Origin of the sequence: Psychrobacillus sp. BL-248-WT-3, from assembly GCF_012843435.1 — a bacterium.
Lineage (GTDB): Bacteria > Bacillota > Bacilli > Bacillales_A > Planococcaceae > Psychrobacillus.
In genome coordinates this window covers 56,678-103,809 of sequence record NZ_JABAFC010000009.1, presented here as the reverse complement: position 1 = coordinate 103,809, position 47,132 = coordinate 56,678, and the positions used below count along the sequence as shown (strand labels likewise).

Sequence of the window (47,132 nt, the reverse complement as noted above, 5' to 3'; positions counted from 1 at the left end):
ATAGGCGGTTGCGCTTTTCTCGATGTCTAGCTGCACCGCCTTGCCCCTCGGGGTCAAATGGAGAAAAGCTCCGGTGGCTGAGGAACTGCCTCCTCGTTTTTCTCCATTTGCCTGTCGGGGCAGAGATAGGCGGTTGCGCTTTTCTCGATGTCTAGCTGCACCGCCTTGCCCCTCGGGGTCAAATGGAGAAAAGCTCCGGTGGCTGAGGAACTGCCTCCTCGCATTTCCCCATTTGCCTGTCGGGGCAGAGATAGGCGGTTGTGCTTTTCTCGATGTCTAGCTGCACCGCCTTGCCCCTTGGGGTCAAATGGGAAAAAACTGCGGTGGCTGAGGAACTGCCTCCTCGCATTTCTCCATTTGCCTGTCGGGGCAGAGATAGGCGGTTGCGCTTTTCTCGATGTCTAGCTGCACCGCCTTGCCCCTAGGGTCAAATGGGAAAAAACTGCGGTGGCTGAAGAACTGCCTCCTCGCATTTCCCCATTTGCCTGTCGGGGCAGAGATAGGCGGTTGCGCTTTTCTTGTTAATGAATGTCTTTTTTCTTAAATCTGCCGCCTTGTACCTCGGCTATGTTGCCTACTGCTAAAAAGGCATGGGAATCTATTTCTTCCACAATAGATTTTAGCTTGGCTTCCTCTAATCGAGTAACAACTGTAAAGATTACCTTCTTACTATCTCCTGTATAGGCACCTTCCCCATGAAGATATGTTACTCCCCGACCAAGACGGTCCATGACAGTGTCTCCAATAATCTCTACTTTCTCACTAATAATAAAGACGGATTTAGATTCATCTAAACCTTGAATAACGATATCAATAGTTTTAAATGCTACAAAGTAGGCTAAAAAGGAATACATAGCTTGCTCCCAAGTGAAGACGAAACCGGCAACAGAGAATATGACTAGATTTATTATCATAATAATCTCGCCAACTGAAAAAGGTAATGCTTTATTAAAAAGAATAGCTAAAATTTCAGAGCCATCCAAGGAACCTCCATGACGAATAACTAATCCTACTCCGACGCCAAGAACGATGCCTCCAAATACAGTTGATAGGAGTAAATCCTTTGTAAAAGCATCAATATGGTGTAAATAAGATGTACAGAGTGACAGTATAGTAATACCAAAAAGAGTGGATAGTGCAAAGGTTTTTCCGATTTGCTTGTATCCTAAGAAAAAGAATGGAATGTTTAGTATGAAGATAAAAACTCCTAATCTTACTCCCGTTAGATGTGAAATAATGATAGAAACTCCTACTACTCCACCATCGAGAATTTGATTGGGAACTAAGAAAAGTTCTAGACCGACGGCCATCAGGATAGCTCCAATTGCTATCATGATCATGCGCCCAGCAACAACTTTTTTGGGGGTTTTTCTGTGAGGTATTTTAACTTTTGCCAGCTCAATCGCTATATCACTCAATTTAATCTCCTCTTTTCTAAAAAATAGCCATTCTTCTATTTTATAAAAAAATTCAAAAAATTAAAAGAGTGTTTTCTATATATTAATAAAATTATCCAAAAAATGTTATAATCATTTTTAATCTATCTATTTAAATTTATGTAGTCCTTTCTGAAAAGAATAATGAAGGCTTTAATATTGCACGTGGCTGATAGAGGAATTATGAAAATAACAGAGCCCATCTTTAAATAAGTTTATCAAATTATATAATTTGAATATTCATTTTAATCTGTTAATATTATTGTAAGATTGATATTATTAGAGGGGGGATATAAGATTCAAATTCATGGAAAGTAATTAAAATTGTAAGCGCATACATAATTATTCTTTTGCATATTATTTAAATGCGCAAAAAAATGTGGGGGAGGAATAGGGATGGTTTATGCATTTCCTAATACTGAAGGGGCAAAGGTTTCCTTTAAGGACAAGTATGATAATTATATCAACGGAGAGTGGACACCACCGGTTAATGGGCAGTACTTTGAGAATGTCACTCCTGTGACAGGAAAGGTATTTACAATGGTTGCTCGTTCCACATCGGAGGATATTGAATTGGCTTTAGATGCAGCTCATGCCGCAAAGGAAGCTTGGGGATTGACATCGGTAACTGAGCGATCAAATATTTTGAACAAAATTGCTAACCGTTTAGAAGAAAATTTAGAAATGTTAGCTATTGCAGAGACTTGGGATAACGGTAAAGCGGTACGAGAGACTTTAAATGCTGATTTACCTTTAGCTATTGATCACTTTCGTTATTTTGCTGGTGCCATAAGAGCACAAGAAGGTCGACTTAGCCAAATAGACAATGATACAGTTGCATATCATTTCCATGAACCTCTTGGTGTAGTGGGACAAATTATTCCTTGGAATTTCCCTATCCTAATGGCAGTATGGAAGCTAGCCCCGGCCTTAGCAGCTGGTAACTGTGTCGTGCTAAAACCAGCAGAGCAAACGCCAGCCTCTATATTAGTACTAATGGAGCTGATTGAGGATTTACTTCCCGCTGGCGTGGTGAATATCGTAAATGGATTTGGCTTAGAAGCTGGTAAACCTTTAGCCTCTAGTCCTAGAATCAGTAAAATTGCCTTTACCGGAGAAACTACCACTGGCCGTTTAATCATGCAGTATGCTTCTCAAAACCTTATTCCAGTAACACTAGAGCTTGGTGGGAAATCACCAAATATCTTCTTTGAGGACATAATGGATGAAGATGATGCATTTTTAGACAAAGCAATAGAGGGCTTTGTATTGTTCGCTTTAAATCAAGGAGAAGTGTGTACATGTCCTTCAAGGGTGCTTATTCAAGAGTCTATTTATGATAAGTTTATGGAACGAGTAATTGCTCGAGTGGAGTCTATTAACATAGGAAATCCTTTAGACCCTGATGTAATGATGGGAGCACAGGCTTCCACAGAGCAAATGGAGAAAATTCTATCCTACTTGGATATTGGAAAACAAGAGGGAGCAGAGTGCCTGATCGGTGGCGAACGGAATACATTAGAAGGTGAATTGGCAGAGGGCTATTACATTAAGCCGACAGTCTTTAAGGGTCATAACAAAATGCGTATATTCCAGGAAGAAATTTTTGGTCCAGTGGTGTCGGTTACCACATTTAAGACGAAAGAAGAAGCTCTGGAAATTGCTAATGACACGTTATACGGCTTAGGTTCTGGAATATGGACACGCAATATGAATACAGCATATCGTTTTGGACGTGCTATTCAAGCAGGACGTGTATGGACAAATTGTTATCATCAATACCCGGCCCATGCTGCTTTCGGAGGCTACAAAATGTCTGGAATAGGCCGAGAAAATCATTTGATGATGCTCAGTCACTATCAACAAACCAAAAATCTATTAGTGAGCTATAGTGAAAATAAATTAGGATTCTTTTAAGCAACAGAGAGGATGAATGTAGATGGTCGAAAGGGTCATCGCAACAGATGCTTCACTAGAGCTAATCGAGCAATTGAAAAGTAAGCACGGTCCCTTAATGTTTCATCAATCAGGAGGGTGCTGTGACGGGTCCTCTCCTATGTGCTATCCCAATGGGGAGCTAATTGTCGGAGATCAGGATATCCTCTTAGGACATATTGGGGATGTTCCGTTTTACATGCACAAGAATCAGTTTGAATACTGGAAGCATACCCAGCTAATCATTGATGTGGTAGAGGGAAGAGGAGGAATGTTTTCTTTAGAAGGAGTAGAGGGCAAACGATTCCTAACAAGATCTCGGGCATTTACCTCTGACGAGAACACTCAGCTTAGTAGTTATGAATAATGGAAATAAGCACAGTAATGGTATCCCCTTCCTGTGCTTATTTGTAATTGACTCAACAAACACTGCAGAGCCCATAGCTTGTTACTTGCCGTCTTTAATAGCCATTCCGTTTCCTTAGAGTGTGATTTGTTTCATTCTTAAAATAAATTAAGCTATACTTACTTTAGAAAAAACAACGAAAGAAGGAATACGAATGGTTAAAGAACTGTTACGAGCGCATGCTTCTGTGAGAAAATATAAAGACTATAAGTTGCCGAGAGAAGAAGTAGTAGAGCTTATAGAAACTGCTCAACATGCTGCCAGCTCCCACTTCGTACAAGCCTATAGCGTGATATGGGTTTCCGATGAGGAGAAAAAAGAAGAACTAGGTAGACTATCCAAAAACCCTACTCAATTTGCTACTGCAGGAGCAGCTCTTCTAATGTGTGCAGACTTCAATCGCTTACAAGCGGCTGGCAAAATTCAAGAAAAAGAAATAACGATTGATACGGTTGAAAATGTAATTGTCGGAACAGTAGACGTAGCCCTGTTCTCGCAAAATCTTGTTATTGCTGCCGAAGACAAAGGCTATGGCATCTGCTACATAGGTGGGGTAAGAAATGCATTAGATGAAATTAGTACTTTGTTTAATCTGCCAGAGAAGGGGTATTTCCACTCTTTGCAATTACACTAGGTGTGCCTGACCAACAAAATGAGGTGAAGCCACGTCTACCAGTGGAGGCCATTCTCCACGAAAATGATTATAATTCTGGTAAATACGGAGAGCTTCTCAAAGAGTATGATGAAACGATGAAGGAATATTACTTGAGTCGTGGATCTAACCAAAAAGTATCTACTTGGACAAGGCAAATGGCAGACTTCCTAGAAAGTCCTCGCAGACCCCATGTGAGAGATTTCTTAGCAAGTAAAGGATTTAACTTAAAGTAAGTGAAATTTAGAAGAGAGGATCCGACATTAGTCGTGATCCTCTCTATAGCTTTTTACTGTGTAAAAAAGTTTTCAGTGTAGTAGGGTGTAGCAGTATCATTAAAAGCAGTTCCGACTCCTAAGTTCCTGTAATTTGGACTGAGAATATTTTTACGATGACCAAGTGAGTTCATCAATCCCTCATGGGCAAATATACTGCTGCTTTGTCCGTATGCTAAATTTTCACCAGCATAGGTAAAGCTAAGACCGTCCTGCTCCATTCGGTCAAAAGGAGTTAGCCCCTGTAAGTTGTCATGACTAAAATAATTATGGACAGCCATATCCTCACTATGCTTCCGAGCGGTGTCACTTACTGATTCATCGTACGCAAGGATAGGTAAACCACGAATCGCACGAGCAGCATTTGTTAAATCGAAAAGCTGATATTCAAATCCTTTTTTCAATTCCTCAGAAGGCTCACCAAATGTTTTTTTATGATTTTTTTCCACGGATTCCTCTACAATTTGTATTGCTGTAATAGTACTGCTCTCATGTATATCATAAAAAAAAGTAACATAGTTGTTATTGACCAAAAACAAATCATATTCCCCCGAGTCTGGGAGTATATAGACGATGTTACCCTTTTTTAAACGTTTGATAGGTTCTCCTAAAGCAGCAAGCACCTGCTCTCTATTACTATCCATAGTCATCCCTAAAAACATGGAGTTAGAGGGCTGATTAGTGAACATGGCATTTACCTTATTTTGAGAATCATAAGAAACCATCATGAAATTTTGATAGTTTTCATGGTGAGTATGCCAAACTAACCCGTATTCGTTTAGACTAACTCTTTGAGCTTTTCCATATATCGTTTCAATCTCGGTTTTTTTCATACCCATCTTAATCTGATCTAGCTCAATGCCTGCATCAGAAAGAGGAATGTTCGTTTTAGTTGGGGAGGAAGTAGGATTAGATTTCATCTCTTGCCAGTAAGCCTTCGCTTCATTTAGATACTGACCAACCTCCATAGACTCTATCCATTCATCTACAGGCTGAAGAAAAGAAAGATCAACATATTCAGTTGTATATTCCTCCCACAAAGGTCTGGAGAAGAAAATGGCTACTAACAAAAGAAGAAACCAGCCTACTTTTCTCACGTGTTTCACACTCCAACTTATTTCTTAATTTCTCCGCATACAATTCTTTTGCCAGAATTACCTGCAGGATCGGTTTTATAGTCATCAGCACTTTCATGAATAACAATAGCACTACCATCAGCATCTAACAAAGAATTACTTTTCCCTTGAGTTAACACTACAGCAGGTGAAATAGTTTCTAACTCAACAGTTCCATCCTTGTCTATTTCAATATTGGGTAGATCTCCGGCATGATACCCCTTATGATTTTGAAATCCATGCTCTTTTCCAGTAGGATTAAAATGACCTCCGGCGGATTCAAACGTTGGTTTTTCACAGCTAGCCTTCTCATGAAAATGGATGGCCTTAATTCCAGGAGCTAACCCCTCTGCTTTTAATAAAATATGGGTACCCTTGGAGGTTTCTGAAAGCGTTGCAGTTCCTACTTGTTTACCTTCTGAATTCATCAATGAAACATCCACCATCTCACCTTTATCTGCATCAACTGAAGAAAAGCTACACCCTGCCAATAAAACGCTAGTAATTACTAAAGTAACTGTAATATGTTTATACACTTATGTCCCTCCTAATTTTACATTTTTAAGTCCACATAAGTCTTACCAAATATAGGGTTTATATACATCTATTTAAATAAAAAGCACAATGCAGTCGACTTCTGCATTGTGCTTTTTATAATATAAACGGATTAACTCGGAACAAAGCGTTTGTCCCTCAAAAGGCATTAAGCTTAGCGATTAAGGTTTGCTCTCAATCGCTTCATTTGCATTAAGAATACAATCAAGGTCAAGGCAACAATACCGCTAGATAGCAGGTAAAGCCCTTGATACCCAAGTTTCGATGCAACAATTCCGAGGATGAAAGAACCTATAGCAATACCAGTATCGAACAATGTAAAGAAGGTAGCTGTTGCATAGCCACTTCTCTCATGAGTAGTCGATTGTATAGCTAGTGTTTGGAAGCTAGGCACAATCGCTCCATATCCTAAACCAATAAAAGCGCCAGACAATAAGAATGTAAAGGGACTATCCATATATGCTAATAAAATAAGTCCAAACATAAAGAAGACTAATCCCGGTATTATTATGTATCTTGGTCCTTTTTCATCAAAAATTCTTCCGGTAAATGGTCTACTTACAAGCATCACAATAGCAAAAACTGCAAAGAAGCTACTAGTTAGATACAACAAATCTTTTTGTTGGGAGTATATAGAAAGATAAGATAGAATGCTTGCGTATGAAAAAGCGACTAAGCTCCCGATTAATGCGATTGGTAAAGATTTCTTTTCAAAAAGATCGTTTAAAGTCATTTTTGCTCTGACAGGTGGCACGGCTGGCTGTTTCTCAGGTGGAATGGATAATGCCGTTAAAGCACCAATTAATAAAAGTAGACTCATAGCTATAAAGAAAATATCATATGAGAAGTACTGAACAATCGTCAAAGCGATGAAGGGACCTACTACTACAGCTAAATTTGTAGACATAGTAAAGTATCCTAATCCTGCACCACGTCTAGATGGTGGAATATTGTCTGCAGCAAGGGAGCCACTGGCGGTTGTAGCGATACTAAACCAAATACCTTGGACAAAGCGCAAAATAAGCAAGATACTAAAGGGTTCTATGAAGTAATACATAACTGTGCAAATCAAGTATAAAAATAAACTGATCCATAGCATCTTTCTCTTACCGGCTAAATCTAAAAGCTTACCGGTAAACGGACGCATAATAATTGCAGAAATTAAAAAAATGGTCATTAGTAAACCGGCATCTTCATCCGAACGCTCTAATACATCGGTAGCGTAAAGAGGAAGAACAGTTACTAAGCCATAGAAGATGATAAATATGGAGAAGTTTGTACTGAACAAACTGATAAAAGGTTTAGTCCATATTGGTTCCTTGTTAGTCAAAAAACATTACTCCTTATTAATTTTTTTTAACAACTCCATTAAAAGCTGTTGGTCTTCTTTAGACAGGGCAGAAATCATTTCGTTTTCGAAAACATTCATAGAGTTTTCAATAGTAGGAAAGGTTTCTAGCGCTTTGGTTGAAAGTCTTACTATTTTTTCACGACGGTCTTTTCCAGCCTTTATGTCTAGCCAACCTAAAACAGCCAATCGATTGACTGTACGAGTGATCGTAGGGGCTTCCACATTTAAATACTTCCAAATTTGAGTCAGTGTCATTTCATTATGTCGATAGACGCAATTCAAGACAGACCATTGAGATGAATAAAGATTATAACCCTTTAGCGTTTTGTTTACCTCATACGATAAATAACGAGTCTTTTGGAAAAGCTCATGAATAAGTGGATTTGTCATCTTCTAGCTCCTTGTCTGGAAAATTATTTAACTAGCTAAGTTTTATTTTAATCCTCATTATACACTTTGTAAAGTGGGAGAAAACTGGAGAAATAAGAAAAAGCCGAGAAGACTCGGCTTTTTAAAAGCATTGAAAAGATGTTATTCTTCCTAGGTCTGTACCGTAGAAGGTCCAACGAAAACCATTCCAGCGAAAACCAGAAACTGAATTTCTACCTACATAGGTTGGGTAAATCCAAAAGCCTCTTCCGTTATTTAACCAAATATAAGTGTTCCGGAACAAGCAATTTCTAATAGCGCCAGGGTCAACCGCAAACACGCCTACATCCTGTCTTTGTTGAGGAATAAACGAGGGCGGAGGGCTAGTAGGTGGCCCTCCTTGTGTATTTTGTCCTGGAGGCCTACCTGGTGTACCTGGAGTCTGCCCGCCACCTGGCGGTCTATTTGGAAATCCAGGCATCCCTGGCGAGCCCGGAAAACCCGGAGACCCTGGAAAACCTGGCGAACCCGGTGATCCTGGAAAACCTGGTATACCCGGAAAGCCACCTGGCCCACCTGGCGGTCTTCCTGTGCTTCCAGGTCCACCAGGTGGTCTTCCCGGAAATCCGCCGGGAAATAAACCCGGAAAATTAAATTGATTCGTCAAAATAATATCCTCCTTCTACTTAGTCAAGTTAGTATATGTAGAAGGAGCTTTTATGGCACGGCTACTTAATGTAAGTTAAAGCCTTATTTAAGAGCTCTGTACTAGAGAGCGCTGCTTCGCCTCCACCTTGGGCAAGTGTATCATTTCCTCCACCCTTACCATTAATTAGAGGAAGTAGCTGTAGAAGCAATGCTTTCATACTCTCTTCTCTATTTGTACCACGGGCAGTTACGATTTGAAGCTTTTCTTCATTGTGTGAAACTAATACACATAGGGAGGAAGGGGATTCCTCTACAAGGAAGCGAGCAAGCCTTTGTAGATCCTGAATAGTTCTATTTTCAAAAGTAACACCTACTATATCGTTAATAGATTGTTTTAATAACTCCTTGGCTTCGAACTTTAAAAGCTCCTGTTTGTGCTCATTTAATAGCTTTTCTAAATTTTTGTTAGTATGCAATAGGTTATTTGCAGTATCGACTAGCTTTTCCTCCGGTGAACTCAGCTTGCTAATTAGGCTAAGTAATACATTTTGCTTACGGTCAAGTTGTGTTAACACTCTTTTACCGCAGACAAATTCCACTCGAATATGCCGTTTTTCTTTCTCTGTCTGTAGGATTTTAATGGAACCTACTTGTCCAGTCGAAGATGGATGAGTGCCGCCGCAAGCGTTGTAATCGAAATCAGGAATGATGACTAATCGGATATCTTCCTTAATACTAGTTGATTTACGTAATTTGTATTGAGTAAGCTCATCTTCTGTCACCCACTTTGTTTCAATAGCGCGGTTTTCAAGAATTATTTGATTAGCTAATTCTTCTACTTTTTTCAATTGCTCCTCAGTAACTTCGGTTGTATCTAAATCAATTGTTGCAGTTTCTTTACCAAGGTGGAAGCTTACTGTTTGCATTTGGAAAAGCTCTGCAAAGGCTGCAGATAAGATGTGCTGACCAGCATGCTGCTGCATATGGTCGAAACGTCTCCTCCAGTTAATACTCCCCTTCACTTCTATGGACTGAGAATCTAATGGCTCAGCTAGAAAATGTCTTATTTCTCCATCTATAATCTCTACGTTTACTACGGAAATATCATTTAGACTACCAATATCACATGGTTGGCCGCCTCCAGTAGGATAGAAAGCTGTTTCTGAAATTATTACATATTCCGGTTCTTTTTTTATGATAGAGGCAGTAAAAGTAGTTAGGTAAGGATCTTCGTAATATAATTTGTTAGTCATTTCATTAGCTCCCTTATGTAGGATGTCCTGATCGCTTTATTAACGATTGCATGCCTGTATGTTTGTTCTTCTTGTCTTACTGTATACACTAATATCTTATAAATCCTCCATTACTTCTAGTTAGTTCTGGTAACCTTGAAAGAAATAGTGAAAATATCAATAGTATTTTGAAAAATCCTTCTCTATACTAAAATTAACGAAATATTAAATAAAAGAGGTAATCCATATGAATGTAGCTGCTAGAGAATACTGGAACAGTTTTTGGAAAGACAAAGAGTATGAGCCCAAGGTCTCCGCTTGGCAATTTGGAGAAGATGCGGACACTTTGGCACAACTAGTTGTAAACAGAATAAAAACTGCTACTTGTTCCGCTCATATTCTATATGAAAAAGAAAATGAGCCACTTCCACAGGTTGGTGAGTATAATATTATCTTAAATACCAAGGATGAACCAGTTTGTATTATAAAAACAAAGGATGTCACCATTAAACCGATGAATAGAATTTCTGAAGAATTTGCGCATGCAGAGGGTGAAGGAGACAGAAGTTATAATTACTGGAAAAAAACCCACATAAATTTTTTCACAAATGAATTAGACAAAGTTGGGTTGAAGTTTGAAGAAGATTTATTGTTAGTCTGTGAACGATTTGAAGTAATTGATGTTAAATAAAAAGGGGTGCGAGTATGTTTAAAACAGTAACCATGTATACAAATAAGTTACAGGAGCTGCGAGGATTTTATGGGAATGTGCTAGAGCTCAATGTTACAGCAGCAGATGACCATTATTTTCAAGTAGAAATTGGCGAGTCTACTCTTGTTTTTCAAGAAACAGAACTTGCTTCGTTGTATCATTTTGCGATTAATATTCCAGGCAATCAATACACACTTGCTAAACTTTGGGCAAAGGAAAGAGTTGTGCTAAATAGAGAGGATGGGTTAGACGATATATACTATAGTCGGTTTGACGCAGACGCATTCTATTTTGAGGACCCGGCTGGTAATGTAATCGAGTTTATCGCTAGAAGACATGTAGATAAATGGAGTGACTTCAGTATTGAATCTTTACTGAATATAAGTGAGGTAAGTATAACAACTCCTTTTGTAAAACAGGTAGGAGAACAGCTTCAAAATCTAGGTATTGCTGTATCAGGTCATGTTCGGATCGAGCCTGAGGAGCTAAACTTTATAGGTAGAAAAGATACATTTATATTACTCGTCCCTCCACAACGCAGATGGTATTTCTCTAGAAAGATGAGTGTTACCTCTCCAATAGACATTCATTTTACGAATGGTAAAAGAGTTGCAATTAATGAAAAAGGCGAGTTATCAGAGGATGAGAGCGACTAGGTAACACTTCTAGTGTTACAGTCGCTTTTTTTTAGAATGTCGCTTTTTTAGACCATAAAGTACAACTGATATTTAAAATTATTTACATTAAAATTTTTTCTAGGGGAAAGATATACATAAAAAGGAGGCATGAAAACTTATGTGGTATAACAAAAGGACCGAAGAGATAGCAACAGAGTTACAGGTTAATCTACAAGAAGGTCTAACCACTGATGAAGCACGGCAGAGATTAGAAAAAAATGGACCTAATCGACTGGCAGCTGCCAAAAAGAAATCATGGTTTGAAAGAATATTTGCTCAAATTAACAATGTGCTTATTTATGTACTTATAGTTGCTGCAGCGGTTTCAGCTTTTGTAGGAGAAGTGGCAGACGCAATTATTATTGGGATAGTAGTTATTATCAATGCAGTTGTAGGTGTCGTTCAAGAGTCAAAAGCAGAGGAAGCATTAGAAGCACTAAAAAATATGTCCACTCCAAAGGCTGTAGTCAAAAGGGATGGTCAATCTAAAGAGATAGATTCGATTGAGGTAGTAACGGGTGACATTATTGTGGTAGGTGCGGGATCGTATATACCATGTGATATTAGGTTAATTGAATCCGCCAACCTCAAAGTAGAGGAAGCAGCTTTAACTGGAGAATCTGTTCCCGTTGAAAAGGATGCACATGTAAAGCTTAATACAGAGGAAAAGACAATTCCTCTAGGTGATCAAAAAAATATGTTATTCATGTCCACCCTAGTCACAGCTGGTAGAGGAACAGGCATAGCAGTAGGAACAGGTATGAACACCCAAATTGGTAAAATAGCAGGCATGCTACATACGGGGGATGAGCAAACTCCATTACAAAAAAGCCTTGCTCAAGTAGGTAAGTATTTAGGTTTTGCAGCAATGGGGATTTCTTTGCTGATTTTCTTAATCGGAATGTTTCAAGGAAGAGATTTACTAGAGATGTTCATGATTGCGATCAGTCTTGCAGTTGCTGCTATTCCTGAAGGTATGCCGGCTATAGTCTCTATTGTGTTGGCAATTGGTGTACAAAGAATGATTAAACAACATGTAATCATTCGTAAGCTCCCAGCGGTTGAGGCTTTAGGATCCGTAAATGTAATCTGTTCTGATAAGACCGGCACACTTACGCAAAACAAAATGACTGTAACAAAGTTTTTCTTAAATGGAGAGACTCAGGAAATAGCAAATCTAAAAAAGGCTAGTACTGGGCATGAACGTTTAATGAGAATTTTTGTTTTATGTAATGATGCTACCTATACGAGAGGTGCTGAAACAGGTGATCCAACTGAAATTGCATTAATCGCTGCAGGAGCGAGCCATGGGATTGACAAAAATGTCCTAGAAGCGGAGTTAAAAAGAGTCGCAGAGATTCCATTTGATTCGGAACGAAAGTTAATGACGACGATCCACGAGTCTGAAGACGGCTATTACTATATGACCAAAGGGGCAATAGATCGATTACTTGGTCGATGTAATAGAATTTGGAGTAATGGAGAAGTTAAACCATTAACGGAAGAGGATAAAGTAATCATTTTAAATGCATCTCACTCGATGTCTAGCGAGGCACTGCGAGTGTTAGCTGCGGCATATAAGGTGGATGCAGAGATAGAGCTGGAGCAGGCTGAAAATGACCTTATTTTCGTTGGATTCGTTGGAATGATTGACCCTCCTAGATTAGAAGTTAAAGACTCTATTGCACTATGTAAAAGTGCAGGTATTCGTACGGTAATGATAACGGGAGATCACAAGGACACCGCATTTGCTATTGCCAAGGATCTTGGAATTGCTTCTTCTGATGAGGAGGTTATGGAGGGCGTTGAATTAGACTCCTTAGACCAAGCACAATTGGTTAAGACATGCCAAAACATCAATGTGTTTGCTCGTGTTTCTCCTGAGCACAAGGTGAAAATTGTCCAAGCTATGAAGGCCGCTGGTAATACGGTTTCGATGACAGGAGATGGAGTGAACGATGCACCATCCTTAAAAGAGGCAGATATAGGAGTTGCTATGGGTATAACCGGAACGGATGTAGCAAAAGGTGCCTCAGACATGGTACTTACGGATGATAATTTTTCTTCCATTGTAAAAGCAGTTGAAGAAGGTCGAAATATTTATAAAAACATAAAAAAGTCTATTATCTTCCTTTTGTCTTGTAATCTTGGAGAAATCATAGCATTATTTTTCGCAATCATTGCTGGATGGCCGACTCCTTTACGTTCCATTCACATTTTATGGATTAACCTAGTGACCGATACTTTCCCAGCTCTTGCTCTTGGGATGGATCCTGAGGAACCGGGAGTAATGAAGGAAAAGCCAAGACCAAAAAAGGAACAATTATTTCATGGAATGATTCCTTTCTTATTGCTAAACGGTCTACTAATAGGTATTGCAACTTTAGTTGCCTTTTTAATTGGGCTAGAGGGAGTTACAAAGAATGTGTCCGAGGAAGTATTGACACATGCTCAGACGATGGCCTTTATCACTTTAAGCTTTTCTCAGCTAGTTCATTCCTTAAATTTCCGATCTATGAACCAGTCAGTGTTTAAAGCGGGGTTGTTTAAAAATAAGTTATTAATATATTCTATTTTGTTAGGTGTTGTATTGCAGGTGCTCATTGTTTCAATTGGACCAATTGCAGATGTGTTTAGTGTACAGTCGCTACAATTAGAGGACTGGTTAATTGTTATTGGGCTTAGCTTACTACCACTAATCGTAAACGAGGTAGTAAAGATTTTTAGAAAATAGAGATAATCTTCAGGGGGAAATGTTATGGGAGAGATGAACAATCAACAAATAGAAGTGGCTCAAAAAGAATCGCAGTTTTCAGGAAGTATTCTATTGAAAAACAAGGATTCCTCGCTAGTAGAGACTAATTTTGGATATGCTAACCGCTCCGATCTGCTACTTAACACGATAGATACCAGGTTTGGTATTGCATCTGGTTGCAAAATTTTTACAGCGGTTGCCATTAGCCAGCTAGTAGAGGCAGGGAAATTAGCTTATGACCAAAAATTAAAGGATTGTACGTCCATCACTCTTCCTCACTTTGATAATTCAATAACTATTCATCACTTACTGACACATACTTCTGGAGTCCCAGACTATTTTGATGAAGAAGTGATGGATGACTTTGAAGAGCTTTGGATTGAAAAGCCGATGTACCATATGCGTAAGTTAGAGGACTTCTTACCATTATTTCAGAATGGTAAGATGAGATTTACGCCAGGAGAACAATTTCATTACAACAACGCAGGTTATATCTTACTTGGTTTAATCGTAGAAGAAACTACAGGGCTTTCGTTTCAACGATATGTAGAAAAAAATATTTTTGAGAAAGCGGGAATGAAGGACTCAGGGTATTTTCCGATGGATGCCTTACCAAATAATACGGCAATAGGTTATATAGACTATGAGGATGGATCATGGAAAACTAATATTTATTCTCTACCCGTCCTAGGCGGGTCGGATGGAGGAGCTTTTACAACGGCTCAGGATATGCTTCATTTTTGGGATGCCCTCCTAGACAATAAACTATTAGAAGAGCAAACAACGGCAGCCTTACTCCAACCATACGTAAAAGAACAGGATGATGATTACTATGGATATGGGGTATGGATAAAGAAAGACGGGAACAATATTAGCAAGTACCACGTAATGGGATATGACCCTGGAGTTAGCTTTCACTCGGCGTACTATCCTGCTCAACAACTTAAATTAGCTATCTGCTCTAATAAGTCCAAGGGTGCTTTTGCTATGATGAAAGTGTTGGAGCAAATGTACTGCCTTTAAATATTATTTGCGTTGCTTTCGCTCCTCGCGTTGTTTACGTAAAAGGGAATAAGCAAGGTAAAGCATCGACAAGCCTAAGAGGAAAGATAGGATAGAATATACGATATTATTTAGACCTTCACCGAATACTAATACGAGAAGAAAAACAGGTACAAGTATATATATTATTTTTTCAGGGTTAAGCATGAGAGACTCTCTCCTTCTTTTTATAATCTCTCTATTATAGCGAACAAAATAAGAAAAAGCTCTGTAAAAATGATAAACTATAGACGGAGGTGGACTTTGTGAATATAACATCTTATGAGGTTGAAAAGATAAAGGACCCAACAGGAATAATTGCTGGGGATCGATATGAATTTTTATTAGGCTTTGAAGTTCCAGAGGATGACGAGTTATTTGAAGAGGCAAGCTCTTTAGATTTAAGAGTTATTTTAGCTGTTTTAGATACGGGGTCAAAAATTGTTCAATATCACATTCTTGATCGCAGTAATGGAAAAGTATTAGACTACGGATTAGAAGAAAATGAAGAGTCTGTAGTTCTTGCTTTTTGCATGGAACACTATAACGAGGCGGAATAACGCAACTAGCCTCAAATAATGAGAAACGTGAAATCGTTAGGATATCACGTTTTTTCATTTGAGGCGAAGGTAGACAGATTAAGGGCGAGATGCCTAGACGAAAGATGTCTCGTTGTAAGTGAAAAATTGATTACTTTCTTCTCACGAAAAGCATATATTTTATGTCGCCATTCTTTCCAGGAACGGCCTGACTTTTTAACAAGAGAAATGATGGAATAGACTCAATTGAAGGACTATTAAGGAAATAGTTTTTGTATTTCCTTTTAGTTTCCTTCTTATTTGAATTGATGTAAACTTAACTGAGAAGATTTTACATATAAAGGTGGCTGTTTTGATGGAACTAACAAATTTGATGAATCAACTATCTATAATTGACGTCAAAAATGCTAAAAATATGAATATTACAGGACTTGCTTATAATTCACAGAAGGTGGAGAAGGGCCAAGTATTTGTTTGTATAAAAGGCTTTAAAGCGGACGGACATAAGTTTGCTGGACAAGCAGTGGAAAATGGTGCTGTAGCACTTGTGGTAGAGGAGTTTATAGATGCTTTAGAGGTTCCACAATATAAAGTTGGGGATGCACGTAAAGCTCTAGCTGCACTTGCTGCTGCTTACTATGATCATCCAACCCATAAGCTTAAAACGATAGGTATTACGGCAACTAATGGAAAGACATCAACCTCCTTTATGACTAATGCAATTTTAGAGAATCATGGTCTTAAAACAGGTCTAATGGGAACTGTCGTAGTTAAAATTGGTGATTATGCAGAGCCTTCTGAACTGACAACACCAGAATCGCTGGATCTACAGCGATTTTACGCTAAGATGGTCGATGAAGGTGTGACTCACGCTACTATGGAGGTTTCATCCTCTGCTTTAGAGTTAAAACGTGTAGGCTGTGTCGATTTTGACATTGTGACGTTAAACAATATAAGTCGAGAACATATCGACTTACATTCATCCTTTGAAAAATATTTTGAACATAAATCTAGTCTTATACGAGACGCTGGAGCAGACAAGGTAGCGATTCTGAATTTAGATGATGCTTATTCTGCCTCTCTAATTAACAAAACAAAGGCTACAGTTATTACTATTGGTGTAGAAGACCAATCGGCAGATGTAATATGTGAAGAATTGGATTTATCAACAGGAAGAGCAAAATTCAATCTAGTTATTCAACGTGATTTAGTTACAAATGATATGATCATACCCAAGCAACAATTTTCAATTGAGCTTTCTACACCGGGTTACCACTCCGTTTACAATTCCATGGTTAGTATTGTAGCCGGCTTGTTATGTGGTGTTCCAGTGGAGACCATCCAAAAAAGCCTCTCCGAATTTGTAGGGGTAGAAAGACGTTTTGAAATCATCTTTGAGGAAGATTTTAAAATTATAGATGACCACTTTGCAAATAGTGGGAACATAGATATTACACTTGGAACTTTAGAAAAAATGGATTTTAACCGCTTGTCCCTTGTATATGCAATTCGTGGAGATAGAGGGGTAACCGTCAATAGAGAAAATGCAGAAGCTATCGCTAAATGGGCACCAAGATTAGGTATTCATGAGATCACTGCTACCATTAGTAAATCCCACGTTACTAAGAAAGATGTTGTGTCTGAACAAGAGTTACAAGTATTTAAAGAAGTAATGGACGAAGCAGGCATTACGGTTCATTTATATGAAGAACTACCAGAGGCCATTAGCTTTGGCTTGAGTGAGGTGTCTGAAGGCGATCTTGTTCTGTTAGGTGGATGTCAAGGAATGGACTATGGTGCTAAGATTGCTTTAGAACAGCTAGAATCCCTTCGACCAGATGTAGATAAAAAGAAATTATTCCAACCATTAGAGAAACGTGTGGCTGGAAACTAGATAATAAAAGAAGCAGTCCGCATTTAAAATGGGGACTGCTTCTTTTATTATCGTTTTGGATGATAATCTAATTCCATAAATAGTTCTTTTCTTTCTTGCTCAGTTAAATCGCGCCATTCACCAATAGCAAGACCATCAATGGAAATGTTCATAATACGAACTCGTTGTAATCTCTTAACTGTAAATCCTAAGGCAGAACACATCCTACGTATTTGGCGATTTAAGCCTTGAGTTAAAATAATATTAAATGTTTTTGGTCCTATTTTTTTTACTTTACATGGTAAAGTAGTTGTATCAAGAATGTTAACTCCAGACGACATTTTTTCAATAAAAGTGTCTGTTATTTTCTCATTGACAGTTACAATATATTCTTTTTCATGCTTGTTTTCTGCCCGAAGAATTTCATTCACAATATCCCCATCGTTTGTTAGTAATATTAAGCCATCAGAATCTTTGTCTAAGCGACCAATATGGAAGATGCGGAGTGGGTGATTAACAAAGTCCACGATATTTCCTTTAATATTACGCTCTGTTGTGCTAGTTATACCTACTGGCTTATTTAAAGCAAGGTATACTAAAGGCTGCTCCACAGTTACCGGCTTTCCATCTACACGTACATCATCGCCAGTCTCTACTTTACTTCCTAGTTCAGCAACTGCCCCATTAATGGTAACCTTGCCCTCTGCTATCCATTTGTCTGCACCACGTCTAGATACTATGCCAGCCTCGCTTAAAAATTTATTTATACGCATCATTTAACACCTACTTTTCTTTGTGGTATTAGTATAACAAATTAGTGAAACTTTCATGGGTTTTAAGCAGTAAAAAAGTAAAGGAGTGGGTAAAATGATGAAAATACAAAAAGTAGAGCATAATTATAATAAGCTCAAAGAGATTTTAGGATGGTCAGTAGATAAAAGAGTAACACTGTCCCTTGCTGGCTATTATACGTCCCTAGAAAAAGATGTGGATTCAGTTCGCTTTAACAAGATAAAAGAGATTCTGAAGAACAGAGTAAGTGTGTTCTCTCCCTTGCGTTCCCACCTACAACCATTATTTACTTCCGTTTTGGATGTAAGTGGCCAAGAACCGGAAGAAGCAATCGATCAGTTGTTACTGAAGGTAGAGGAATTGAAGAAAAAATCGTTTAAGATGAATGATTACACATACGTTGCTGCTCTAATGATGTCGGATGAATCAGATAAGTGGGATTTTGAAATCAGTAGAGCTATGGAGCTTATGTCAGCGATGAAGGTCCATCATCGTTTCTTAACTAATAGTGATGATTATCCATTTGCCATCTTTTTAGGTAAGCTGGAAGGGGATATTACAACGAGGGCAGCGACCATGAATAAATACTATGAGGAGTTAAAGAATCATAAATTTTATGCAGGAAATGAGCTCCAGTGGTTATCTCAAGTGCTTACTTATACAAATCCAGGGTATGATAAGGAAACAGTACCAAGGGTAGTGGTTATTAGGGATGGTTTTAAAAGTGTGAAGATAAAATTCTCTATTTCGCAATATCCACTTATTGGTTTTATGGCTGCTCTTAAATTAAACGAGAATCAGCTAATGGATATAGTAGAGACATACAGAGCATTGACTAATATGAAGCTTTTTACCTGGTACAAGGAATCAGCACTACCTATTGCTCTTGGACTGACTTTGAATCCTTCTAGGGACATACGTGAAACTACCGCAATATCAATGACTACCTCCCTTGAATTACTTTTGCAGGCTCAGCAGGCTATGATGATTTCATCTATTGCAGCGACAAGTTTCGCATCTTCTTCCAACTCAAATTAAAGAAGGAATGCTATACTAAGTAAGTAAGAATATAAGAAAGATCTATACATCGAAGTTAAACATCAAGGAGAGATTTTCGTGAATACTAATCCAATGAGTCAATCAAGAACAATTCAAACCCATTTAATCTTACCTCCAGATACTAATCATCATGAAACTATATTTGGTGGCAAGGTTTTAGCGTTTATAGATGAAATCGCAGCCATCACTGCGATGAAACATGCAAAAGGAGCTGTCGTGACTGCTTCTATTGATTCCGTAGACTTTTTATCTTCAGCAAAAGTTGGAGATGTAATTGAATTAGATGCAATTGTATCCTCAACGGGACGCAGTTCAATGGAGGTATACGTTCGCGTAACTTCCATGAATTTACTGACAGGAGAAGAAAAACTTACAACCGAATCATTCCTGACAATGGTTGCAGTAGATGAAGAGGGGAAACCAGTTCCAGTCCCGGGTATTCATCCAGAAAATGAGGATGAAAAACGTCTGTATGAAACTGGACCAGCAAGAAGGGCCCACCGTAAACAACGTCTAGCGATGAAATATTAAAAACCGAGGTGACTGTATGTTAAAGCTAATAGATGAGAATTATAAGTACTTAATGATTTTATTTCTTGGCATCTATTTAATAAATTCTATCTATCTCCATGAGATGACAATTACAATTATGGTTATCCTTTTGGTCATCATTTTAGAATTATTTATACACCGTCATCAAATGAAGCAACTTAGTTATATGCAGATTGCAATAATGGGTATTGTAGTTATTGCTGGAATCGCCGGACTCATCTATTTGCTAGTTACGCTTCAAATCTTCTTAAACCCATTTAATCTACCACACGCAGTAGAGACCATTTTAGTGGTATTATTTCTAGCGTTTGGCCTCTATATTTTGTGGCAATTTTTACGAAAACTGTTTAAGCGAGCATTAGAGCATTAAAAGAAGACCCTCCAAAAGAGAAATCTTTAGGAGGGATTTTTTTATGAAACTATTTCCTGAAGGTTTTCGTAAAAGGGGTAGGGGGGATGTAGATGAAACATATTTATGAACGGACAGCCAAATATGCTAAAATAGCCTCTATTACTGTTTTAATAGTTTACATAGCAGCAATTTTGGGCTTTAGGGACACTTTATTAACGGATTGGGAATTACATATATCTGTAGGATGGACGCTTCTCATTTTCTTTAGTTTGACTTTCTTGTTCCAACAAGCAGCGAACAAGCTACCAGTGGAGCAGAGCACAGTTACAGAACAAACTCCATCTGAATTTACATTAAAGGAGTTAAATTTCCAAAGTGATGTCTCGATTATTCCGAGGAGCTTTTTAGTATCCCCCACTGGTGAAAGGCTTTATAGCATCAGTCCTACAGTGGAACAGCCGGTCATAAGAAGGCTAAATGCATTTCCACTTATTCGAAAAGGAATGATATTTCCAGTAACTTATGATGTTATAACAATGGATGGTCAAGTGGTTAGCAAGTTTACTATTGCAAACAAATTTAAATTTATGGAGATACAAGTGTTTGATCATAAACAGGTACACCTTTCAACTGTAGTACTTCCAGTTTTTTCAGTAAAAAATAGAGCACTAGTATTTGACCCAAATCGGGAAAAAACACATCAGATGGAAGCAAAGAGTGTATACGGTGATATAGACGTAAATGATTTGAACGGTAAAAGATTAGCAACCTATCGCTTTGGTATGTTTCCGTATGCTACACACCCGGCCTTTGAGCTGCAAGGGATGAATGTTCACGTTTCATTTGCAGAAGGCCTATCATATGTAGAAAAACTAACTTTTACAGCTTTATTTTATTACTGGACAGCTAATCAGTCCTGATTTAAATGGAGATATAAGAAGGAGGCTCATCATAAGAAAATATGATGAGCCTCCTTTATATTAGTGTGCTTTATAATTATAGATGGGCTTAATAACCTCTAATACATCAACCGTGTCATGAATATGAGCAAGTATATCCTCCATAGCCTTGTAGGCAAAAGGAGATTCATCTACTGTGGCAGACACTACGGAAGTACTCCAAATTCCTTCCATTGAAGCTTGAAAGTCCTCTAACGCTACTTGTTTTCTTGCTTGAGAACGGCTCATTAAACGGCCAGCTCCATGAGGGCCTGAATAATTCCATTCAGGATTTCCTTTTCCGCGACAGATAAGTGAGCCATCACGCATATTCATTGGTATAATTACGATTTCATCAGCTTGAGCCGATATTGCTCCCTTGCGTAAAATCATGTTATCTAAGTCAATATAATTATGAATGGTATCAAACTCTGATTGAACACTCCAGTTCATTCCTCTACAAATAACATCAACCATTGTCTTACGATTAAATGCGGCGTACTTTTGGGCAATGGAAAGATCATATAAATAATCCTTCATATTGTCTCCTTCTACATATGCAAGATCTCTTGATACGCTGTTACCTAAAGTATCGGCTGCTACTTGCTGATAATGCTCTGCAATTTGTTTTCCTAAGTTTCTACTTCCAGAGTGAATGACTAGATAGATACTGCCATCTTCCCCTTCATTCAGTTCTATAAAGTGGTTTCCCCCTCCTAGTGAACCTAGGCTTAACCTTGCGCGCTGTTCATTAATAGGAGCAGCTACTTCTTCGAAAGGTATTTCTATTGTATTACGATGTTCTTTTTGGCGAATACGAGTTCCGCTTGGTACATTTTTCTTGATTGTCTTATCAAGCTTGGCAAAATCCACATCTTCTTTTCTAGTATCTAGCTTTGCACAAATCATTCCGCATCCTAAATCGACTCCTACAAAATTAGGGACTACTTTATCAGTAATCGTCATAGTAGTGCCTACCGTACAGCCTTTTCCAGCATGTAAATCTGGCATCATTCTAATTTTGGTGTCCTGAAGAAATGGAAGACTACAAAGCTGTTCTACCTGAGATTTTGCAGTTTCTTCTATTGTATCTGTAAAAACTAATGCATTATTATGTGTTCCTTTAATCTCAATCATATTATCCCCCTAAGTAAATTTTAACTTCTAAACAAATTAAACCAGCCCTTATACTTGAACCAAGCAATCATCCCAGTAGCAATTACTACCATTAAACCAACGACAATAAAGTAGCCATACTTCCACTCTAACTCAGGCATATTAATAAAATTCATGCCGTACACTCCAACGATAAACGTTAACGGGATAAAGACGGTAGAAACCGTGGTCAGTATCATCATAATACGATTCATTCGGCTAGCATTGATTGAATCATAGCTGTCCCTTATATCTGCAGTTAACTCTCGATTAGCTTCTACCATCTCGGTTAACTTCAGAAGATGATCATAAATGTCATCAAAATATGCACGCTCACTCTGGTTTAAGTTAATACGCTCGGAGTACATCACTCGGTATAGCAAGTCTCGCATAGGAATGATAGTTCTTCGTAAACGCAATAAGTCACTTCGTAGGTCAAATACTTGATCCATAGACAAATGATCCATGTCCATCGATAGCCTTTCGTCTACCTCATTCAAATAATCCTCGATGTGGTAAACAATTGGGAAGTAGGTGTCTACTACTTTATCCACGATATTGTACGTAATGAGGATGTTGCCACGATCCCAATTTCTAGGGTTACTTCTAATTCTCTCTCTAGCTTCTTGTAACTCTTGCATAGGGGGAAAGTGGAAACTTACAACAAAATCCTTTCCGACAAAAAGGTTGAGCTCCTCAGCCTCCATTTCTTTCTCATTAAAGGCATGTAAAACAAAAAATTCATAATCACCATAGTGATCTAACTTAGGACGTTGCAACATTTGCAAACAATCCTCGATAGCAAGTGGATGGAAGTGAAAGAAGGAGCTTAAAAGTTGTTCCTCTTCTTTTGTCGGTTCACCAATATCCACCCAATACCATTCCAGTTCGTTTGTTTGTATATATTCTAAAGGAAAATCCATAATGACCTCTTGGTTGACTGTCCTGCCTATTGTACTTATCATAAAGAAACCACACTTTCACCAGATCTTTGTATATTATCTCATAATATCCCAATGAAAAATATTAAAACAAAAATGCCAAGGGGTTTTCCCTGGCATTTTTGTTTATCTTTTCTTTTTTAACTTAGTTTCACCGTTTAATGATTTAAATAATGATATGACCATGAGTATCATAATAAAAGAGAACGGTAGAGCTGCAATGATGATAGTGTTTTGTAAAGCAGTGAGCCCATTGACCGATAGTAATATAAGCGCAATGGTCGACTGGATTACTCCCCACGTAAGCTTGACACTATTAGGTGGGGTAAGTGACCCATTAGTAGACTGCATACCGAGAACAAATGTTGCAGAGTCCGCTGACGTAATAAAGAACGATGCTATTAACAAAATTGCTACCAAAGAAATAATAAAAGAGAATGGCATGGTATTAAACATCTCGAAAATAGTTAGCTCCGTTGAAAGGCTTGCTAAATCTGCCACGCCTCTTTTTTGTATATCAATAGCTGTTGTTCCGAAAGATGAGAACCAAATTGCACCCAAAAGAGTAGGTACTAGTAATACTCCAATCATAAACTCGCGAATGGTTCTACCTTTAGAAACTCGAGCGATGAACATGCTCACAAATGGAGCCCAGGATATCCACCAAGCCCAGTAAAAGATCGTCCACATATCCAACCAATCTCTATTGGTAGAACTTAATGGAGCCGTTCTAAAGCTCATTTGAATAATATTTGCTAAATAACCACCAAATGAATCCGTGAACATATTTAGAATGAGTAAAGTTGGTCCTAGAACAATTACAAAAAGTAAAAGGGCAAGAGCAAGTATTAAGTTTAGATTTGAAAGATACTTAATACCTTTACTCAACCCTGACCATGCAGAGGCCACAAATAAGACAGTAACCACAGAAATAATGATAAATTGTGAAAAGATACCTATTTCAAAACCGAATAAGTAGTTAAGACCTGCGTTAATTTGAACAGCGCCGAAGCCAAGGGAAGTAGCAACTCCAAATGCTGTTGCAAAGACAGCTAGCACATCGACAAGGACACCCCAAGGACCTTCCATTTTTTTGCCGAAGATTGGCTTCAGTGTTGCCGAAATTAACCCCGGTTCCCCTTTACGGAACTGGAAGTAAGCAAGTGTTAAAGCAATTACTCCATACATTGCCCAAACGTGTAATCCCCAATGAAAAAAGGATTGTCGTAATCCTTCTTTAAATGCAGCATCCGTATTAGGTTCTTCAGTAGCAGGACTAGTTGCGAAGTGAGATAGAGGTTCAGCGGCACCATAAAAGACAAGACCGATTCCCATTCCTGCTGAGAATAGCATGGCTAACCAGGAAATTAAACTGAAATCTGGTCGATCAGTATCCTTACCTAATCGTATCTTCCCGTACGGACTGAAGATAAAAAATATACTAACTAACAACATCACTGACATGAGTAGCATGTAATACCAACCAAATGATGTTGAAACAAACGACTTACCTCGTGTAGTAAGCGCCTCAAAACTTTCCGGAGCTAGTGCTCCATAACCGACCGCTATAATAATAAGGCCGATCGTGATATAAAATACTTTTGAAATATTCTTCATGTTTCCTCCTTTTAAAATCAACTAAGTTAAGTCTATTACTATACTAAGATAAAGTTGTTTAATCAACCCATATGCCCAGAATAACCATTTTTCAATCAACTTAAACGCTTTTTTTAGGTATTTTATACGATAAAATCTATGAGTATTAATTTGATAAACAGATATTATCCATATTAAACATTATTTGGTAATAATTTTAATGAGTACTAGCATGACCAGACCGAATTGTAGGGGCCGATTCGATTATGTTTGCGATAGTGTCTCTTAAAGTATGGTCCGTATCAAATGAAGCTATTCATAAGCTGCCCATAGCTAAGGAATATTAAATAAGGATCAAGTCTGTCTTGGTTTTATCTTGCATAATGGCTTACATAAAATTATTCTTTTTTTTTTGGTGATTGAGGTGTTTGTCTATTCCTCTTATGATTTCTTGCATTTATTACTATAAGTGCAAGAGGAGGTGAAAAATATGAGTAATCATCATATGTGCCATTCATGCGGGAAGAATATGAGTTGGGGCCAACAATGTGGGTGCAATAGACAGCTACCAGCAGCTGAGCCAATTATTTGCCCACCGCAATATCGCGTTTGTGATTCTTTCATACCAAGAGTTCAGCCAGTCATTCAACCAATTGTAAATGTTAATAGAGAGCATATCGTAAATGTTCCGCAATATTACGTTACAGAATCGAATGAAACAGTGGTAGTACCTGAAGCACAAAATGCTTACCCTGTTAACAATCAGTTTTCAGGTGGATCCCATCGTGGATTTTTCTCTAGATTTCGTTAATTTTTGAACTATAGCGTCGACTTAACCAAGTTTTGTCTATCTTTATCGAATATTGCAAATGCCCTTTATAAAAGGTGCATTTGCTTTTTTATTTTCTCGGTAAAGGAAGAAATGAATTTATTAATTTTTTTTTAATATACTAAACATGTAGCAAAAACGAGATATTGTAATTTTCCGTAAATTTTGATAAAGTTGGTCTTACTAATAGAAAAATAGAGTTAGAATTTGGGGGAGAATGTATTGAAGCTATTTCTTTCGGTTGATATGGAAGGCATAACAGGTCTGCCGGATTACACATTTGTGGAGTCGAACAAGCATAACTATGAAAGAGCAAGACGCATCATGACGCAAGAAGCCAATGCAATTATAGAAGGGGCACTATCTACAGGAGTTAACGAGGTCCTAGTTAATGACAGCCATTCAAAAATGAATAATCTTTTAGTGGAGGAATTACATCCAGAAGCCTCTTTAATAACAGGAGACCTTAAGCCTTATTCGATGGTACAGTCTTTAGACGAAAGTTACATAGGAGCAGTATTTGCGGGATATCATTCTAGAGCAGGACAACCTGGGGTTATGAGCCATTCCATGATTTTTGGAGTTCGTAATATGTACATCAATGACGTAGAGATAGGCGAGCTTGGACTTAATGCATACGTGGCTGGCTATTACGGAGTTCCTGTCATTATGGTTGCTGGAGATGACGGAGCTTGTCGAGAGGCAGAAGCTCTTATACCTGGCATTGTAACAGCTGCTGTAAAGCAGTCTATATCTAGGTCTGCTGTAAAAACATTACATCCTCAAAAATCACAAGCCCTTCTTAAAGAAAAAGTAGCAGAGGCTATTAAAAAAAGAAATCATATTCCACCACTGACACCTCCCGAGCACCCAATATTAAAAATTGAATTTACAAACTACGGACAAGCTGAGTGGGCAGCACTTATGCCTGGCTGTGAAATAATAGAAGGAACAACTATCGTAAAATTTGAAGCAAAAGATATTCTTGAAGCGTATCGTGCGATGCTTGTCATGGTAGAGCTAGCAATGCAAACCAAATTCTGTTAGGAGGAAGCCTGCCGTGACGAAGTATATTATTAAGCGTTTTATGATGATGATAGCAACAATCCTCATCATCGCGACTCTCACATTTGCATTAATGCACACCATACCGGGTTCTCCTTTTGATGGTGAAAGAACTTCGAATCCTACTATTCAAGCAAACTTAGAAAAGTTTTATAAGCTAGACCAGCCTATGTACGTCCAATATTTGAACTATTTGAAGTCAATTGTTACATTCGATTTTGGTCCATCGATTAAAAAACCAAATGAATCAGTCAATGAACTGTTAGCAAGGGGATTTCCAATTTCCTTTGAGTTAGGGATGGCAACTATCCTAGTTGCTTTATTGTCTGGGGTTCTTTTAGGTACATTGGCAGCTCTCCGGCATAACGGTGTTATTGATTATTTGGCTATGACTTTTGCGGTAATTGGTATATCAGTTCCTAACTTTGTTTTAGCTACTTTACTGATTCAGCAAGTGGCAGTAACGTGGGAGTTATTACCGCCAGCCACTTGGAGTAGTCCGTTGCATATGATTCTTCCAACCCTAGCATTGGCCACGGGACCTACGGCAATAATCGCTCGTTTGACTAGATCCAGCATGCTAGAAGTATTGACACAGGATTATATCAAAATGGCAAGAGCTAAAGGACTTTCTCCAGTTAGAATTGTTTTTCGTCATGCCTTAAGAAATGCCTTAATGCCAGTAGTAACCATTATGGGTACGATGTTAGCAGGTATTCTAACAGGTACCTTCGTAATAGAACGCATTTTTGCCATTCCAGGAATGGGAAAATACTTTGTAGAAAGCATTAATAATCGTGATTATCCAGTTATCATGGGAACGACGGTCTTTTATAGTGCATTCTTAGTATTTATGCTGTTCTTAGTAGACATTGTCTATGGCATATTAGATCCACGTATCAAATTACATCGTAAAGAGGGGGATGCTTAATGGTTAAAACACAAGAGACTGTATCCCCAGTAGAAATAAAGGATGAATGGTTTCGTCCAAAAGTAAAAGAAGAGGGAGAAGCCGAATCTGTTGTAAGACCTTCTTTGTCCTATTGGAAGGATGCATGGAGAAGACTAAAGAAAAATAAGCTTGCAATGGGAGGACTGCTCTTTTTAGTTCTTCTCACCCTGTTTGCTATATTTGGTCCGATCTTTTCACCCTATGATATGGATGAAGTAAATTATCCAATGCAAAATCAAGGTCCATCAGCTGAGCATTGGTTCGGTACGGACGAGGCAGGTCGAGATGTTTTTACAAGAACATGGTACGGTGCTAGGGTTTCGTTATTTGTAGGGGTAATGGCTGCATTAATTGATTTCTTTATTGGAATTATTTATGGAGGCTTTAGTGGTTACAAAGGCGGCAGAGCAGATGCGATCATGATGCGTATTATTGAAGTACTTTATGGTCTACCGCATTTACTGGTAGTTATTTTATTGATGGTTGTAATGGGTCCAAGTCTAACAACCATTATAGTGGCGTTAACGGTAACTGGCTGGGTAGGTATGGCTAGGATTGTACGGGGCCAGGTATTACAGATTAAAAATTATGAATTTGTAACTGCATCCAAATCCTTTGGTGCCAAAAGCTCAAGAATCATACGGAAAAACTTATTGCCTAATACGATGGGTCCTATTATTGTCCAAATGACTCTTACTGTACCGAGTGCGATATTTGCAGAGGCATTTCTTAGTTTTTTAGGACTAGGAGTATCTGCACCCGCTGCCAGCTGGGGTGTAATGGCAAATGATGCCTTGCCAGTAATTTTATCTGGCCATTGGTGGAGGTTGTTTTTCCCTGCATTCTTTATCTCTGTGACAATGTTTGCATTTAATGTATTAGGAGATGGCTTACAGGATGCACTTGATCCAAAGCTTAGGAGGTAAGAATGGATGAATGAACATCAATTAGATCATGCAAAGGAACTTGCTCGAGGGAAAGTAGATGAAGTAGCTGCATCCTTACAATCGGGTGACTCTTTAGCTAGGCCTAACGGTAAGAAAGCAAGAAAGAAGATAACGGATGAAAAAATATTACAGGTTAATAACCTACAAGTTTCATTTAAAACGTATGGGGGAGAGGTAGAAGCAGTCAGGGGAGTCAACTTTGATTTATATAAAGGTGAAACATTAGCAATCGTTGGTGAATCTGGCTGTGGTAAGAGTGTGACCTCTAATGCCATCATGGGATTGATACCGGAGCCAGCAGGCAAGATTAAGAATGGAAGTATCTTATTTAAAAACAAAGAGCTTACGAAGCTAAGTAAATCAGAACTCAGAAAGATCCAAGGTATTGATGTATCCATGATTTTTCAAGACCCTATGACAGCCTTAAATCCTACGCTTACTATAGGGGAGCAGTTAACGGAAGGTTTGAGGACACATAAGAAGGTTGGAAAACAAGAGGCTAGGCTAAAGGCAATCGAAATGCTAAACCTGGTAGGCATCCCGAATCCTTCGGAAAGATTAAAACAGTATCCTCACCAATTCTCTGGTGGGATGAGACAGCGTATCGTAATCGCCATTGCTTTAATCTGTGATCCAGAACTGCTTATAGCAGATGAACCTACCACTGCCTTAGACGTAACGATACAAGCACAAATATTGGAGCTCTTTGAAGAAATTCAAAGGAAAACCGATATTTCAATTATTTTAATTACTCATGATTTAGGGGTAGTAGCAAAGATAGCTGATCGCATAGCGGTGATGTATGCAGGTAAAATTGTGGAGATAGGGGATAAAAGAGAAATTTTTTACACTCCACAGCATCCTTATACTCAAGGGCTTCTAAACTCAGTTCCACGTTTGGATTTAATGGATGAGGAGTTGCAGCCAATTGATGGAACACCACCTGACCTTTTCTCACCTCCTACTGGCTGTCCGTTTACTGCACGATGCAAGTTTGCCATGGAAGTATGTGATCATGTGTATCCATTTACAAGTAAGCTATCAGATGCCCATAAGGTAGATTGCTGGCTCCAGGATGACAGAGCAAAGGTTTTACAATTACAAAAGTAAAAAGGATGAGAGCGCGCAAGTGCATTCACATATACAATACAGAGGGGGAAACTAGGATGAAAAAATGGCTTTCATTATTAATTGTGGCTTTGTTTGTTCTTGTGTTAAGCGCGTGTACAGCCAATGAAGAGGCTGGGAAGACACCGACCGAGACTGAGCCGACGACAACAAAGACGGACGAGGGTAAAGAGGAACCTGCTCCAGAGGCAGAAAAAGTACTTAAGCTAAATAATGGCAATGAGCCAACGTCATTTGATCCATCGGTAGGGTTTGATGCAGTATCATGGAGCGCGTTAAACAACCTTATGGAGGGTCTAGTAAGATTAAACAAAGACCATCAAGCTGAAGAGGCTACGGCGGAGAAGATTGATATATCAGAGGATGGGCTAACGTATACATTTACGATTCGTGAAAATGCAAAATGGTCTAATGGAGACCCTGTTGTAGCAGGAGATTTTGTTTATGGATGGTTGCATATGTTAAATCCTGAAACTGCTTCTCCAGCAGCGTTCTTGGCCTATTTTATTGAAGGGGCAGAGGCTTATAACAATGGAGAAGGAGCAGCTGATGCAGTAGCGATTAAAGCTGTTAGTGAGAAAGTATTTGAAGTTAAACTTGCTGCTCCAACTGAAGCATTTTTAAATATTATCACGAACCCAAGCTTCTTCCCGGTCAACGAGAAGGTAGCTACAGAAAATCCTGAATGGTTTACAGAAGCAGAATCATTTGTTGGGAATGGTCCTTTTAAATTGGCTAGTTGGGATCATGATGTAAGCTTCACTTTTGAGAAAAACGAAAGCTATTGGGATGCTGAAACTGTGAAGCTAGACAAAGTCGAGTGGGCAATGATTGATGATTCGAATACAGAATATCAAATGTACTCAACAGGTGATTTAGATGTCTCTGGTGTTCCAGCAGAGCTTGCAGACCAATTAAAAGATGATCCGGAGTTAAAAAACGAAGACCAAGCCGGTCTGTATTTCTTCCGCTATAACGTTTCAATGGAACCATTTACAAACAAAAAAATTCGCCAAGCATTTGGTATGGCTGTTGACCAACAAGAAATCGTAGAATTCGTTACGAAAAATGGCGAGAAACCTGCTGAGGGATTTGTACCATACGGATTTAAAGGTCCTGATGGCAAGGAATTTAGAGAGACTGCTGGAAAGCTAATACAGCATGATGCGGAAAAAGCAAAAGCACTTTTAGCAGAAGGTATGAAAGAGGAAGGTTACACAGAATTACCTCAAGTAACGTTAACTTATTCTACAAGTGATACACACAAGAAAATTGCAGAGGCACTTCAAAGTAAATTTAAGGAAGTTCTAGGAGTAGAAGTAGCACTACAAAATGTAGAGGCTAGCGTATTTGCTTCAGAGCAAAAAGAGTTCAAATACATGTTATCACGCTCTTCCTTCTTATTTGACTATGCTGATCCTGTAAACGCATTAGAAAGCTTCATTACTGGTTCTTCTATGAATCGTACTACTTGGTCTAGCCCAGAGTTCGATAAAATGATTGCTGATATTAAAAATGAAACAGATGAGCAAAAACGTTGGGATATGCTAATAGAGGCTGACAAATTCTTAATGGAAGAAATGCCTGTTATTCCAATCCACTATTACAACCAAGTAACACTAGAGAAATCGAATGTTAAAGGTATTGTAAGACATCCAGTTGGATACATGGATTTAAAATGGGCAGATAAGGAATAAAAGTATTTATTCCCAAACAAAAGATGCGGCACTTTTGCAAGTGCCGCCCTTTTCTTTAAAAACAAAGGAGATTATACATATGAAAATAAAGCCAAATAGATTGAAAAAAGGGGATACAATTGGAATTATTGCTCCAGCTAGTCCTCCTAACTTAGATCAACTGAAACGCTCCCTATCGTTTTTAGAGGAATTAGGATTATCTTATAGAATGGGAAAAAGTGTAGAGCAAGTTAACGGGTATTTAGCGGGCACAGACGAAGAGCGACTAGAGGATTTACATGAGATGTTCGCAGACCCTAACATCAATGGAATAATTTGTGCTGGCGGAGGATACGGTACTGCAAGGTATGCAGACCAAATCGATTATCAATTAATGAATGAAAATCCGAAAATTTTTTGGGGTTATTCAGACATCACTTATTTACATAGTGCAATGAATTTATATTCGGATATTGTCACATTCCATGGTCCCATGTTAGCTTCAGACGTGGGTAAAAGTACATTTAATGAGCTATCCAAAAAAATGTTTTATCAGCTGTTTCAGCCAATAGAGTTACATTACACAGAGGATATATCTCCTTTATCCATAGTTGCTCCTGGGGTAGCCAGAGGGGAGCTGGTTGGTGGAAATCTCTCTCTTCTTGCAAGCGGAATTGGGACCAAATATGAAGTGGATACCAATCGTAAGCTTCTGCTAATAGAGGACATTGGAGAAGAGCCATATAAGGTAGACGGAATGCTAAATCAGCTACGTTTAGCTGGCAAGCTAGATGCAGCTGCTGGATTCGTCATTGGAGACTTCTGTGACGCGGAGCCAAGGAGAGGTAAAAAATCTCTTACAATGGATGAGGTTTTTGACCATTACTTAGGGAACTTAGGTAAACCAGCAATAAAAGGTTTTCTTATCGGACACTGTCAGCCTCACTTTGCGATTCCATTAGGAGTAGACGGCATGTTAAATACAGAGAACCTAACGTTATCTATATTACCAGGAGTAGAGTAGGAGGAATTTAGGGTGAAAATACAAGCTATTGAAACGTTTTATGTTGCTGTTCCACTGACTAAACCTTTCAAAACAGCATTGCGTACAGTTACCACTGCTTTTTCCGTTGTCGTGAAGGTAACCTCTGATGAAGGAAAAGTAGGTTACGGAGAGGCACCTCCTACTCATGTGATCACTGGTGAGTCATTAGAAAGTATCCAATACGCTATAAATGAAATTATTTCTCCGCAGCTAATCGGACTTTCTTTACTAGAAAAGGAGATAATTTTTCAGAAGCTCCATAAAGCACTTGTCAGAAATACGAGTGCGAAAGCTGCAGTTGACATGGCAATCTTTGACCTTTTGGGCCAATATGCTGAGCTACCACTTTATCAATATTTAGGAGGCTATCGAAATAGCCTTACAACGGATTTTACTGTGAGTGTCAATGAACCAGCTGAAATGGCAGAGGATGCTGAGCGCTACGTAAGAGAAGGGTTTCAAATACTCAAAGTAAAGGTTGGAATAGGTACGATACAAGAGGATATTGAACGTATTGAGGCTATTAGGAGGCGAGTAGGAAAAGATATTAAAATAAGGCTCGATGCCAATCAGGGATGGAATGCAAAAGAAGCCGTACGCGCTATAGGTACTATGGAAGACGCTGGGCTTAAGATTGAGTTTGTCGAGCAGCCGGTTCCTGCTGAGGATCTAGAAGGCTTAAAATACGTAACTGAACGAACAGCAACCCCTATTATGGCAGATGAGAGTGTTTTCTCGATTTATGATGCTAAGCGTGTATTAGAAATGCGGGCTGCAGACTTGATTAATATTAAATTAATGAAATCTGGTGGCATTTATCAGGCATTAAAGATTAATACATTGGCAGAGGCAAATGATATCACCTGTATGGTAGGGAGTATGATTGAAACTAAAATAGGTATAACAGCAGCAGCTCATTTGGCAGCGAGTCAGCCTAATATCCTTTTTTATGATTTTGATGCTCCTTTAATGCTGGCGGAGGACATTGTTACAGGCGGTATCGTCTACCAAGCTAGCACGATGACCTTTTCGAAATCCTATGGGCTAGGCATTGCGAGCGTTAAAATAGGGGAGGGACAAAAATGACAATAGAAAAAAGTTATTGGGCTTGTGCAGTAAAGGTTGCGACGGTCTGGACAGAGCCGTCTTCAGCTCGGGAAGTAGATGGTCCTGGAATATCTAATCCTGTACAGCTTGTTGAATGGCTAGAAGCTTTGCCATACAAGGAGCGACTAGCCCTTTGTGATGAGAACCGTGTTCAAACTCAGCTTCTTTATGGAGAGCCAGTTATTGTGGATGAGATAAAGGACGATTGGGCTAAAATAATTGCAGTCTGGCAGCCCTCTAAAAAAGACGAAAGAGGCTATCCGGGTTGGGTGCCGTTGGCTCAATTGAAAGAAATAGTAGAGGCTGGCAACCAAGGAATTGTTCGAGTAAAGGGTACAAGAACCCAGTTATGGGATACGGAAGAAAAACCATTACTGATTCTACCTTTTAATACAATTCTACCTGTTCTATCTGAAACGGATGATTTCTATAAGGTTCGAGCGCCACATGGAGAGGGGCTGCTCCGAAAAGAAAATGTACAATATGCTGCATCTAAGGAACAATTACCAAAACTCCCACTAGAGGAAACTGTGAGGTTGGGGGAAGCCTACTTAGACTTACCATATCTATGGGGAGGGATGTCTCCATATGGCTTTGATTGCTCAGGATTTTCATACAACATGTTAAAGGCGTGTGGCTATTTTATCCCACGCGATGCAAGTGATCAGGCGATAGAAGGCATAGAGGTCTCTAAGGATGAACCTTCTTCATGGAAAAAGGGAGACTTGCTATTTTTTGCAAATGACGAAGGCACAGGCTCAGTTCGTCATGTTGGATTTTACTATGGGAATGGTCAATTATTACATTCACCTTCAACAGGAAAGTCAGTGGAAATTTTAGTATTAGAAGGCTCCAAGCTACAAAAAGAGATATGTGCTGTGAGAAGATATGCCGTTTAGGGGGGAAAGATATGACGGAGAATGTACTATTATCTGTAAAGGATTTAAAGAGACATTTTGATATTGGTCAAGGTAGCACTTTAAAGGCAGTGGATGGGATTAGCTTTGACATTCTCAAGGGAGAAACATTTGGCTTAGTAGGGGAATCGGGCTGTGGTAAATCTACCGCTGGACGTACTATCCTAGGTCTGTATAACCGGACTGAGGGAGATGTGCTATTCGAACAAAAGAATGTACATGAAATGAATGATAAAGAACGCAAAGACTATTTGAAGAAAATGCAAATGATTTTCCAAGATCCCTACGCATCTCTAAATCCTAGGTCCACAGTCCTCGAAATTATTGCAGAGCCTATCGAAATTCATAAATTATATAGCTCTAAAAAAGAGGTTAGAGAAAGAGTTTATGAGCTGTTAGAAGATGTCGGACTAAATCGAGATCATGCTAATAGGTATCCACATGAATTCTCAGGCGGACAAAGACAACGTATAGGAATTGCGCGAGCCCTGGCATTAGATCCAGAATTTATCATAGCAGATGAGCCAATATCTGCATTGGACGTTTCTGTACAAGCTCAAGTAGTAAAATTGTTACAGCGTCTTCAAAAGGAAAAAGGGTTAACCTACTTATTTATCGCTCATGATCTATCTATGGTTAAATATATTTCTGATCGTATTGGTGTAATGTATTTAGGGCATATGGTTGAACTAACAACAAGTAGTCAGCTTTATGAAAGCCCATTACATCCTTATACGCAGGCATTGTTGTCGGCAATTCCAATTCCAGATCCTGATATTGAGGAATCCCGTCAACGGATTATCCTACAAGGCGAGCTACCAAGTCCGATCAATCCACCATCGGGTTGTGTATTTCGGACAAGATGCCCTCACGCGATGTCTATATGTGCAGAGAAAAAGCCAATTTGGCAAGAGCAGGAACCAGGCCATTTTGTTGCCTGTCATCTTTATAATTAATATGGGATTACACCAATCTAATTAAAGTGGATTGGTGTTTTTTATTTTTTGAATTGTTCGCTTAGAAGGTAAACAAATTAATTAGATTTTTATAGAACTTATTTAAGTTTGAGACGTATAACTTAATAGGGACAAAATTAGTGATAAGGAAGGTGAGTTAATTTGGAACAAAAAACAATAGTAAGGTTACAAAATCTTTCTAAAATAATTGGGAAAAAGAAAATTATCGACGACCTGACATTAGACTTGTATTCTGGGCAAATAACAGGATTCTTAGGGCCGAATGGAGCAGGGAAAACAACAACTATACGGATGATGACTGGTCTTATGAAGCCAACATCGGGAGAGGTATTTATAGAAGGCAAGCCTTTGTCCGAGGATTTTGAGGGGTCCATGAGCAAGGTAGGGGTAATTGTAGAGAACCCTGAAATGTATAAGTTTATGAGCGGATATAAAAATCTCGTTCATTTTGCTCGAATGAATAAGAACATCACCAAAGAACGTATTGATGAAGTAATTGCTCAGGTGGGACTTCAAAAGCGTATTCACGAAAAGGTATCCACCTATTCTTTAGGAATGAGACAGCGTCTTGGCCTAGCACAGGCTATCCTACATAAGCCTAAATTTCTTATTTTAGACGAGCCCACAAACGGGTTAGATCCTGCAGGGATTCGGGAATTCCGCACATACTTAAAAAAGATCGCAGTAGAAGATGGTGTTGCTATCTTTGTTTCAAGTCATTTGCTCGCAGAGATAGAATTAATGTGTGATAGAATTGCCGTTATTCAAAATGGGAAGCTCTTATCTATTCAAGAGGTAAATGAACAGCAAAAATCTTATTATTACATCGAAGCATCTGAACTAGAAAAAGTAGTAGATTTCTTTAAACATAAAGAGATTACAATGGAAGCTCAAGGAAGTGGTTTTATAATCCCACTTAATAAAGAGGAAGTGCCTGCATTAGTTGCAGAGATGATTGCGAATGGCCTACAAATCTATTCCATCACTCCAAATAGAAAAACATTAGAAGATCAATTCTTAGAAATTACAGGAGGTGGACAAATTGCTGAATCTCGTACGAAATGAGTGGTTAAAACTATGGAGTAAAAAAGCAACCTGGATCATGGCTATACTGCTCGTATTGGTAATGCTTGGTTCTGCGGGCTTTGTGAAATGGATGAATTCCTTAGAAGTAGGACAGGACGATTCAGGAGAAACTATAACAGTGAGCCAGATGACGGCCGTTGCGGAGGAACCTGAAATAACTAAATATAGATTGGATAATGAACTGCCACCAATTATAGATGATAGTGCACAAGGCTTTATCACCGGCCTTCCTAGTATGATGTCAGTTGTTACATTACTTACAGTAGTTGTTGCCGGTGGTATTGTAGCTTCTGAGTTTTCTCAAGGAACGATTAAAATGTTATTAACAAGACCAGTAAAGCGTTGGAAGATCCTTACGTCTAAACTGTTAACGGTTGGTTTATTTGCAGTAGCAATGACTGGTATTCTTCTTATTTCAGGCATCATTTTTGGCTATATATTCTTTGATAATGTACCAGGAACCCAGTTAGAGTTAGTAGACGGAGCTGTAGTTGAAGTTTCATTCTGGGGTAGATTGTTACTGTTAACTGCTTTATCGCTAATCAATGTATTAGTGATTGGAACGTTGGCCTTTATGATTGGCTCTGTTTTCCGTTCGAGCTCATTGGCAATAGGAATATCTATTTTCTTGATGTTTACAGGAGTACAAGTTACAGGAGTTCTTGCGGCGCTGAAAATCGAGGCTTCGAAATATATTTTATTTGCTAATACAAATTTGGGGCAATACATTGGCGCAAATGATCCCTCAATAGAGGGAATGACGATGGCCTTCTCTATTGTCGTAATTCTTATTTACCTTGCAGTTTTCCTTGTGACGAGCTACTGGTCATTTACAAAACGTGATGTAACGGCATAATTGCCTATTGCATATTTCAAAAACTTGTAGTATTCTGAATTTAACTTAAAGAAAGAGGTGAGGCATTATGGCTATTGTATATAATTCGATTCGAATCAGTAAGTTCATGATGTCTTACCCTGTTATTTTCTAAAATGTAGGCGGAATAGGTATTAGTTTGATTGTATACAGACAATCGAGCTTATTTCTTCATACTTTTTGAAATTTCTTTACTAATGAACGGGAGACCATGATTGCTGATTCGAGCAATCATGGTTTTTTTGTTGCCCAGTAATTCGCTTAAAATAATGGCGATTCAAATATTTTAATGGGAAAATTAGGAGGAAATTGAAATTGAATTTAATCGAACAGTATGGATGGAATAGTAAATGGGAAGAAAAGATGTCGAACAAAGGATTAGTAGGTCGAGTTTTACTCGAGCATAAGCATTCTTATCGAGTAATTACGAATGAAGGTGAGTGGCTTTGCTCTCTATCGGGTAGATTTAAGTTTGATCACAACCGTGAAGCCTATCCAGCCGTAGGAGATTGGGTGGTTTTAGAGCAGATGCCTGGAGAAGATAAAGGTATTATTCAACAGGTTCTACCGAGACAATCCCAATTCTCAAGAAAAGTGGCAGGTACAACAACAGAAATCCAATTGGTAGCAGTGAATGTAGACTATGTATTTTTAGTGATGTCACTCAACCATGATTTTAATGTAAGAAGGTTAGAGCGCTATCTACTTGCAGCTTGGGATTCTGGTGCTACACCTGTCGTGGTACTAACGAAAAAAGACGCTTGTGAACAGGTGGATTATTTCATCAGTGAAGTCGAAACGATTGCATTCGGCGTAAATGTATTCGCTGTATCTAGTGTCACGGGAGAGGGAATAGATGACTTAGCCGCTCTCCTAGTCAACGGTAAAACGGGGGCCTTACTAGGTTCTTCAGGCGTAGGGAAATCCTCTTTGATCAATGCTCTATCTGGTGAGGATGTAATGGAGGTTAGCGATATTCGAGCGGATGACAGTAAAGGGCGTCATACAACCACTCATAGAGAGCTTTCCTTATTACCTGGTGGTGGACTATTAATTGATACCCCGGGAATGAGAGAGTTCCAGCTCTGGGATTCTAGCGAGGGTATTAGCAACAGTTTTCAGGATATCGAAGAACTTGCTATCGAATGCAGATTTAGAGACTGTCAGCATAAAAAAGAGCCTGGCTGCGCCATTCAAGAAGCTATTCGAACTGGTTTGCTAAAAGAGGATCGATATGTAAGCTATGTAAAATTATTGCGTGAGCTTGCTCATATCGAGCGTAAAAACAACTTAGCTGCTCAAAAAACAGAACGTGATAAATGGAAGCAAGTATCGAAGACCCAAAAAACCAATAAGAAAAGAAAAATTTAATAGAGGTGCATATGATTCGATTAATTGATCACCAAAAGCATTCTATAGCAGAGGAAATGCTCGAAATACAGCTTCCGGCTTACCGCAAGGAAGCAGAGATCATCGGTTTTGAAGGCATACCACAGCTTAAGGAAACAATCGAGGATATTAAAGTATCTAAAGAGATTTTTATAGGAAAGTACAATAAGGAGAGCCTACTTGGTTTTATCTCCTATGAATACGAGGGAGACGTACTAAATATTTGTAGGTTAGTTGTCCACCCAATTTATTTTAGAAAAGGGATAGCTTCTGAGTTGCTCCAGCATGTTTTGAGCGCTACTCCAAAAGCTGTAAGTATAATAGTTTCTACCGGCGCAAAAATTTACCAGCTCTTGCTTTGTATGAAAGACATCACTTTTACAAAGTACATGATATTGAGGTAGAGCCAACAATTTTTATTACACAGCTTAAATACAATTCACAAATATAAGAATATAAGTTTTCATTTTGATACACCCTAAAACTACTGACAATAAATGTTGGTAGTTTTTTTGTTTCTTTTATGCTAGGCAAATCAATTGCACAACCAAAAAATTCATTATATAATATAGTCAAAGATAGTCAAAGTCAGTTTTTGTGAGAAGAGGTGAGAGAAGATGAAAAATATATCTGACATTATTGAAGGTTATTTGAAGGCAATTATCGAACAAGAAAGTAGGGGGCAAATTGAAATCAAAAGAAGCGAGATCGCAGAAAAATTTCAATGTGTACCTTCACAAATAAATTATGTAATAAACACCCGATTCACACTGGATCGTGGATATTTGGTGGAAAGTAAACGTGGTGGTGGTGGGTATATTCGAATTCTCCGCGTTCGAGCCCACACAAAAGCTGAATTAATTGAGCATATAATACAAAGTCTGGAAGCAGGAGCATCTGCATCCACTACAGAGGATATTGTTTTTCGTTTATTGGATGAAGAGGTTATTACCAAAAGAGAGGCGAAGATAATTTTAGCAGCTCTAGACAGAACAACTTTAGCCATCCCACTACCAGCAAGAGATGAGCTACGAGCACGTATACTATGTGCCATGCTTTTAACACTAAAATATGAAAAAAGTGAAAATTGAACGGGGTGTTGATAAGGTGATTTGTGAAAATTGTAAACAACGGCCAGCTAAAGTGACGGTTACACAAGTGCATAACGGAGAACACTTTGAAAGACATTATTGTGAGGTCTGTGCCAATAGCCTCCACCCGTTTTATGTTGAATACAAACAAGACCCATTATCTCTTCATCAGCTTCTATCTAATTGGTTTAACCAAGCAGATCAGATAGTTCAACAAAAACAACAAAAAACACTTGAATGTGATGAATGTGGCTGGTCTATTGAGAGATTTCTAGAAGAGGGTAAGTTTGGATGTGCATCATGCTACGAAAGCTTCCGTCCTCATTTACCTCAAGCCCTAAAACGTCTACACAATGGTAACACTACACATATTGGAAAAGCACCAGGGCGACTTGGTGAAAAAATAGCTTTAAAGAAACGAATTGAAGCAATTAGGGCTCAAATGAAGCAGGCAGTTGAGCAAGAGCAATTTGAAGATGCCGCGAAGTTAAGAGACGAAGTTAAAGACCTTGAAAAACAACTTGCCGGAGGAGGTGACGATTCACATGTCGATTGAGAACTTTTTAGATAATTCCAGATCTAGTTGGATGGAAGGGGAAGGAGAGCATTCTGACATCGTGATGAGCACCAGAATTCGCTTGGCGAGAAACCTTAATGGTTTTCGCTTCCCTCTAGCATTTACAGAGGACGAAGCGCATAAAATTGACCAATCTGTATCCTCCACACTGTTAGATGCAGATGAAGAATTACAGAAAAATTTTACATCTGTGCATATTAAAGATGTATCTGAGCTAGGGCGTCAAGTCTTGGTTGAAAAACATTTAATAAGTCCTAAGCTCGCAAATTCACCAAATACGGGATCTGTCCTTTTATCAGAAGATGAGTCTGTTAGTGTCATGGTGAATGAAGAGGACCATATTCGAATTCAATGCCTATTTCCAGGACTCCAAATCCAACAAGCTTACGAACGGGCAGATACAATAGATCGTTTATTAGAAAAGGAATTACCATATGCATTTGACGAACAGTTTGGTTATTTGACAAGCTGCCCTACAAACACTGGAACAGGACTTAGAGCATCTGTCATGATGCACTTACCTGCTTTAACAAAAACAAAGCAAATGAATCGAATCGTAACCATTATTTCTCGGCTTGGTATGGTCGTAAGAGGAATATATGGAGAGGGTAGTGAAGCGCTCGGCAATGTTTATCAGGTATCAAATCAAACGACACTTGGTAAGACTGAGGAAGATATACTTGCTGATCTTCAAAGTATAGCAGAACAAATTATTCAAAAAGAAAGAGAAGCAAGAGACGCACTTTTACAGCACTCCCCAAATACATTGGAGGATCGTCTTTACCGTTCACTAGGAACCTTATTCTATGCTCGTCTAATGACCACAGAGGAGGCGGCAAGATGTCTGTCTGATGTGCGTTTAGGAATAGATATTGGACTTATTAAGGATATAGATATGTCCATCCTAAATGAATGTATGATCTTTATGCAGCCTGGTTTTTTACAAAAGTACGCTGGCACTACTTTAAATGCCACGGAGCGTGACATGTTTCGAGCTAAGCTGTTAAGGGAACGTTTGCAAAAAGGAGAAAAAGATAATACAAAAGGAGAGGAACCTGCATGATGTTTAATCGATTTACGCAAAGATCGCAAAAAGTTTTACAATTAGCTCAAGAAGAGGCTATTCGTTTAAAGCATGAATCTATTGGAACAGAACATATTTTACTCGGTCTTATCCGTGAAGGTAGCGGAATTGCCGCAAAAGCATTAGAAGCAATCGAAGTAGATCCAAAAGTGATAGAGGCAGGGATCGAGGAGCTGGTTGGAACTGGAGCAGAGGAAGTTGGTCCGATTGTTCACTATACGCCTCGTGCTAAGAAAGTCATTGAGCTGTCAGTAGATGAATCAAGAAAACTAGGTCACTCATACATTGGAACAGAACATTTACTTCTTGCTTTAATTCGTGAAGGAGAAGGAGTAGCAGCAAGAGTATTGAACAATGCAGGTGTAAGCTTGAACAAGGCGCGTCAGCAAGTGCTTCAATTATTAGGAAGTTCCGATCAATCTCATAGCAATAGTAATAACAACGGAGTCGCTCCAGCTAGTACACCGACATTAGACGGGTTAGCACGCGATTTAACACAAATTGCAAGAGAAGGTACGCTAGATCCTGTAATAGGGCGTAGCAAGGAAATCACACGTGTTATTGAAATATTAGCTCGTCGTACGAAAAATAATCCGGTCCTAATTGGGGAGCCAGGTGTAGGTAAGACTGCTATTGCAGAAGGTCTTGCACAACAAATCGTACAAAATGAGGTTCCTGAAATTTTAAGAGATAAACGTGTAATGACTTTAGATATGGGTACTGTTGTAGCGGGTACTAAATATCGTGGTGAATTTGAAGACCGTCTGAAAAAAGTGATGGATGAAATTCGCCAAGCAGGAAATGTTATTCTTTTCATTGATGAACTTCATACGTTAATCGGTGCAGGTGGAGCAGAGGGGGCAATTGATGCTTCTAATATCTTGAAACCAGCACTGGCTCGAGGAGAAATTCAATGTATCGGTGCTACTACATTAGACGAATATCGCAAATACATTGAAAAAGATGCTGCGCTTGAACGTCGCTTCCAACCAATCCAAGTTGATGAGCCTTCTTCTGAGGAAGCTGTACAAATTATTTATGGGTTACGCGATCGTTATGAAGCACATCACCGTGTGAAAATTACGGATGAAGCAGTAGAAGCAGCAGTTAAAATGTCTGATCGTTACATTTCCGATCGTTTCTTGCCTGATAAAGCAATAGATTTAATTGATGAGGCAGGTTCTAAGGTTCGCCTTCGTTCCTATACAACTCCTCCTAATTTAAAAGAATTAGAAACGAAGCTAGAGGCTGTTCGCTCTGAGAAAAATGCAGCTGTGCAAAGCCAGGAATTTGAGAAGGCAGCTTCTTTCCGAGATAAAGAACAAAAGATTAAAGATAAATTAGAAACTATGAAAAATACTTGGAAAGAAAAACAAGGAAAAGAAGAGTCAGAGGTTACAGTCGAGGATATCGCTGCTGTCGTTTCGATGTGGACTGGAATTCCTGTTTCCAAGTTAGCTCAAACAGAGTCCGAGAAGTTGTTAAAGCTGGAGGATAAATTACATGAACGTGTAATCGGACAAAAAGAAGCGGTAGATGCTATTTCTCGTGCTATCCGACGAGCTCGAGCGGGCTTAAAAGATCCGAAGCGACCAATTGGTTCATTTATCTTCTTAGGACCTACAGGAGTAGGTAAAACGGAGTTAGCTCGTGCTTTAGCAGAGGTAATGTTTGGAGACGAGGACGCGATGATCCGAGTAGACATGTCTGAGTACATGGAAAAACATTCTACTTCTCGTTTAGTAGGTTCACCTCCGGGGTATGTTGGCTTTGATGATGGTGGTCAGTTGACTGAAAAAGTTCGCCGTAAACCGTATTCTGTAATTTTATTAGATGAAATTGAAAAAGCACATCCAGACGTATTCAATATACTTTTACAAGTATTAGAGGATGGTCGATTAACTGATTCGAAAGGTCGCACAGTCGACTTCCGCAATACAGTAGTGATTATGACATCTAATGTTGGAGCAGATGCACTTAAGTATAATAAACATGTAGGGTTTAACTTACAAGAAGCAGGAAAAACGGATTATAAAGATATGAAAGGAAAAATGCTGGAAGAATTGAAAAAAGCATTCCGTCCTGAATTCTTAAACCGTTTAGATGAAATGATTGTATTCCACTCATTAGAGAAGGAACACTTAAAACAAATTGTGACATTAATGACAGAGCAGCTAGCGAAGCGTTTAAAAGAACAAGGAATAGAGCTAGTACTTACTGAAGCTGCTCAAGATAAAATTACTACAGAAGGCTACGATCCAACATATGGAGCACGTCCGTTGCGCCGTGCATTACAAAAGCATGTGGAAGATCGTCTTTCAGAGGAACTGTTAAAAGGTGAAGTCTTAACGGGTCAGCGTGTAGTATTTGATGTAGAAAATGACGAATTTGTTGTTCGAACAACAGAGCCTGTCACAGAAAGTTAATATTATAGGCATTCCGAGATCACCGGAATGCCTTTTTTTACATAGTGCAACAAAGAGTATGTGAGGTGGCTGAGGAACTGCCTCCTCGCATTTCTCCATTTGCCTGTCGGGGCAGAACAGGCGATTATGTTTTTCAAGATGTCTAGCTTCATCGCCTTGCCCCTCGGGTCAAATGGATAAAAGCTCCGGTGGCTGAGGAACTGCCTCCTCGCTTTTCCCCATTTGCCTGTCGGGGCAGAACAGGCGATTATGCTTTTCTTATTATAGGAGGATTATATGGCAAAAAAGAAAACGAAATTTATGTGTAACTCATGTGGCTATGAGGCTGCCAAATGGATGGGTAGATGTCCAGGGTGTGGAGAATGGAACACGATGGTGGAAGAGGTAGAGGTTGTTTCTAAGGGGCCTAGACATTCTTTTCAGCATTCCTCTGGAGTCACTCAAAAAGCAACCCCCATTATATCTATTGAAACGATCGATGAGCCTCGTGTACAGACGGATTTAGTAGAATTGAATCGGGTCTTAGGTGGAGGAATTGTGCCAGGCTCCCTAGTTTTAATTGGGGGAGATCCAGGTATAGGTAAATCAACGCTTCTTTTACAAGTTTCTGCACTTCTTGCGAATAAGGGAGAAAGAGTCCTCTACATTTCCGGAGAAGAATCCATCCGCCAGACGAAACTCCGAGCAGAACGTCTAGGAGTTACTTCAAACGAACTTTATATCTACTCGGAAACTAATCTAGAGCTGATAAATGAAACAATCGATCAAGTAAGTCCACGTTTTGTAATCGTGGATTCTATACAAACCGTGCATCACCCAGAAGTAACGAGTGCACCAGGTAGCGTGTCTCAAGTACGTGAAAGTACGGCTGAGCTGATGCGTATCGCGAAGACTAAAAATATTGCTATCTTTTTAGTTGGTCATGTAACTAAGGAAGGGCAAATCGCCGGACCAAGGATTCTCGAGCATATGGTAGATACGGTTTTATATTTTGAGGGTGAGCGTCATCACAATCATCGTATATTGCGTTCACAAAAAAATAGATTTGGTTCCACTAATGAGATTGCTATTTTTGAAATGGTACAACAGGGCCTAAAGGAAGTACTAAATCCTTCTGAGTTATTTTTGCAGGAGCGTTCTCATGGAGCAGCAGGCTCTGCAATCGTCGCTTCTATGGAAGGGACAAGACCGATTTTAGTAGAGATTCAAGCGCTAGTCACACAGTCGAGCTTTAACTACCCAAAAAGAATGGCTACAGGGATTGACCAAAATAGAATTTCCTTGTTAATGGCAGTGCTAGAAAAACGCATGGGACTGCTACTTCAAACACAAGACGCCTATATAAAAGTTGCCGGTGGAGTAAAATTAGACGAACCTGCCATCGATTTAGCCGTCCTAGTAAGTATTGTCTCTAGTTTTAGAGATATAGGTGTTGCTTCAACTGACTGTTTTATAGGAGAAGTCGGATTAACTGGTGAGGTAAGAAGAGTTTCGAGGATTGAACAAAGAGTGCAAGAGGCTGCAAAGCTCGGCTTTAAACGAGCAATCATCCCAGCATCGAATATGGGAGGCTGGGACTATCCAAAGGGACTGCAGGTCATTGGTGTAGAATCAGTAAATGAAGTGATGAAGGAAGCTTTTTCTTAACTGACTAGTAGGACAAACTACTCGAGGTAATAATAGAGAAGATACGGTGGTGGGGAACTGCCACCTGCTTTCTAAAATACGTATACTTCTGAGTGGTAATGTAAACTATGTATAAGTAAACTTTTGATACTAGTATTGTATTGCTGCATTGGTTAGCCTTGCTCATACGTCAAAATAGGCATAGAGCCATAAAAGGAAGTATAATAAAATTTAAACGGAGGTGGAATATTTGTTAAAGTGGATTATTCAAATTGCTTTTGTATTAATAGGTGGTACATTAGGGTTGCTATTCTTACCGCACTTATATGAACTGATTAATTTATCCAACAACTCTTTTATTAACAATGTATATGTTTCTGTATTAATCGGAGCAATCATGCTGTATGTAGCTGCGCTATTTTTAACAGATTATTTAATTCATTTCATTAAATGGATGGAGGAAAGACTATTAAAGGCACCCATTGGTGATTTGTTGTTTGGGACGTTAGGGATGGTCATCGGGTTAATCGTAGCCTTCTTTTTAGGGTCAGCGGTATCGAGTATTGAATTTCCAGTCATTCGGTCTGTTGCTCCAGTTCTATTGACCATCATTTTAGGGTATTTAGGATTCCAGGTAGGTTATAAAAAGAGAGATGAATTGCTACACGTGTTTACTCCATCTTCTAAGCTCCCTGCATTGAAGAAAAAAACAGCAGAGGAAGAAGAACAAGCTCTACCATTGGGGACTTACAAGCTCTTGGACACAAGTGTGATCATTGATGGGAGAATAGCTGATATTTCTGAAACCGGCTTTATGGAAGGGGTACTAGTTGTCCCTCAATTTGTGCTAACGGAGCTTCAGCATATTGCAGATTCTTCTGATACACTTAAACGGACAAGAGGTCGCCGTGGCTTAGACGTTCTAAACAAACTAAAGGATGAAAGAAGCACTGCGGTTTTAATAGTGGAAGAAGACTTTGAGGATGTCCAAGAAGTTGATTTAAAATTGATGCGTCTAGCTAAAAAAATGGGCGGCATAGTAGTCACAAATGATTTTAACCTAAACAAGGTGTGTGAGCTGCATCAGGTTCGTGTATTGAATATTAATGATTTAGCAAATGCCGTTAAACCGGTAGTTATTCCCGGGGAAATAATGCATGTAGTTGTGATTAAAGATGGTAAAGAGCATAATCAAGGGGTAGCTTATTTAGACGATGGGACAATGATTGTTGTAGAAGGCGGTAAAGCTTATATCGGACAAGCTATTAATGTAGAAGTGACGAGTGTTCTCCAAACATCAGCAGGACGAATGATCTTTGCGAAACCCCAAGAAACTAAATAAGTAGGAGGGGATGTTTCCTTTGTGGAGCATACCCTTTT

43 protein-coding genes and 1 pseudogene are annotated in these 47,132 nt (G+C 38.9%); 33 read left to right on the top strand and 11 right to left on the bottom strand.

The features are described from left to right. Positions 1 to 521: 521 nt before the first annotated feature. On the bottom strand, positions 522 to 1,340 hold the full coding sequence (locus HF876_RS07450) for a YitT family protein (protein WP_169359436.1): 819 nt from the start codon (positions 1,338 to 1,340) through the stop codon (positions 522 to 524). A gap of 492 nt (positions 1,341 to 1,832) precedes the next feature. On the opposite strand from HF876_RS07450, the gene adh reads away from it, so the two are divergent. The 3 genes and pseudogenes from adh to HF876_RS07435 all read left to right on the top strand — a co-directional run bounded on the left by adh (position 1,833) and on the right by HF876_RS07435 (position 4,665). Further along, a complete protein-coding gene (adh, locus tag HF876_RS07445) occupies positions 1,833 to 3,353 on the top strand; it encodes an aldehyde dehydrogenase (RefSeq protein ID WP_169359428.1) in 1,521 nt (506 codons plus the stop codon). A gap of 22 nt (positions 3,354 to 3,375) precedes the next feature. Then, positions 3,376 to 3,738 carry a DUF779 domain-containing protein gene (locus HF876_RS07440; protein ID WP_169359427.1) on the top strand — a complete coding sequence of 121 codons (363 nt, stop codon included), beginning with the start codon at positions 3,376 to 3,378 and terminating at the stop codon, positions 3,736 to 3,738. Positions 3,739 to 3,931: 193 nt separating this feature from the next. Next, positions 3,932 to 4,665: pseudogene (locus tag HF876_RS07435) on the top strand (NADPH-dependent oxidoreductase). Between the two features lie 53 nt (positions 4,666 to 4,718). On the opposite strand, the gene HF876_RS07430 reads toward HF876_RS07435, so the two are convergent. From HF876_RS07430 to HF876_RS07405, 6 genes are all read right to left on the bottom strand, one after another. Then, entirely contained in the window at positions 4,719 to 5,801 is a 1,083-nt protein-coding gene (locus tag HF876_RS07430) for a CAP-associated domain-containing protein (RefSeq protein WP_169359426.1), read from the bottom strand. A 17-nt stretch (positions 5,802 to 5,818) separates the two neighbouring features. After that, positions 5,819 to 6,355: a superoxide dismutase family protein gene (locus HF876_RS07425; protein ID WP_251555631.1), complete on the bottom strand. Its 537-nt coding sequence runs from the start codon at positions 6,353 to 6,355 to the stop codon at positions 5,819 to 5,821. A 173-nt stretch (positions 6,356 to 6,528) separates the two neighbouring features. Beyond that, on the bottom strand, positions 6,529 to 7,704 hold the full coding sequence (locus tag HF876_RS07420; protein WP_169359425.1) for an MFS transporter: 1,176 nt from the start codon (positions 7,702 to 7,704) through the stop codon (positions 6,529 to 6,531). Positions 7,705 to 7,710: 6 nt separating this feature from the next. Further along, entirely contained in the window at positions 7,711 to 8,115 is a 405-nt protein-coding gene (locus HF876_RS07415) for a MarR family winged helix-turn-helix transcriptional regulator (RefSeq protein ID WP_169359424.1), read from the bottom strand. 121 nt (positions 8,116 to 8,236) lie between these two features. Beyond that, a complete protein-coding gene (locus HF876_RS07410) occupies positions 8,237 to 8,761 on the bottom strand; it encodes a hypothetical protein (RefSeq protein WP_169359423.1) in 525 nt (174 codons plus the stop codon). Positions 8,762 to 8,822: 61 nt separating this feature from the next. After that, positions 8,823 to 9,995: an alanyl-tRNA editing protein gene (locus HF876_RS07405; RefSeq protein WP_169359422.1), complete on the bottom strand. Its 1,173-nt coding sequence runs from the start codon at positions 9,993 to 9,995 to the stop codon at positions 8,823 to 8,825. A gap of 226 nt (positions 9,996 to 10,221) precedes the next feature. On the opposite strand from HF876_RS07405, the gene HF876_RS07400 reads away from it, so the two are divergent. From HF876_RS07400 to HF876_RS07375, 6 genes are all read left to right on the top strand, one after another. Continuing rightward, on the top strand, positions 10,222 to 10,665 hold the full coding sequence (locus tag HF876_RS07400; protein WP_169359421.1) for an ASCH domain-containing protein: 444 nt from the start codon (positions 10,222 to 10,224) through the stop codon (positions 10,663 to 10,665). A gap of 14 nt (positions 10,666 to 10,679) precedes the next feature. Further along, positions 10,680 to 11,342: a glyoxalase gene (locus tag HF876_RS07395; RefSeq protein ID WP_169359420.1), complete on the top strand. Its 663-nt coding sequence runs from the start codon at positions 10,680 to 10,682 to the stop codon at positions 11,340 to 11,342. Between the two features lie 139 nt (positions 11,343 to 11,481). Beyond that, entirely contained in the window at positions 11,482 to 14,097 is a 2,616-nt protein-coding gene (locus HF876_RS07390) for a calcium-translocating P-type ATPase, PMCA-type (protein ID WP_169359419.1), read from the top strand. A gap of 24 nt (positions 14,098 to 14,121) precedes the next feature. Next, positions 14,122 to 15,141, top strand: a complete 1,020-nt coding sequence (locus HF876_RS07385) for a serine hydrolase domain-containing protein (protein WP_240949694.1) — start codon at positions 14,122 to 14,124, stop codon at positions 15,139 to 15,141. A 284-nt stretch (positions 15,142 to 15,425) separates the two neighbouring features. After that, the gene (locus tag HF876_RS07380; protein ID WP_169359418.1) at positions 15,426 to 15,719 is read left to right on the top strand and encodes a DUF6509 family protein; all 294 of its coding nucleotides are present in this window, start codon (positions 15,426 to 15,428) and stop codon (positions 15,717 to 15,719) included. 334 nt (positions 15,720 to 16,053) lie between these two features. Then, positions 16,054 to 17,592, top strand: coding sequence for a Mur ligase family protein (locus tag HF876_RS07375; protein ID WP_240949693.1), 1,539 nt, complete (start codon positions 16,054 to 16,056; stop codon positions 17,590 to 17,592). 47 nt (positions 17,593 to 17,639) lie between these two features. On the opposite strand, the gene rluF is transcribed toward HF876_RS07375, so the two are convergent. After that, positions 17,640 to 18,344, bottom strand: coding sequence for a 23S rRNA pseudouridine(2604) synthase RluF (rluF, locus tag HF876_RS07370; protein WP_169359433.1), 705 nt, complete (start codon positions 18,342 to 18,344; stop codon positions 17,640 to 17,642). Positions 18,345 to 18,438: 94 nt separating this feature from the next. Here rluF and HF876_RS07365 point away from each other — a divergent pair, with 94 nt between their 5' ends. The 4 genes from HF876_RS07365 (at position 18,439) to HF876_RS07350 (ending at position 21,246) form a co-directional block, all read left to right on the top strand. Continuing rightward, the gene (locus HF876_RS07365) at positions 18,439 to 19,401 is read left to right on the top strand and encodes a DUF4003 family protein (RefSeq protein WP_169359416.1); all 963 of its coding nucleotides are present in this window, start codon (positions 18,439 to 18,441) and stop codon (positions 19,399 to 19,401) included. Between the two features lie 93 nt (positions 19,402 to 19,494). Continuing rightward, on the top strand, positions 19,495 to 19,953 hold the full coding sequence (locus tag HF876_RS07360; protein WP_169359432.1) for an acyl-CoA thioesterase: 459 nt from the start codon (positions 19,495 to 19,497) through the stop codon (positions 19,951 to 19,953). Between the two features lie 16 nt (positions 19,954 to 19,969). Continuing rightward, positions 19,970 to 20,344 carry a hypothetical protein gene (locus HF876_RS07355; protein ID WP_169359415.1) on the top strand — a complete coding sequence of 125 codons (375 nt, stop codon included), beginning with the start codon at positions 19,970 to 19,972 and terminating at the stop codon, positions 20,342 to 20,344. A gap of 92 nt (positions 20,345 to 20,436) precedes the next feature. After that, positions 20,437 to 21,246 carry a hypothetical protein gene (locus HF876_RS07350; protein WP_169359414.1) on the top strand — a complete coding sequence of 270 codons (810 nt, stop codon included), beginning with the start codon at positions 20,437 to 20,439 and terminating at the stop codon, positions 21,244 to 21,246. A 60-nt stretch (positions 21,247 to 21,306) separates the two neighbouring features. Here HF876_RS07350 and HF876_RS07345 read toward each other — a convergent pair whose 3' ends face one another. The 3 genes from HF876_RS07345 to HF876_RS07335 all read right to left on the bottom strand — a co-directional run bounded on the left by HF876_RS07345 (position 21,307) and on the right by HF876_RS07335 (position 24,977). Continuing rightward, positions 21,307 to 22,401: an RtcB family protein gene (locus HF876_RS07345; protein WP_169359413.1), complete on the bottom strand. Its 1,095-nt coding sequence runs from the start codon at positions 22,399 to 22,401 to the stop codon at positions 21,307 to 21,309. Positions 22,402 to 22,421: 20 nt separating this feature from the next. After that, positions 22,422 to 23,384 carry a magnesium/cobalt transporter CorA gene (gene corA, locus HF876_RS07340; RefSeq protein ID WP_169359412.1) on the bottom strand — a complete coding sequence of 321 codons (963 nt, stop codon included), beginning with the start codon at positions 23,382 to 23,384 and terminating at the stop codon, positions 22,422 to 22,424. A 102-nt stretch (positions 23,385 to 23,486) separates the two neighbouring features. Next, entirely contained in the window at positions 23,487 to 24,977 is a 1,491-nt protein-coding gene (locus tag HF876_RS07335) for a glycine betaine uptake BCCT transporter (RefSeq protein WP_169359411.1), read from the bottom strand. Between the two features lie 469 nt (positions 24,978 to 25,446). On the opposite strand from HF876_RS07335, the gene HF876_RS07330 reads away from it, so the two are divergent. The 20 genes from HF876_RS07330 (at position 25,447) to HF876_RS07235 (ending at position 47,094) form a co-directional block, all read left to right on the top strand. Then, positions 25,447 to 25,767 (top strand): hypothetical protein, encoded by a 321-nt coding sequence (locus HF876_RS07330; protein ID WP_169359337.1) that lies wholly within the window; start codon positions 25,447 to 25,449, stop codon positions 25,765 to 25,767. Positions 25,768 to 26,007: 240 nt separating this feature from the next. Beyond that, positions 26,008 to 26,832 (top strand): M55 family metallopeptidase, encoded by an 825-nt coding sequence (locus tag HF876_RS07325; protein WP_169359410.1) that lies wholly within the window; start codon positions 26,008 to 26,010, stop codon positions 26,830 to 26,832. A 13-nt stretch (positions 26,833 to 26,845) separates the two neighbouring features. Next, positions 26,846 to 27,781, top strand: coding sequence for an ABC transporter permease (locus HF876_RS07320; RefSeq protein WP_169359409.1), 936 nt, complete (start codon positions 26,846 to 26,848; stop codon positions 27,779 to 27,781). Further along, a complete protein-coding gene (locus HF876_RS07315) occupies positions 27,781 to 28,728 on the top strand; it encodes an ABC transporter permease (protein WP_169359408.1) in 948 nt (315 codons plus the stop codon). Before HF876_RS07320 ends, HF876_RS07315 begins: the two co-directional genes overlap by 1 nt. A gap of 6 nt (positions 28,729 to 28,734) precedes the next feature. After that, entirely contained in the window at positions 28,735 to 29,859 is a 1,125-nt protein-coding gene (locus tag HF876_RS07310) for an ABC transporter ATP-binding protein (RefSeq protein WP_169359407.1), read from the top strand. A gap of 56 nt (positions 29,860 to 29,915) precedes the next feature. Continuing rightward, positions 29,916 to 31,574 carry a peptide ABC transporter substrate-binding protein gene (locus HF876_RS07305; RefSeq protein ID WP_169359406.1) on the top strand — a complete coding sequence of 553 codons (1,659 nt, stop codon included), beginning with the start codon at positions 29,916 to 29,918 and terminating at the stop codon, positions 31,572 to 31,574. Positions 31,575 to 31,653: 79 nt separating this feature from the next. Beyond that, entirely contained in the window at positions 31,654 to 32,577 is a 924-nt protein-coding gene (locus HF876_RS07300) for a S66 peptidase family protein (RefSeq protein WP_169359405.1), read from the top strand. Between the two features lie 12 nt (positions 32,578 to 32,589). Beyond that, the gene (locus HF876_RS07295; protein WP_169359404.1) at positions 32,590 to 33,684 is read left to right on the top strand and encodes an enolase C-terminal domain-like protein; all 1,095 of its coding nucleotides are present in this window, start codon (positions 32,590 to 32,592) and stop codon (positions 33,682 to 33,684) included. Continuing rightward, a complete protein-coding gene (locus HF876_RS07290) occupies positions 33,681 to 34,604 on the top strand; it encodes a C40 family peptidase (protein ID WP_169359403.1) in 924 nt (307 codons plus the stop codon). Before HF876_RS07295 ends, HF876_RS07290 begins: the two co-directional genes overlap by 4 nt. 11 nt (positions 34,605 to 34,615) lie before the next feature. Continuing rightward, complete coding sequence (locus HF876_RS07285) at positions 34,616 to 35,578, top strand: ABC transporter ATP-binding protein (RefSeq protein ID WP_169359402.1); 963 nt, start codon at positions 34,616 to 34,618, stop codon at positions 35,576 to 35,578. Positions 35,579 to 35,740: 162 nt separating this feature from the next. Continuing rightward, positions 35,741 to 36,664, top strand: coding sequence for an ABC transporter ATP-binding protein (locus HF876_RS07280; protein ID WP_169359401.1), 924 nt, complete (start codon positions 35,741 to 35,743; stop codon positions 36,662 to 36,664). Further along, positions 36,642 to 37,541: an ABC transporter permease subunit gene (locus HF876_RS07275; protein WP_169359400.1), complete on the top strand. Its 900-nt coding sequence runs from the start codon at positions 36,642 to 36,644 to the stop codon at positions 37,539 to 37,541. The genes HF876_RS07280 and HF876_RS07275 overlap by 23 nt, the downstream gene beginning before the upstream one ends. Before the next feature lie 381 nt (positions 37,542 to 37,922). Continuing rightward, on the top strand, positions 37,923 to 38,930 hold the full coding sequence (rsgA, locus tag HF876_RS07270; protein WP_169359431.1) for a ribosome small subunit-dependent GTPase A: 1,008 nt from the start codon (positions 37,923 to 37,925) through the stop codon (positions 38,928 to 38,930). 11 nt (positions 38,931 to 38,941) lie between these two features. Next, positions 38,942 to 39,352 carry a GNAT family N-acetyltransferase gene (locus HF876_RS07265; protein ID WP_240949691.1) on the top strand — a complete coding sequence of 137 codons (411 nt, stop codon included), beginning with the start codon at positions 38,942 to 38,944 and terminating at the stop codon, positions 39,350 to 39,352. A 213-nt stretch (positions 39,353 to 39,565) separates the two neighbouring features. Then, positions 39,566 to 40,039 (top strand): CtsR family transcriptional regulator, encoded by a 474-nt coding sequence (locus HF876_RS07260; RefSeq protein ID WP_169359399.1) that lies wholly within the window; start codon positions 39,566 to 39,568, stop codon positions 40,037 to 40,039. A 16-nt stretch (positions 40,040 to 40,055) separates the two neighbouring features. After that, on the top strand, positions 40,056 to 40,595 hold the full coding sequence (locus tag HF876_RS07255; protein ID WP_169359398.1) for a UvrB/UvrC motif-containing protein: 540 nt from the start codon (positions 40,056 to 40,058) through the stop codon (positions 40,593 to 40,595). After that, a complete protein-coding gene (mcsB, locus tag HF876_RS07250) occupies positions 40,585 to 41,679 on the top strand; it encodes a protein-arginine kinase McsB (RefSeq protein WP_169359397.1) in 1,095 nt (364 codons plus the stop codon). The genes HF876_RS07255 and mcsB overlap by 11 nt, the downstream gene beginning before the upstream one ends. After that, positions 41,676 to 44,126: an ATP-dependent Clp protease ATP-binding subunit gene (locus HF876_RS07245; protein WP_169359396.1), complete on the top strand. Its 2,451-nt coding sequence runs from the start codon at positions 41,676 to 41,678 to the stop codon at positions 44,124 to 44,126. Before mcsB ends, HF876_RS07245 begins: the two co-directional genes overlap by 4 nt. Before the next feature lie 276 nt (positions 44,127 to 44,402). After that, positions 44,403 to 45,773 carry a DNA repair protein RadA gene (gene radA, locus HF876_RS07240; protein ID WP_169359395.1) on the top strand — a complete coding sequence of 457 codons (1,371 nt, stop codon included), beginning with the start codon at positions 44,403 to 44,405 and terminating at the stop codon, positions 45,771 to 45,773. A gap of 229 nt (positions 45,774 to 46,002) precedes the next feature. After that, positions 46,003 to 47,094 carry a PIN/TRAM domain-containing protein gene (locus HF876_RS07235; RefSeq protein WP_169359394.1) on the top strand — a complete coding sequence of 364 codons (1,092 nt, stop codon included), beginning with the start codon at positions 46,003 to 46,005 and terminating at the stop codon, positions 47,092 to 47,094. Positions 47,095 to 47,132 lie beyond the last annotated feature (38 nt).

Excerpts from the sequence above, each read along its gene's own strand:
- HF876_RS07450 (WP_169359436.1), bottom strand. The coding sequence starts at position 1,340 with ATGATCATGATAGCAATTGGAGCTATCCTGATGGCCGTCGGTCTAGAA.
- adh (WP_169359428.1), top strand. The coding sequence starts at position 1,833 with ATGGTTTATGCATTTCCTAATACTGAAGGGGCAAAGGTTTCCTTTAAG.
- HF876_RS07440 (WP_169359427.1), top strand. The coding sequence starts at position 3,376 with ATGGTCGAAAGGGTCATCGCAACAGATGCTTCACTAGAGCTAATCGAG.
- HF876_RS07415 (WP_169359424.1), bottom strand. The coding sequence starts at position 8,115 with ATGACAAATCCACTTATTCATGAGCTTTTCCAAAAGACTCGTTATTTA.
- HF876_RS07405 (WP_169359422.1), bottom strand. The coding sequence starts at position 9,995 with ATGACTAACAAATTATATTACGAAGATCCTTACCTAACTACTTTTACT.
- HF876_RS07400 (WP_169359421.1), top strand. The coding sequence starts at position 10,222 with ATGAATGTAGCTGCTAGAGAATACTGGAACAGTTTTTGGAAAGACAAA.
- HF876_RS07395 (WP_169359420.1), top strand. The coding sequence starts at position 10,680 with ATGTTTAAAACAGTAACCATGTATACAAATAAGTTACAGGAGCTGCGA.
- HF876_RS07390 (WP_169359419.1), top strand. The coding sequence starts at position 11,482 with ATGTGGTATAACAAAAGGACCGAAGAGATAGCAACAGAGTTACAGGTT.
- HF876_RS07385 (WP_240949694.1), top strand. The coding sequence starts at position 14,122 with ATGGGAGAGATGAACAATCAACAAATAGAAGTGGCTCAAAAAGAATCG.
- HF876_RS07375 (WP_240949693.1), top strand. The coding sequence starts at position 16,054 with ATGGAACTAACAAATTTGATGAATCAACTATCTATAATTGACGTCAAA.
- rluF (WP_169359433.1), bottom strand. The coding sequence starts at position 18,344 with ATGCGTATAAATAAATTTTTAAGCGAGGCTGGCATAGTATCTAGACGT.
- HF876_RS07365 (WP_169359416.1), top strand. The coding sequence starts at position 18,439 with ATGATGAAAATACAAAAAGTAGAGCATAATTATAATAAGCTCAAAGAG.
- HF876_RS07360 (WP_169359432.1), top strand. The coding sequence starts at position 19,495 with ATGAGTCAATCAAGAACAATTCAAACCCATTTAATCTTACCTCCAGAT.
- HF876_RS07355 (WP_169359415.1), top strand. The coding sequence starts at position 19,970 with ATGTTAAAGCTAATAGATGAGAATTATAAGTACTTAATGATTTTATTT.
- HF876_RS07350 (WP_169359414.1), top strand. The coding sequence starts at position 20,437 with ATGAAACATATTTATGAACGGACAGCCAAATATGCTAAAATAGCCTCT.
- HF876_RS07345 (WP_169359413.1), bottom strand. The coding sequence starts at position 22,401 with ATGATTGAGATTAAAGGAACACATAATAATGCATTAGTTTTTACAGAT.
- corA (WP_169359412.1), bottom strand. The coding sequence starts at position 23,384 with ATGATAAGTACAATAGGCAGGACAGTCAACCAAGAGGTCATTATGGAT.
- HF876_RS07335 (WP_169359411.1), bottom strand. The coding sequence starts at position 24,977 with ATGAAGAATATTTCAAAAGTATTTTATATCACGATCGGCCTTATTATT.
- HF876_RS07330 (WP_169359337.1), top strand. The coding sequence starts at position 25,447 with ATGAGTAATCATCATATGTGCCATTCATGCGGGAAGAATATGAGTTGG.
- HF876_RS07315 (WP_169359408.1), top strand. The coding sequence starts at position 27,781 with ATGGTTAAAACACAAGAGACTGTATCCCCAGTAGAAATAAAGGATGAA.
- HF876_RS07310 (WP_169359407.1), top strand. The coding sequence starts at position 28,735 with ATGAATGAACATCAATTAGATCATGCAAAGGAACTTGCTCGAGGGAAA.
- HF876_RS07305 (WP_169359406.1), top strand. The coding sequence starts at position 29,916 with ATGAAAAAATGGCTTTCATTATTAATTGTGGCTTTGTTTGTTCTTGTG.
- HF876_RS07300 (WP_169359405.1), top strand. The coding sequence starts at position 31,654 with ATGAAAATAAAGCCAAATAGATTGAAAAAAGGGGATACAATTGGAATT.
- HF876_RS07290 (WP_169359403.1), top strand. The coding sequence starts at position 33,681 with ATGACAATAGAAAAAAGTTATTGGGCTTGTGCAGTAAAGGTTGCGACG.
- HF876_RS07285 (WP_169359402.1), top strand. The coding sequence starts at position 34,616 with ATGACGGAGAATGTACTATTATCTGTAAAGGATTTAAAGAGACATTTT.
- rsgA (WP_169359431.1), top strand. The coding sequence starts at position 37,923 with ATGTCGAACAAAGGATTAGTAGGTCGAGTTTTACTCGAGCATAAGCAT.
- HF876_RS07265 (WP_240949691.1), top strand. The coding sequence starts at position 38,942 with ATGATTCGATTAATTGATCACCAAAAGCATTCTATAGCAGAGGAAATG.
- HF876_RS07260 (WP_169359399.1), top strand. The coding sequence starts at position 39,566 with ATGAAAAATATATCTGACATTATTGAAGGTTATTTGAAGGCAATTATC.
- mcsB (WP_169359397.1), top strand. The coding sequence starts at position 40,585 with ATGTCGATTGAGAACTTTTTAGATAATTCCAGATCTAGTTGGATGGAA.
- HF876_RS07245 (WP_169359396.1), top strand. The coding sequence starts at position 41,676 with ATGATGTTTAATCGATTTACGCAAAGATCGCAAAAAGTTTTACAATTA.
- radA (WP_169359395.1), top strand. The coding sequence starts at position 44,403 with ATGGCAAAAAAGAAAACGAAATTTATGTGTAACTCATGTGGCTATGAG.